This is a genomic window from Parageobacillus thermantarcticus (genome assembly GCF_900111865.1).
Lineage (GTDB): Bacteria > Bacillota > Bacilli > Bacillales > Anoxybacillaceae > Parageobacillus > Parageobacillus thermantarcticus.
Map to the genome: position 1 here is coordinate 1 of NZ_FOJS01000017.1, position 57,671 is coordinate 57,671.

49 protein-coding genes, 2 pseudogenes and 1 riboswitch (1 of these 52 running past the window's edge) are annotated in these 57,671 nt (G+C 44.0%); of the genes and pseudogenes, 36 read left to right on the plus strand and 15 right to left on the minus strand.

Annotation, left to right across the window (positions count from 1 at the left end; genetic code table 11):
• Positions 1-250, minus strand: a pseudogene (locus BM278_RS09720) (IS4 family transposase); the annotation flags it as partial.
• Positions 251-352: 102 nt separating this feature from the next.
• A pseudogene (locus BM278_RS09725) lies at positions 353-535 on the minus strand (ZIP family metal transporter); the annotation flags it as partial.
• A 481-nt stretch (positions 536-1,016) separates the two neighbouring features.
• On the opposite strand from BM278_RS09725, the gene BM278_RS09730 reads away from it, so the two are divergent.
• Positions 1,017-1,463, plus strand: coding sequence for a MarR family winged helix-turn-helix transcriptional regulator (locus tag BM278_RS09730; RefSeq protein WP_090949334.1), 447 nt, complete (start codon positions 1,017-1,019; stop codon positions 1,461-1,463).
• 100 nt (positions 1,464-1,563) lie between these two features.
• On the opposite strand, the gene BM278_RS09735 is transcribed toward BM278_RS09730, so the two are convergent.
• Together BM278_RS09735 and BM278_RS09740 are read right to left on the minus strand one after the other, a co-directional pair.
• Entirely contained in the window at positions 1,564-3,576 is a 2,013-nt protein-coding gene (locus BM278_RS09735; RefSeq protein ID WP_090949335.1) for a S9 family peptidase, read from the minus strand.
• A 125-nt stretch (positions 3,577-3,701) separates the two neighbouring features.
• Complete coding sequence (locus BM278_RS09740; RefSeq protein ID WP_090949337.1) at positions 3,702-5,126, minus strand: amino acid permease; 1,425 nt, start codon at positions 5,124-5,126, stop codon at positions 3,702-3,704.
• Between the two features lie 420 nt (positions 5,127-5,546).
• Between BM278_RS09740 and BM278_RS09745 the strand changes: the two genes are divergently transcribed.
• The 6 genes from BM278_RS09745 (at position 5,547) to BM278_RS09770 (ending at position 12,412) form a co-directional block, all read left to right on the plus strand.
• A complete protein-coding gene (locus tag BM278_RS09745; protein ID WP_090949339.1) occupies positions 5,547-7,241 on the plus strand; it encodes a M3 family oligoendopeptidase in 1,695 nt (564 codons plus the stop codon).
• Positions 7,242-7,395: 154 nt separating this feature from the next.
• Complete coding sequence (locus tag BM278_RS09750; RefSeq protein ID WP_090949341.1) at positions 7,396-7,914, plus strand: GNAT family N-acetyltransferase; 519 nt, start codon at positions 7,396-7,398, stop codon at positions 7,912-7,914.
• Between the two features lie 126 nt (positions 7,915-8,040).
• The gene (locus BM278_RS09755) at positions 8,041-8,766 is read left to right on the plus strand and encodes an ABC transporter ATP-binding protein (protein ID WP_090949343.1); all 726 of its coding nucleotides are present in this window, start codon (positions 8,041-8,043) and stop codon (positions 8,764-8,766) included.
• Complete coding sequence (locus tag BM278_RS09760; RefSeq protein WP_090949344.1) at positions 8,766-9,794, plus strand: ABC transporter permease; 1,029 nt, start codon at positions 8,766-8,768, stop codon at positions 9,792-9,794. Before BM278_RS09755 ends, BM278_RS09760 begins: the two co-directional genes overlap by 1 nt.
• A 12-nt stretch (positions 9,795-9,806) precedes the next feature.
• Positions 9,807-10,478 carry a TetR/AcrR family transcriptional regulator gene (locus tag BM278_RS09765; RefSeq protein ID WP_143093435.1) on the plus strand — a complete coding sequence of 224 codons (672 nt, stop codon included), beginning with the start codon at positions 9,807-9,809 and terminating at the stop codon, positions 10,476-10,478.
• 878 nt (positions 10,479-11,356) lie between these two features.
• Positions 11,357-12,412, plus strand: a complete 1,056-nt coding sequence (locus BM278_RS09770; protein ID WP_090949345.1) for a zinc-dependent alcohol dehydrogenase family protein — start codon at positions 11,357-11,359, stop codon at positions 12,410-12,412.
• Between the two features lie 206 nt (positions 12,413-12,618).
• Here BM278_RS09770 and BM278_RS09775 read toward each other — a convergent pair whose 3' ends face one another.
• Positions 12,619-14,781 carry an ATP-dependent Clp protease ATP-binding subunit gene (locus tag BM278_RS09775; RefSeq protein ID WP_090949347.1) on the minus strand — a complete coding sequence of 721 codons (2,163 nt, stop codon included), beginning with the start codon at positions 14,779-14,781 and terminating at the stop codon, positions 12,619-12,621.
• 212 nt (positions 14,782-14,993) lie between these two features.
• On the opposite strand from BM278_RS09775, the gene BM278_RS09780 reads away from it, so the two are divergent.
• Both BM278_RS09780 and BM278_RS09785 read left to right on the plus strand, forming a co-directional pair.
• On the plus strand, positions 14,994-15,728 hold the full coding sequence (locus tag BM278_RS09780; protein WP_090949348.1) for a FixH family protein: 735 nt from the start codon (positions 14,994-14,996) through the stop codon (positions 15,726-15,728).
• A 221-nt stretch (positions 15,729-15,949) separates the two neighbouring features.
• Positions 15,950-16,981, plus strand: a complete 1,032-nt coding sequence (locus BM278_RS09785) for a YkvI family membrane protein (protein WP_208601792.1) — start codon at positions 15,950-15,952, stop codon at positions 16,979-16,981.
• A 203-nt stretch (positions 16,982-17,184) separates the two neighbouring features.
• On the opposite strand, the gene BM278_RS09790 is transcribed toward BM278_RS09785, so the two are convergent.
• Positions 17,185-18,795, minus strand: a complete 1,611-nt coding sequence (locus tag BM278_RS09790; RefSeq protein WP_090949350.1) for a methyl-accepting chemotaxis protein — start codon at positions 18,793-18,795, stop codon at positions 17,185-17,187.
• 333 nt (positions 18,796-19,128) lie between these two features.
• A riboswitch (PreQ1 riboswitch) is annotated at positions 19,129-19,173 on the plus strand.
• A 78-nt stretch (positions 19,174-19,251) separates the two neighbouring features.
• Between BM278_RS09790 and queC the strand changes: the two genes are divergently transcribed.
• The 5 genes from queC (at position 19,252) to BM278_RS09815 (ending at position 22,383) form a co-directional block, all read left to right on the plus strand.
• Positions 19,252-19,917 (plus strand): 7-cyano-7-deazaguanine synthase QueC, encoded by a 666-nt coding sequence (gene queC / locus BM278_RS09795; RefSeq protein ID WP_090949352.1) that lies wholly within the window; start codon positions 19,252-19,254, stop codon positions 19,915-19,917.
• The gene (gene queD, locus BM278_RS09800; protein WP_090949354.1) at positions 19,914-20,348 is read left to right on the plus strand and encodes a 6-carboxytetrahydropterin synthase QueD; all 435 of its coding nucleotides are present in this window, start codon (positions 19,914-19,916) and stop codon (positions 20,346-20,348) included. Before queC ends, queD begins: the two co-directional genes overlap by 4 nt.
• Positions 20,349-20,350: 2 nt before the next feature.
• Positions 20,351-21,082 (plus strand): 7-carboxy-7-deazaguanine synthase QueE, encoded by a 732-nt coding sequence (queE, locus tag BM278_RS09805; RefSeq protein ID WP_090949356.1) that lies wholly within the window; start codon positions 20,351-20,353, stop codon positions 21,080-21,082.
• 28 nt (positions 21,083-21,110) lie between these two features.
• A complete protein-coding gene (queF, locus tag BM278_RS09810; protein WP_064551215.1) occupies positions 21,111-21,608 on the plus strand; it encodes a preQ(1) synthase in 498 nt (165 codons plus the stop codon).
• 82 nt (positions 21,609-21,690) lie between these two features.
• Positions 21,691-22,383, plus strand: a complete 693-nt coding sequence (locus BM278_RS09815; RefSeq protein ID WP_090949358.1) for an NAD(P)H-binding protein — start codon at positions 21,691-21,693, stop codon at positions 22,381-22,383.
• A gap of 52 nt (positions 22,384-22,435) precedes the next feature.
• Here the strand turns inward: BM278_RS09815 and BM278_RS09820 are convergent, their stop codons facing one another.
• From BM278_RS09820 to BM278_RS09830, 3 genes are all read right to left on the minus strand, one after another.
• Complete coding sequence (locus tag BM278_RS09820; protein WP_013401353.1) at positions 22,436-22,612, minus strand: YkvS family protein; 177 nt, start codon at positions 22,610-22,612, stop codon at positions 22,436-22,438.
• A gap of 139 nt (positions 22,613-22,751) precedes the next feature.
• Positions 22,752-23,321, minus strand: a complete 570-nt coding sequence (locus BM278_RS09825; protein WP_425272977.1) for a cell wall hydrolase — start codon at positions 23,319-23,321, stop codon at positions 22,752-22,754.
• Between the two features lie 210 nt (positions 23,322-23,531).
• Positions 23,532-23,726: a hypothetical protein gene (locus BM278_RS09830; protein WP_090949362.1), complete on the minus strand. Its 195-nt coding sequence runs from the start codon at positions 23,724-23,726 to the stop codon at positions 23,532-23,534.
• Positions 23,727-23,887: 161 nt separating this feature from the next.
• Between BM278_RS09830 and BM278_RS09835 the strand changes: the two genes are divergently transcribed.
• The 3 genes from BM278_RS09835 to BM278_RS09845 all read left to right on the plus strand — a co-directional run bounded on the left by BM278_RS09835 (position 23,888) and on the right by BM278_RS09845 (position 25,694).
• Positions 23,888-24,439, plus strand: coding sequence for a hypothetical protein (locus BM278_RS09835; protein WP_090949363.1), 552 nt, complete (start codon positions 23,888-23,890; stop codon positions 24,437-24,439).
• Between the two features lie 144 nt (positions 24,440-24,583).
• On the plus strand, positions 24,584-25,333 hold the full coding sequence (locus BM278_RS09840) for an SDR family NAD(P)-dependent oxidoreductase (RefSeq protein WP_090949365.1): 750 nt from the start codon (positions 24,584-24,586) through the stop codon (positions 25,331-25,333).
• Positions 25,334-25,448: 115 nt separating this feature from the next.
• A complete protein-coding gene (locus BM278_RS09845) occupies positions 25,449-25,694 on the plus strand; it encodes a YueH family protein (protein WP_090949366.1) in 246 nt (81 codons plus the stop codon).
• Positions 25,695-25,828: 134 nt separating this feature from the next.
• On the opposite strand, the gene BM278_RS09850 is transcribed toward BM278_RS09845, so the two are convergent.
• Complete coding sequence (locus tag BM278_RS09850; protein ID WP_090949368.1) at positions 25,829-26,467, minus strand: nitroreductase family protein; 639 nt, start codon at positions 26,465-26,467, stop codon at positions 25,829-25,831.
• A gap of 340 nt (positions 26,468-26,807) precedes the next feature.
• On the opposite strand from BM278_RS09850, the gene BM278_RS09855 reads away from it, so the two are divergent.
• The 6 genes from BM278_RS09855 (at position 26,808) to ptsP (ending at position 36,099) form a co-directional block, all read left to right on the plus strand.
• Positions 26,808-29,216 (plus strand): GGDEF domain-containing phosphodiesterase, encoded by a 2,409-nt coding sequence (locus BM278_RS09855; RefSeq protein WP_090949370.1) that lies wholly within the window; start codon positions 26,808-26,810, stop codon positions 29,214-29,216.
• Between the two features lie 290 nt (positions 29,217-29,506).
• On the plus strand, positions 29,507-30,655 hold the full coding sequence (locus BM278_RS09860) for a cation:proton antiporter (protein ID WP_090949372.1): 1,149 nt from the start codon (positions 29,507-29,509) through the stop codon (positions 30,653-30,655).
• A gap of 185 nt (positions 30,656-30,840) precedes the next feature.
• The gene (gene glcT / locus BM278_RS09865; protein WP_090949373.1) at positions 30,841-31,698 is read left to right on the plus strand and encodes a glucose PTS transporter transcription antiterminator GlcT; all 858 of its coding nucleotides are present in this window, start codon (positions 30,841-30,843) and stop codon (positions 31,696-31,698) included.
• Between the two features lie 270 nt (positions 31,699-31,968).
• Positions 31,969-34,011 (plus strand): glucose-specific PTS transporter subunit IIBC, encoded by a 2,043-nt coding sequence (ptsG, locus tag BM278_RS09870; RefSeq protein WP_090949375.1) that lies wholly within the window; start codon positions 31,969-31,971, stop codon positions 34,009-34,011.
• Positions 34,012-34,111: 100 nt separating this feature from the next.
• Positions 34,112-34,378 (plus strand): phosphocarrier protein HPr, encoded by a 267-nt coding sequence (locus BM278_RS09875; protein ID WP_090949376.1) that lies wholly within the window; start codon positions 34,112-34,114, stop codon positions 34,376-34,378.
• A complete protein-coding gene (gene ptsP, locus BM278_RS09880; protein WP_090949378.1) occupies positions 34,378-36,099 on the plus strand; it encodes a phosphoenolpyruvate--protein phosphotransferase in 1,722 nt (573 codons plus the stop codon). Before BM278_RS09875 ends, ptsP begins: the two co-directional genes overlap by 1 nt.
• A 77-nt stretch (positions 36,100-36,176) precedes the next feature.
• Here ptsP and BM278_RS18345 read toward each other — a convergent pair whose 3' ends face one another.
• Complete coding sequence (locus BM278_RS18345) at positions 36,177-36,494, minus strand: hypothetical protein (RefSeq protein ID WP_143093436.1); 318 nt, start codon at positions 36,492-36,494, stop codon at positions 36,177-36,179.
• 393 nt (positions 36,495-36,887) lie between these two features.
• Here BM278_RS18345 and BM278_RS09890 point away from each other — a divergent pair, with 393 nt between their 5' ends.
• The 11 genes from BM278_RS09890 to BM278_RS09940 all read left to right on the plus strand — a co-directional run bounded on the left by BM278_RS09890 (position 36,888) and on the right by BM278_RS09940 (position 52,143).
• Positions 36,888-38,861: a methyl-accepting chemotaxis protein gene (locus BM278_RS09890; RefSeq protein ID WP_090949381.1), complete on the plus strand. Its 1,974-nt coding sequence runs from the start codon at positions 36,888-36,890 to the stop codon at positions 38,859-38,861.
• A gap of 286 nt (positions 38,862-39,147) precedes the next feature.
• Positions 39,148-42,006 carry a 2-oxoglutarate dehydrogenase E1 component gene (locus tag BM278_RS09895; protein ID WP_090949383.1) on the plus strand — a complete coding sequence of 953 codons (2,859 nt, stop codon included), beginning with the start codon at positions 39,148-39,150 and terminating at the stop codon, positions 42,004-42,006.
• Between the two features lie 26 nt (positions 42,007-42,032).
• A complete protein-coding gene (odhB, locus tag BM278_RS09900; protein WP_090949384.1) occupies positions 42,033-43,307 on the plus strand; it encodes a 2-oxoglutarate dehydrogenase complex dihydrolipoyllysine-residue succinyltransferase in 1,275 nt (424 codons plus the stop codon).
• Between the two features lie 401 nt (positions 43,308-43,708).
• Positions 43,709-44,494 (plus strand): SDR family oxidoreductase, encoded by a 786-nt coding sequence (locus BM278_RS09905; RefSeq protein WP_090949408.1) that lies wholly within the window; start codon positions 43,709-43,711, stop codon positions 44,492-44,494.
• Between the two features lie 213 nt (positions 44,495-44,707).
• Positions 44,708-45,574, plus strand: coding sequence for an NAD(P)-dependent oxidoreductase (locus tag BM278_RS09910; RefSeq protein ID WP_090949386.1), 867 nt, complete (start codon positions 44,708-44,710; stop codon positions 45,572-45,574).
• 138 nt (positions 45,575-45,712) lie between these two features.
• Positions 45,713-46,921, plus strand: a complete 1,209-nt coding sequence (locus BM278_RS09915; protein WP_090949388.1) for an acyl-CoA dehydrogenase — start codon at positions 45,713-45,715, stop codon at positions 46,919-46,921.
• Positions 46,922-46,939: 18 nt separating this feature from the next.
• Positions 46,940-47,716: an SDR family oxidoreductase gene (locus tag BM278_RS09920; RefSeq protein ID WP_090949389.1), complete on the plus strand. Its 777-nt coding sequence runs from the start codon at positions 46,940-46,942 to the stop codon at positions 47,714-47,716.
• A gap of 21 nt (positions 47,717-47,737) precedes the next feature.
• Positions 47,738-49,357 carry a long-chain-fatty-acid--CoA ligase gene (locus tag BM278_RS09925; protein ID WP_090949390.1) on the plus strand — a complete coding sequence of 540 codons (1,620 nt, stop codon included), beginning with the start codon at positions 47,738-47,740 and terminating at the stop codon, positions 49,355-49,357.
• 112 nt (positions 49,358-49,469) lie between these two features.
• The gene (locus tag BM278_RS09930; protein WP_482809932.1) at positions 49,470-50,051 is read left to right on the plus strand and encodes a TetR/AcrR family transcriptional regulator; all 582 of its coding nucleotides are present in this window, start codon (positions 49,470-49,472) and stop codon (positions 50,049-50,051) included.
• A 259-nt stretch (positions 50,052-50,310) separates the two neighbouring features.
• Positions 50,311-51,366, plus strand: a complete 1,056-nt coding sequence (locus BM278_RS09935; protein WP_090949392.1) for a phosphotransferase family protein — start codon at positions 50,311-50,313, stop codon at positions 51,364-51,366.
• Between the two features lie 9 nt (positions 51,367-51,375).
• Positions 51,376-52,143, plus strand: a complete 768-nt coding sequence (locus BM278_RS09940) for a 2-phosphosulfolactate phosphatase (RefSeq protein WP_090949394.1) — start codon at positions 51,376-51,378, stop codon at positions 52,141-52,143.
• 148 nt (positions 52,144-52,291) lie between these two features.
• On the opposite strand, the gene BM278_RS09945 is transcribed toward BM278_RS09940, so the two are convergent.
• Positions 52,292-53,440 carry an aminotransferase A gene (locus tag BM278_RS09945; protein ID WP_090949396.1) on the minus strand — a complete coding sequence of 383 codons (1,149 nt, stop codon included), beginning with the start codon at positions 53,438-53,440 and terminating at the stop codon, positions 52,292-52,294.
• A gap of 188 nt (positions 53,441-53,628) precedes the next feature.
• Positions 53,629-53,856, minus strand: a complete 228-nt coding sequence (locus BM278_RS09950) for an IDEAL domain-containing protein (RefSeq protein WP_090949397.1) — start codon at positions 53,854-53,856, stop codon at positions 53,629-53,631.
• Between the two features lie 185 nt (positions 53,857-54,041).
• Here BM278_RS09950 and corA point away from each other — a divergent pair, with 185 nt between their 5' ends.
• Positions 54,042-55,022, plus strand: a complete 981-nt coding sequence (corA, locus tag BM278_RS09955) for a magnesium/cobalt transporter CorA (RefSeq protein WP_208601793.1) — start codon at positions 54,042-54,044, stop codon at positions 55,020-55,022.
• Positions 55,023-55,269: 247 nt separating this feature from the next.
• Positions 55,270-56,175, plus strand: coding sequence for a chemotaxis protein (locus tag BM278_RS09965; protein ID WP_090949400.1), 906 nt, complete (start codon positions 55,270-55,272; stop codon positions 56,173-56,175).
• A 144-nt stretch (positions 56,176-56,319) separates the two neighbouring features.
• On the opposite strand, the gene BM278_RS09970 is transcribed toward BM278_RS09965, so the two are convergent.
• On the minus strand, positions 56,320-56,757 hold the full coding sequence (locus BM278_RS09970) for a YkyB family protein (protein ID WP_090949402.1): 438 nt from the start codon (positions 56,755-56,757) through the stop codon (positions 56,320-56,322).
• 163 nt (positions 56,758-56,920) lie between these two features.
• Positions 56,921-57,671 carry the 3' portion of a metallophosphoesterase gene (locus tag BM278_RS09975; protein WP_090949403.1) on the minus strand. Its footprint extends 125 nt past the window's final position, so the window shows 751 of its 876 coding nt (coding positions 126-876); the start codon falls outside the window, past its right edge — the gene reads right to left on this strand; it ends in the stop codon at positions 56,921-56,923.

Sequence of the window (57,671 nt, forward strand, 5' to 3'; positions counted from 1 at the left end):
GAACTTCTTTCGCTTTCTTGGATACAGTTGAATAATGGAATCGCGGCAATCCATACAGAGGCCCCACATCGGCTCCGTGGCGAAAGCTTTTCCATTGATGCATGGCGGCCAGCAGGAAGAAGTGAATCAACTCGCGCAACGTAAAGGTTCGAGACGAATCACGATACCCAACCGCTTCGGCAATCAGTTGAATCTCTTCATCCGAAACAAGTTTTTGCATCAAATTCGGGAGTGTGGTATGCTTGTTCATAGAGAGCACCTCCTGGGTTTGTTTGTGTCGCTACTCACATTCTACAGGAAAGGTGCTCTTTTTTCTATACCCTTTGGATTTTATTGGATAATCAACACGCCTGCCTGCCTGCAATGCTTCCGGAATTAAACTCATCATGGAAGCTGCCATCATAATTCCGGCTGAAAACGCCAGTAATATGTCGCGCCATCGGTGGGTAATCGATTTCGCTAAAAATAAAATGGGAACTGCACCTAATCCAGTTGATAATGCGGAAAGTATGCTGCCGATTAATACTTCTTGCATCTAATCCTCCTTTTCTATAGTGATCAAGCCCGCAAAATTGTGTAAAAACAAAACAGTAAAAAGCAGTTTTATTTTTCCGTAATTCCAAGTTTACTGTACTGGTAGTGGAATTTTACACAATAATTTGGACTTGACCTTTCTGTAGTTTTTACAATATGCGTTTCCTAACAAAAAGTGATAAACGCCCAAGCAATAAAAATAATTTATTCATAATACTATAATATATAAACAAAAATCACAAATGGCGAGTATCCTATAAAATAGATCGTGTAGGCGAAGGTCTGTTCAAAAAATATTTGCACTGCATTTGACATTTAAAGTATAATGCAAGTAAGAAATTGGCTTTTAAGCATGGATGGTAAGGCACGAATGTTGTTGATCCACACGAATTGATGTTGCGTTCTTTTCGCTTTTTATGCAAATTCAAGTGCCAACTTGTATAAAGATTTTGAATTTAACTAACAAAAGGGTTTGATTGTGGATGACAAGGGAGAAAGACATTGAACAATCATTAAAACTGTTTATCGTATTATCAAGAGCATATCGGGCTGTCAACGATCAAGTGAACAAGTCGATTCAATCGTTCGGCGTAAATCCGACGGAGTTTGCGGTTTTAGAATTGCTTTACCATAAAGGCGACCAGCCGCTACAGCAAATTGGCGAAAAAATTTTGCTCGCCAGCGGCAGCATTACGTATGTAGTGGATAAATTGGAGCAAAAAGGGCTCATTGTGCGAAAGGCGTGCGAAAAAGACCGACGCGTTACATATGCTTCGATTACGGAACAAGGAAAAGCGTTCATTGAGGAAGTTTTTCCGCGGCATGCACAAACGATTCATGAAACGGTCTCCGGTTTGACAGCCGAGGAAAAAGACAAAGCGATCGATTTATTAAAAAAATTAGGATATGGGGCAAAACAGAAATCATAAGGGGCTGGCGAAAACGATCATTCGTTTCTGCCAGCCCTTTATTCGTTGCGGTTTAAGAAAGCGACGGAAAAAGGCGCACAGGTGATGTTCTCCTGTGCGCCTATAAATATTTTGCAAACCAGCCGACAATATGATTCAGCCGTTCGAGGCGAAGTGTCGGCGGACCGCTGCGGGACAAATCGTGGTTCGCTTCCGGAAAGCGGACAAGCTTCGTTTCCCGTTTTAAATGTTTCAGGGCGATAAACAGCTGTTCCGCTTGTTCGATCGGACAGCGATAATCTTTTTCGCTATGAAGAATTAATAACGGAGTCCGAATGTTTTTCACATATTTCAACGGAGAGTGGCGCCAAAGCCGCTCTGGATTTTCCCATACGTTACAACCGACTTCCCATTCCGTGAAGAAATAACCGATATCGCTCACTCCATAGAAGCTGAGCCAATTGGAAATTGACCGCTGCGTTACCGCCGCTTTAAATCGGTCCGTATGCCCGACGATCCAGTTCGTCATAAATCCGCCATAGCTTCCGCCTGTGACGCCGAGACGAGTTTCATCAATAAAATCAAAATGGGCAAGTGCGTATTCGACACCGCTCATAATATCTTCATAGTCCATTCCTCCGTAATCACCGCGTACGGCATTGACAAATGTTTGTCCATAGCCGTGGCTGCCGCGCGGATTCGTAAACAGCACCGCATATCCTTTCGCCGCAAGCACCTGCATTTCATGGAAAAAGGTGAAGCCGTACATCGCATGCGGTCCGCCGTGAATCTCTACAATCATCGGCACTTTTTGTCCATTTTCAAGATGAGGAGGCTTCATCAGCCATCCTTGAATGTTCCAACCATCGCGGGACGGGTACGAAAACTCTACAGGTGTGGAAAGGACAAGCTCCTTTTCCAACTTCTCATTGGCATTTGTTAGCTTTTTGCGTTTTCCGTCGCGAAGAGAAACGGCGTATAAGTCGCCAATATGAGTCGGATCGCTAATTGCCGCAACCGCGATATAATCATGCGGATGAATGGTTAATCCGTATAAATGGAAATCGCCGATAACTACTGGGGTAATCGTTCCGTCTAGCGCTACGTGGTAAAGGTTGACGCGCCCTCGCTCGGAAGCAAGAAAATACAGGCCGTTTCCTTCTTTATGCCAAATGAGTCCGGGACTTGGGGCGTCGGAATGCATGTCGCCTACCATCGCGTCGCCAACATGCACATCCCAATTGGCGGTCAGCGCCCGTTTTTCTCCGCTGGCAACATCAAAAGTCCAAACCCGGTTTAATGTGGCGCCTAAATATTCGAGTTCATGTCCAATCGCCGCGAGCATTTTTCCATTCGGAGACCAAGATAGCGAAGTGAAAAGCCCGTCTCCATTTGTGATTTTTCTCGTTTTTCCGCTCTCGATATCCAAAAGAAATATATCGCGCGTAAATGTGAAATCAGGCTCCTCACTTCGGTTGGCGGTAAAAGCGACTGTTTTGCCGTCAGGAGATATGGTGAATGAGCCGATCTCGTCATCGCCATCGGTTAGCCCTTGAATTTCGCCAGTTTCTACGTCGATGCGAATAAGCACATCTTGTTTATCATCGCGAAATCCTGCTGCATCAGATTTGTATTGCAAACGCTCTACAATAAGCGGTGTCAGTTCGTGTTTTTTGCTTTCTTGTTTGTCTTGCTCCTCGCGTTCGTTGAGCGTTTCTTTCTTGCCGAGAGAAGTGAGAGCTACGAGAAACCGCCCATTTGGCGACCAGCGCAGCTGGCGCACTCCGTTTTTTAATGAGGTTAACTGGCGCGCTTCCCCGCCGTCTGCCGGCAGAAGCCAAATCTGCGTTTTTCCGGATCGGTTCGAAAGAAACGCGATTGTTTTTCCATCCGGGGACCAACGTGGAAAAGCGTCTTTTACTTTTCCAAACGTCCATTGTTTCACGGTGCCATCTGCTAATGATAAAAGAAAAAGGTGGGAGCGATATTCCCGCTCGTCATCAATCGTTTTTTGCACAAACATGATTTTCCCGCCATCTGGCGAGAATTGAGGGTCGCTCACAAAGCGGATGCGGAAAAGATCTTCGGCAGCAATGCCGCGCGTTGTTTTTTTCTTTACATGATGTACAGTCATGCAAGCCACTTCCTTCATCAAAAATTTTCTCGATCATTATTTCGATATGCGAATGATTTTTTCCTTCTTAAGACATGGGGAAAAACAAAAAAGAACGCTTGGAATTCCCAAGCGTCCGCTTCTTATTACGCCGAAATTTTTTGTTTTTCCTCTGATTGCTGTGCCGCTTTTTTCACTTGCGGGTAGAAGATGACGCCGCTTAGAAGCAGGGCGACGCCAAGCATAAACGTTTTTATGTCCGCGGTTCCGGAGATGATGACCCAAATCGAATAGATTGTCGCAAGTGCGGCGATCACCCCGTCAATGACGCGATCACGTGAAGTTCGCTGATACGTTTCGCCGGTAAGCGCCAATTTTAATTGGAAAACGGAAGCGATAAAATATGGAACGAGATACGCCAATGTCGCGATGTAAATGACAAAGTCAAACGCCGCTGACATCGAATTAGAAATGGTCGAAAAAATAAAAATTTGCGCCAACCCGTTGGAAAGCAATAAAGAAAAGCTTGGCACCTCTTTTTTGTTTTCTTTTAAAAACGCTTGAATAAACATACCTTGTTTTGCCGCTTGGTACGGCACTTCCGCGCTTAATAACACCCAACCGAGCGTGGAGCCGAGCAAGCTGATCAATCCGAGTCCGGCTAGAACGTAGCCTCCGCTTGGTCCTAAAATCGTGACAATCGTGTCGACAAGCGGTTTTTCCGATTGAATAAGTTCTTTTTGCGGCAATATGCCCATGACGAGCACGCTAATACCGATATAGATCGCGAGAGCAATGAGCAAACCGAGAATGGTTGCGCGCTTTACGTCCGCTTGCTTACGTGCCCGTGAAGCAAAAACAATCGCCGATTCCACGCCGACAAACGCCCATAGTGTCGATACAGCCGCATTATTGATTTGACCTAACAATCCGATCGAATGTCCCGCTTCATCATAACGCGGTGCGACAAACGAACCGATCGTGCTTTTTTCAAACGCAAATAAAGCGATAACGATAAATAGGAAAAATCCGAGCACTTTCGCTGCGGTAGCGACAAAGTTTAGCTTTCCCGCGTCTTCGATGCCGCGCAAAATGATGAAATGCATTCCCCATAACAATGCGGTACATATAAGAAACGTCAACAAGTTCCCAAGCTTTACATCAAGAGGACCGATGGAAAATAACGTTTGTTTTCTTGTTAAAATTGGAAAAAACGTTGATAAATAGCTGGTAAACGTCGTAATAATCGCCACGTTGCCGGCAAAGTTGCCAATCCAATATCCCCATGAAGACATAAAGCCAGATAGGATCGAGATGTTCGAGCCTTTCGGAAACAATTCTTTCGCATAAATCTGCGGCCCGCCGTTTAGTTCCGGTTTGCGAATCGCCAAATTACCGAATACGAGCGCCGTCATTAACACGCCGGCGCCCGTGAGCAGCCATGCTAAAATTACGCCAAGCGGGCTTGCCGCTTCTGCTAGCGAGCGCGGCAGCATAAAAATTCCCGATCCCACCATATTTCCAACGACAAGCGCCGTTAATAACCATAATCCAAGTTTTTGCTGTTGCAAAGTGGATAGCTCCTTCCTGACGATAATTAAGTTTTAGCTTTTTTCGCAAAAAAATACACCCCAAAGTTTTCAACGGGTGCATGTGGCCATCCGCATTTAACTTCCAATCGATAGTGCTTCATCGTTTGTTGCAACGATGCATGTTCGGATACAGGCCCAGTCTACGGCGTCAGAGTCCGACTCAAACTTCGGCAACTTTCCTCATTGGCTCTTTGCGTCTCGTTTCTATAACTCTTGTTCATTGCAGCCTGTATCCCGTCTATGTGGATGAGAAAGAAAAAATATTCAATTGGTGTTATTATTATACGTTCTTTCGACAAATTTCGTCAACAACCTTTTGTAATCGAAAAAAAGGATTTTCCGTGTATGAATGGAATACAATCTAAGATAAGGAAAACGAGAGAAAAGGAAGGGATTGCGTTGAAATTTTCTGAGTTTCGCTATGAACGGCCGAATATCGAGAAGCTGAAAGCATCATTTCAACAGGCGCTGCAATCGTTCCAGAAGGCAAGCAGCGTAGAAGAACAGGATGAGGCGATGAAGGAAATTAATAAGCTTCGCAACGATTTCAGCACGATGGCGCAAATTTGCTATATTCGCCATACGATTGATACGAACGATGAGTTTTATAAGCAGGAGCAAGATTTTTTCGATGAAGTTGAGCCAATTGTTAAAGGGCTTGTGAACGATTATTACCGTGCGCTTGTTTCGTCTCCGTTCCGTTCGCAGCTTGAAGAAAAATGGGGGAAACAGTTATTTGCGCTCGCTGAGACGGAATTAAAAACGTATTCTCCAGACATTGTGGAAGATCTGCAGCTGGAAAATAAGCTGACGAGCGAATATACAAAATTGGTCGCTTCGGCAAAAATTTTCTTTGAAGGGGAAGAACGGACGTTAGCGCAGCTGCAGCCGTTTGTCGAATCGCCGGACCGCGAGATGCGCAAGCGGGCGAGTGAGGCGCGTTTTGCCTTTTTCCAAGAACATGAGGAGAAGTTCGATGAAATTTACGATCAGCTTGTGAAAGTGCGCACCGCCATCGCGCAAAAGCTCGGATTTAAAAACTTCGTGGAACTCGGTTATGCCCGTCTTGGACGGACTGATTACAACGCCGAGATGGTCGCGAAATTCCGCAAACAAGTCGAAAAGCATATCGTTCCAATTGCTGTGAAGCTTCGCGAGCGGCAGCGGGCGCGCATCGGTGTCGAGAAGCTGAAATATTATGATGAAGCGTTTGTTTTTCCAACCGGCAATCCAACGCCAAAAGGGGACGCAAACTGGATTATTGAAAACGGGAAAAAGATGTACGAAGAACTGTCGCCGGAAACAGGCGAGTTTTTCCGGTATATGATCGATCATGAACTAATGGACCTCGTTGCGAAAAAAGGAAAAGCAGGCGGCGGCTATTGCACCTATATCGAAAATTATAAAGCGCCGTTTATTTTCTCGAACTTTACCGGCACATCCGGAGACATCGACGTGCTTACCCATGAGGCGGGGCACGCGTTTCAAGTGTATGAAAGCCGCCATTACGAAATTCCGGAATACATCTGGCCGACCTTGGAGGCATGCGAAATTCATTCGATGAGCATGGAATTTTTCACATGGCCGTGGATGAAGTTATTCTTCGGGGAAGATGCGGAAAAATATAAATTCTATCATTTGAGCGATGCTTTATTATTTTTGCCGTATGGCGTAGCGGTGGACGAATTTCAGCATTTCGTATACGAAAATCCGAACGCAACGCCGGCGGAACGGAAGCAAGCATGGCGGAAGATTGAAAAGAAATATATGCCGACACGAGACTATGACGGCAATGATTATTTAGAACGCGGCGGCTTTTGGCAGCGGCAAAGCCATATTTATACGAATGCATTCTACTATATCGACTATACCCTTGCGCAAATTTGCGCGTTCCAATTTTGGAAACGTTCGCGTGAAAACTATGAAGAGGCGTGGAATGATTATTTAACCTTATGCCGTCAAGGCGGAAGCAAGCCGTTTACCGAATTGGTCCGCGCCGCCAACCTCATTTCGCCGTTTGAAGACGGATGCGTTCAAGCGGTAGTCGATGAGATCGAACAATGGCTTGATCAAGTTGACGACCGGAACTTATAACGAAGGGGACAAGGAAGAAATCAAGACGGTTTCTTCCTTGTCTCTTAAAAATATGGAGAAAAGATATTGAGCCTGCTCATATCTATTGAAAAGGGCGAATATGCCGAAAGATATTCTTATGGCGGCTGATAAATACAATGGGGGAGGAAGGAGCATGAATGTTCGCAAAGCAACGACCGATGATGCGCACGCCATCGCCATCGTGCATGTCGAAAGCTGGAAAACGACATATGAAGGGATTGTGCCTGCGGAGTATTTGGCGCAATTAAGCGTAAGCGAAAAAGAACAGCTCTGGCAGCGTGGATTGAATCAACCGAAGCATTCTATTTTTGTCGCGGAGAAAGACGGAAAGGTATGCGGGTTTATTTCCGGCGGCAAAAACCGCGCTACACAAGGGAAAGAAGCGGAGTATGAAGGGGAAATATACGCAATCTATTTATTGAAAGAAGCACAAAGGAAAGGATATGGCACAAAGCTCGTTCGTGCGTTGGTGGAGGATTTTCGCCAAGAAGGCATTGGCTCGATGATTGTGTGGGTGCTTGCCGATAATCCGTCGCGCCGTTTTTACGAGCGGCTAGGCGGAAAGAAAATCGCTAAGGAAGTCATTGACATCGGTGGGAAAAAGCTGGCTGAATGGTGCTATGGATGGAAAAACATCGAATATTTCACATAAATAAACAGCTGCCTAGGCGCAAGGCAGCTATAAAAAATATTTAATGAGTGATTACTCACTTCAAAATATGATCAATATCGTGTAAAATATAAGTGAGTAATCACTCATTATAGAGGAGGGAAATTCATGCCAGAAAAGCCGTGTATTCGCCTGGAACATGTGACAAAACGATTTGGGAAAAAGACGGTTGTTGAAGATGTATCGCTTGACGTGCACAAAGGAGAAATTTTCGGGTTGCTCGGTCCTTCCGGAGCGGGGAAAACGACGATTGTCAAAATGATCGCTGGCATTGACGAAGCCACGAGTGGAACGATTCATGTATTAAATAAAAAAATGCCTGACTTACATGTGATGGAACGTATCGGTTTTATGGCGCAGTCTGACGCCTTATACGGGGAATTAACGGCGTTTGAAAATTTACAGTTTTTCGCTTCGATTTATGGATTAAAAGGAAAAAAGCAAAGAGAACGTATTGATGACGTGATGAATCTTGTCAATCTGACAGACGATATGAAAAAGCCCGTCCATCAATATTCAGGAGGGATGAAACGGCGGTTATCGCTGGCGATATCTTTGCTGCATGAACCGGAAGTACTGCTTTTAGATGAGCCGACGGTTGGCATCGATCCTGTGCTTCGCCAAGCCATTTGGGAAGAACTGGAGAGAATTCGCCAAAACGGAACGACGATTGTCGTAACGACCCATGTCATGGATGAAGCGGAAAAATGCCAGCGTCTCGCCATGATTCGCGATGGCCGTCTCATCGCGGTCGGCAGTCCGGATGAGTTAAAAAAAGAGACAAATTCGGAAACGATCGAGCAAGCCTTTTTATATTTTGGAGGTGCAAGATGATGAGAGTTCGCGCCATCGTCGTTCGTATCATTCGCCAGTTTTTCCGTGATAAACGAACGCTTGCGTTAATGATTGTGGCCCCGATGTTTGTATTATTGTTGATGAACCTTGTGTTTAATGGCGAGGAATATCAGCCAACGATTGCCGTTAGTAAAAAAACTCCAGATGTTGTGGTGGAAAAGTTAACGAAATACGATGCGGATGTCAAAAAACTTACGGAAGCAACGGCTCGTAAACAGTTAGAAAAACAACAAATTGACGCGTTTATGGAAATGGATGAAGGAACTCCGAAAATTACGTTGGAAGGAAGCGATCCGACTGTTAATAAAGCGGTGCTTATGACTGTACAAAAAGCGTTACAAGAATTAGTTCCGCAAACACGATCATTGCAATGGAAAACAACGTATTTGCACGGTTCAGAGGATATGGCACTATTTGACAATTTCGGTCCTGTGTTAATCGGCTTTTTCGTTTTCTTTTTCGTTTTCCTAATCGCTGGTGTTTCGTTCCTGCGCGAGCGTACAAGCGGAACGCTCGAACGATTGCTTTCAACGCCGCTGAAGCGCTGGGAAATCGTGGCTGGCTACATTGTTGGATTTGGTTTATTTACGACATTGCAGGCGAGCTTAATTGCTTGGTTTGCTGTGGATATTCTTGACATGATGATGGAAGGTTCTTTCGTATACGTGCTATTGATAACATTCTTATTGGCGATGACCGCTTTAACGTTAGGAATGTTGCTGTCTGCTTTTGCGAATAATGAACTGCAAATGATGCAATTTATCCCGCTCGTTGTCATCCCGCAAGTGTTCTTTTCCGGCTTGTTTAACTTAGATACGATGGCGGAATGGCTTCGTTCTTTAAGCGTGGTTATGCCGCTGACGTACGGAGCGGATGCGCTGCGGGAAATTATGGTTCGCGGCAACGGCTGGAATGAAATTGCTAAAGACGTATATGTTTTACTTGGTTTTGCTATCTTGTTTATGATATTAAATGTAGTAGCATTAAAAAAATATCGAAAATTGTAAGGAGTACAAAGAATGAACGAACAGCAGTGGCTGAAAGAATTGTTGCAACGAAACGGGGAAGATGTGAAGCTTAGTGAAAAGCAAATCAAAATTTTACAAGCGGCGATTGAAATGTTCGCCGAAAAAGGCTATGCCGCCACTTCGACAAGCGAAATCGCAAAACGGGCGGGCGTCGCGGAAGGAACGATTTTCCGCCATTATAAAACGAAAAAAGATTTGCTGCTTGCGATTGTCACTCCGACGCTGTTTAAATCCGTCGCCCCATTTTTGGCGAAAGAGTTTGTCAAAGAGGTGTTTGAAAGCCAGTATCAAAGCTATGAAGACTTCATTCGCGCACTTTTGCGAAACCGTTATCAATTTGTGAAAAAATACTTGCCGGCAATCCGAGTGTTCTGGCAGGAAATCGCGTTTCATGCGGAAATTAAGGAGCAGTTTCAGCGGATTTTTACGACACATGTCTATCAAAAATTTAAGCAAATCGTCGAGCATTTTCAAGAAAAAGGGGAACTGACCGCCATTCCTGTTGATTCGGTCATCCGCATGACGATCACGACGATTGCCGGATTTTTGCTGACGCGGTTTATCGTGTTGCCAGATTATGACTGGGACGATGAAGCGGAAATGGAACGGACGGTTCAGTTTTTAATGCACGGTCTTTCCAAAAAAGATGGATGGTTTGCGTGAAAATTCCATCGCCGATACCAGGGGCTGAAATTTCACTATCAGCGCCTATAGCTGCTTAGTGATTTTTGGATGTTGCGCTATTTTAGCCAGCTCTATTATGTTTTTAACCGGCTTGCACATTAGGATAGTAGCAGGAGAGATTGCCGCATTTTTTGGCAATCGCATCCTGCTATTATTTTAGCTGATTCTTTGGGGCCTGTAGCAGCAAGGTTGGTATTATTATCTTAATACTACCATTATAGATTTTGGATACTATTGATTGAAACTGTTTTTTATTATTCTTGCCTCCGCTTTTTCAGGAGGCACTTCTGCGCTTTCTGAAATATTTTTTTAATCTTGGTAGGAAAATCCTTTTGAGTTGCGGAGAAGATTTCTATGTTCATAATCATGCAGCAATAGCTGGACAGCATCCGGTCTGGAATAATGGCCCGATCCGTCAAACACTACTTTTGCTACCTTAATCTCATTTGCATGGTAACCAGCGTAAACAATCGTATCTTCTCTTCGTTATAAACTGGTCCAATGGGTTGACGTCGCAACATCGCCTACCGCCTAGCTGAAATCCATTTTCGGGCTGTCAGTAAAATGTTTATAATTTCGATTCAAAATCTTGTTTCCGTAACAAACCAGACACGCTGATAATAAAGCTTCCCGATTCAAACTTTTCCAATGATTTCAGTGACTTCATTTGGAAGTGGCAATAAAGTTGCTTTAAAGCGCTACATTTCATTCATACCATTTATCTATTGTGCTTGCGTAACCAGCTTACGAGAAACCAAAAATTTTGTAACTAATTGACTACATAATTATTTTTATTAAAATATTGAATATTAATAATATTGTTAATAATCTGTTTTTTGAAGTAAGGGGGAGAGGCAATGAAAGCTGCGAAAATTATTCAGCACAAAAGACCGTTGGAAATTTTAAATGTTCCGGATCCTCAACCTGGTCCGGAAGATGCGGTGATTAAAATCGAAGCTTGCGGGGTTTGTCGTAGCGACTGGCATGCGTGGCAAGGGGATTGGGCGTGGATCGGTTTGTCCCCGGAATTACCGATAACACCTGGACATGAATTTGGGGGTGTAATCGAAGAAGTTGGCAAAGATGTGAAGTCATTTTGCCCGGGAGATCGTGTCACCGTTCCGTTCCATTCCGCTTGCGGGCGATGTGAATATTGCAAAAAAGGTGTGCCGAATTTATGCGAAAACCTGCAAATTTATGGCTTGGTTTCTGGATTTGAAGGCGGGTATGCGGAATATGTATTAGTTCGCAATGCCGATTTTAACCTGATCAGACTCCCTGAAAATGTTGACAGTTTAACAGCTGCTGCTTTAGGCTGCCGTTACATGACGGGATATCACGGTATTGTCAGAGGAAATGTCAAGCCTGGTGATTGGGTGGCCGTGCATGGAGCAGGCGGCGTCGGTCTTTCTGCTATTCAGGTGGCCAATGCATTAGGAGCGCAAGTTATAGCCGTTGATATTGATGATCAAAAGCTTGAAATCGCAAAACAGGAAGGCGCTATTGCGGTTGTCAATGCGAGAAAAGAAAACGTTGTTGAAGCAATAAAAGAAATCACAAAAGGGGGCGCACATGTCGGACTGGATGCTTTAGGCATTAAGGATACCGTTCTTAATTCGGTTCTATCTTTAAGAAAAGGAGGAAGACATGTTCAAGTAGGTTTAACCACATCAGAAGAAGGAGGTTTTGTCTCGCTTCCTGTTGACCTAATTACAGCATCTGAAATTGAATTTGTCGGAAGCATTGGAAATCCTCATCCTGACTATCGCGGCTTACTGAGCTTAATTTCTTCCGGGCGGTTGAGTCCGAAGCGCTTGGTTGAACGTGAAATCAAATTGGAAGATGTAAACGCTGTATTTGAAAATATGTCACAATATAATACGAAAGGGTTTAACGTAATTACTAAATTTTAATGGACCACAATCAAACCCTTCTGGAAGGATTCAAGCAGGGTGACAGTCTGCGAAAAGATGGGCCTGCCGCCTCAACCTTTAGTAGGATTTGATTTTTGTTTTAAGTTTATCTAACGGCTGTTTCTGAAAAGCCGCCAGCAAATTATGAAATTTATATAATAATGTGCAAGCGAATAGGCAAAAAAAACCGCCTTTCCCATAAGGGATTAGGCGGTTTGTTTATGCAAAGCTTTTGCGACGATCGCGTCATTTTCGACATCGATGCGAATCGCTTGCACTTGATCGTTTTCATCAAGCAAGACGTCGGCGATTTTGTCTTCGACGTGTTCTTGGATGACGCGGCGGAGCGGACGAGCGCCGAACGCTGGATGGTAGCCAAGTTCCGCCAATTTTTCTTTCGCCGCTGGCGTTACATCAAGGTCGATGTGTTGTTCGCGCAATGTCGCTTTGACTTCGTTGAGCATGAGATCGACAATTTGTAACATATGTTCTTTTTGCAACGGTTTGAATTCGATAATCGCATCGAAACGGTTTAAAAATTCCGGCTTGAAGTAGGCGTTTAACGATTCAAGAACGCTTGTGTGCGTCGTTCCTTGTTTTTCGAAGCCAACTGTAATTTTTTTATCAGTTACGCCGGCGTTGCTTGTCGCGATGATGACCGTGTCTTTAAAGCTTACGGTGCGGCCTTGGCTGTCAGTGAGGCGGCCGTCTTCTAAAATTTGCAAGAAGATGTGTTGCACGTCCGGGTGCGCTTTTTCAATCTCGTCAAGCAAGATAATGCTATATGGATTGCGGCGCACTTTTTCCGTAAGCTGACCGGCTTCTTCAAAACCGACATAGCCAGGAGGCGAACCGATTAATTTCGATACAGAATGTTTTTCCATATATTCGCTCATATCGAGACGAATCATTGCGTCTTTTGAGCCGAACAATTCTTCGGCGAGCGTTTTTGCAAGCTCTGTTTTCCCGACGCCGGTCGGACCGACGAATAAGAACGAACCGACTGGACGATGTTTTGCTTTTAATCCCGCACGGCTGCGGCGGATCGCTTTCGCTACTTTTTTCACCGCTTCTTCTTGACCAATCACTTTTTTCGCTAAGTTTTCTTCTAAATGTTTCATTTTTTCTTTTTCATCTGCTTGCAGTTTGCCGACAGGAATGCCCGTTTTTTCTTCGATGATGCGTTGGATATCGGCAACATCGACGACTGGACGTTCTTGGCTGACGCCTTCTTGCAATTGTTTTTCTAATTTCAACTCTTCATCGCGCAATTTCGCTGCCAGTTCATAATTTTCTTCTTGCGTTGCTTTCGCTTTTTCTTTAGCGATTTGCGCAAGGCGCTCTTGAATTTGTTTTTCATCTGTCGGGCCGATGCGCAAGTTCGCTTTGGAACCGGCTTCGTCTAACAAGTCGATCGCTTTGTCCGGCAAGAAGCGGTCTTGAATGTAGCGGTGCGACAATTTCACGCACGCTTCAATCGCTTCATCCGTATATTTCACATGGTGGAATTGCTCGTATTTCGGCTGAATGCCTTTTAAGATCGTGATCGCTTGTTCGACCGTTGGCTCATGGACAAGAACTGGTTGGAAGCGGCGTTCAAGCGCGGCGTCCTTTTCAATTTGCCGGTATTCTTTCAATGTTGTCGCGCCGACGACTTGCAATTCGCCGCGGGCAAGCGCTGGTTTTAAAATGTTGCCGGCGTCCATCGAACCTTCCGCCGAACCGGCGCCGACGAGCAAGTGAATCTCGTCGATGAAGAGAATGACGTTTTTGCGTTGTTGCAATTCAGCGATAAGACGTTTCATGCGCTCTTCGAATTGACCGCGAATGCCTGTGTTGGCGACAAGCGATGCGACGTCAAGCAAATATACTTCTTTATTTAATAGTTTTTCCGGAACTTGCCCTTCCGCGATTTTCAAGGCAAGCCCTTCGACGATCGCCGTTTTCCCAACGCCCGGTTCCCCAATTAATACCGGGTTGTTTTTATTGCGGCGGTTTAAAATTTCAATGACGCGTTCGATTTCTTTGTCGCGGCCGATGACTGGATCAATGAGGCCAGCTTTCGCAAGTTGCGTTAAGTTGCGGCCAAATTGATCGAGGAAGCCGCCGCCTTTTCTGTTTCGGTGCGATGGTTGTGCGGCTTTTGGCTGCGGCGTGTTCATTTCCGAAATTGGCGAAAATCCGTTCATGAAGAAATCATCAAACGGGAATGACGAAAAGCCTCCAAACCCGAAGTTCATTGGGATGGAAAGCTCTTGTTTTTGTTTTTCGTAGCATTCATGACAAAGATGCAATTGTTTTTTCTCATGGTTAAATTGCAAGTTAACAAATACCGTCGCTTCGTTTTGTTGGCATACTTGGCAAAGCATGAGGCATAACCTCCTTTTTACCGTTTGACTTTGACTATCTTTGACTTTCTGTCTTTATTATACTTTGACTATCTTTGACTTTCAAGTGTTTTTTGCAAAAAAATTTGTTGTAATCGTGAAATGTTTTTGGAAAAACGGTGAACGATGGTATAGAACGCGGCAAACTTGTGATATAGTTTGGGACAGAAAAAAGTTTAGCGAGGGTGAAAAGGATGAAAAGAGTTTATGCGTTTTTGGCGTTATTGATGTCATCGTTGCTTTTGTTTGCGGCTTGCGATCAAGAAAAGCAAGAGGAAAAGCCGGCGATGTTGGGAGTGAAAATAGAAGCTGCTGACCGTATTGAGTTAAACAAAGAAACAACGATTGCATGTGTCGTAACATACGGGGGCGAAAAAGTAGACGACGCCGATGAAGTGAAATTTGAAATTTGGAAACACGGAAATGAACAACATGATATGTTAAAGGCGAAGAATGAAGGAAACGGCAAATATTCCGTTAAGAAAACGTTTACGGAGCCGGGAACATATTCCGTCGTTGCCCATGTCACAGCGCGGAACATGCACAATATGCCGAAAAAAGATATTGTCGTCGGTCAAGCGTCCGAACAACACCATGAACATAATGATCATCATCACAATGCTGGACATAGCGGCCATCATCACACTGATTTATCGATAATGCTGCAACATAAGGAATATGTCGTTAATCAATCTGCAAATTTGACGGCGCGGATTGCTCATGCCGGAAAACCGCTAACAAACGCTACGGTTCGCTTTGAAGTGTGGAAAGATGACGGAAAGCATCAGTTTATTGACGCAAGCGAGACACAAGCTGGCCAATATGAAGCAGCGACAACTTTCCAAGAAAAAGGCGCATACTCGGTCAAAATTCATGTAGAAGCAAAAGAAATACACGAGCATCAAATCGAACAAATTACGGTGAAATAAAAAGGTTGCGACAATTATGGTGTAAAAATGTCTTTACAATCAGTAAAACTTGAATTGCCGGAAAAATCGCTTTTGCAGTTTCTTTGCATAATTTTCGGGATTCGATGAATAAAAAAGGATGCCTCGTTTTGGCATCCTTTTTCTTTATTATTTCGTCTTTCTTTGTCCGCGTTTACATATATATGAAATAAAGCGCGGACAAGGAGGATGAAGCAGCAGAAGTGTGGAAAAAATGGTCGGAAGCGTGGCAAATCGCCGCTGTCTACGTCGGAACTGTCGTTGGCGCGGGATTCGCGACAGGAAAGGAGATCGTCGAATTTTTTACCCAATACGGAACTTTTGGCACGATTGGAGTGATCATCAGCGGCAGCTTATTTACATGGATGGGAGCGCGGATGATGGTGATGGCGCGCAGAATTGGCGCCGTATCTTACGAGCAGTTTAATCGCTATTTATTTGGAAATGTAATGAGTCCGCTTGTTACGATGATGATGACGGCAATGATTATGGGAGTGGTCGCGGTAATGATCGCGGGTGCGGGCGCGGTGTTTGAAGAACAGCTTGGGTTGTCAAAGCAGGCAGGAATCATGATAACGCTATGCTTATCGCTTGTCGTGATGTTATACGATATAAAAGGTTTGTTTAGTGTCAATGCGTTAGTCGTTCCGATCATGGTGCTGTTTAGCGCCATCGTTCTTTTCAAGCTGTTTGTCATGGGAAAATGGGGCGGCGAAGGATCGATGACCATCGATCATTCATTAAAGGCATTTCTTGCACCGCTTTCGTATGCCGCGTTTAATTTAGCGATGGCGCAACCTGTGCTTGTGCCATTAGCTCAGGAAGCCGATGATGAAACGACCGTGCGGCGCGGAGCAATGATTGGGGGGGTGTTACTCACAGGCATTTTATTAAGCAGCCATTTCGTTTTATTATCGTTCCCACATGTAATAAGTTACGATATTCCGATGGCGGAAGTGGTTCGTTCTTTTTTTTCCCTATTTTACTGGGTGTATATTCTCGTCATTTACGGAGAAATTTTGACGTCTATCATCGGTGGCGCGTTTGGGTTGCAACGGCAATTTCGCGCGATGTTTTCTGTTTCGAATAGCTTGTTTCTTATTGCTTTATTCGCTTTATTGTACGCGGCTAGTTTGTTTCGCTATAGTTCTCTTTTGTCATTTTTATACCCGTTGTTTGGGTATATCAGCTTCGTCTTTCTTTTGTTGCTATGTGTGCGAAAAGTGCCGAAATAGTGAAAAACGCGTTTGTCCACGTGAGAACGGACAAACGCGTTTATAGTTCCGGTAGTCAACGGCGTAGTTGTCAGGGGAGCATTGGATTTAACTGACCAAACTGCGCGGCTGCCGCGTTTTGCGAGACAGAAAGAAAAAAAGCCTATCGGCGATGGATGCCACGATATCATGTTGTCGTAGAAACATTACATTTCTAGTCGTTTTTAATGAAAGCGGTTAACGATTTGTTGAAGCCGTTGAACAGAAGTAAGTAAAACATCCGCTTCTTTCGCGAGTTCATGGATGGCGGCAGTTTGCTGTTCTAATCCAGCGGTAGTTTCCTGCACCATATTAGTAAAATCGTTGGCGATGACGTTAATATCGCCAATGAGACGCTGAAGGTTTCGGCCATTGCCAGTAACCGCTTCGACGTGAATTTGGTTTTGCTGTAATAGAGCGTTGAGTTCGGAAAACATTTGCTGGAATAATGTGAATGTTTCGCTCGTTTTCCATAGCGAATGTTTCGTTTTTTCCACATGCTGTTCGTTTTCCTGTACGGCTTGGACGGCGTTATGTAGCACGTTTGTCATCGTCTGCAGCGAAGATAAAATTTGTGCAGCAAAAGCGTTCGTATCTTCAGCAAGCTTGCGGACTTCTTGCGCGACGACGGCAAAGCCTTTTCCTGCTTCCCCTGCGCGCGAGGCTTCGATCGATGCGTTTAACGCAAGCAAATTCGTTTGTTTGCTGATCGTCCGAATGGCGGAAATCATATTTTGGGCGTTGGCCGCTTCTTGTGATGCAGCGTGGATTAATGCCGTCGTTTTGTTTATTTCTTGCTGCATCGTATCCATTTTTTGTTTTGTTTCTTCAATGAGGCGGTTTCCTTCGTTCATCGATGTGAGAGCGGTTTTCGCTTGGAAAACGACGCGCTCCACTTCTTCTTGCATTTTTTGCACCCGCTCGACCATCTGGATGACTAAATGGTTGGCTTGTTCTACCGATGCGGTTTGCTGTTTCGTACCTTCGCGGAACGTTTCCATTGCTGTGGCGATTTCATCAAACGATTCGGAAAGTCGTTTTGTTTCCAGCTGCTGTTGTTCGCTTACTTGATTTACCGTTTTGGCAGCTTTCGCTAGCTCTGTGATCATCGCGCGAATGCCTAAAATCATTTTGTTTATTTCGTATGCGATTTGATGAAATTCATTGCGTTTTCGGCCGGTATGTACTTCTGTATGAAGGTTTCCAGATGAAACGGAGCGAGTGGCGCTATACCAATGACGCAGTTCTTTGACAAGAGAGCGGTAAAAAAGCGAACTTATGATCAAGCTGACGATAATGGTTACAGCGCATGTCCATAACGAGGATAGTGAAAAAGGTTGCGTGATGAGAAAGCTGAACATGGCAGGAACAACGGAAAGAAATAAAAAGTAAGTTTGCAAATAAGGACGGTGCATTAATCTTCCCAATCGTAAATTAAAACGCTTTCCATTAAAGTCTGTAAATAAAGGGCAACTTGCATCAATCAGCACCTCCCCTGTATCGCGCTCGTACACTTGCAAAAGCGGTTCCGTTGTTTTAGCGGCTTTTTGCCCCACCTCATCGGAAAAAACGCGGCCTTCGCGCAATCGATTTGTATGAACGATTGCGTACCCTGTTTCGTCAACGATCAAGAAATATTCATCTTGCTGTAACTCGTTATCGAGAAATGAACGGACGCGTTCCAATTGTGCTTCCAGCGGACGGTTTGCGTCAAGCGACTGCCGCAGTTTTTCAGCAACATCGACGACTTTTTTTAATGCTTGTTTCGCCCGCTGCTGTTTGATTAGTTGGTTCATCGTTTATCCCCCCTATTCTTATTTCTTTCAATAATATACGGAATATTCAGATATATCAACAGTCAATAAAATGTTTGTTAATATGTGAAGATAGTCATGTTTGTTTTTAATAACGGAAATAGGGGCATTTTACCATTTTGTTTGGCAATGTTATATGTTGGACAGAATGATAGCACTCCAATATATTTTTGAGATTGGAAATGTAGCTAGTATTTTTGTTCACATTCCTGCCTTAGTTATGGTTGTCAATAAAACAAAAAAAGCGGTACAATAAAAAAAGCTAATGGTTAAGCAAGCACAGAAAATTGAAGAAGAATTCCGTACCGATATGGTATGGGAGAGGTTCTAGAACAACCCTCTATAAAAAACTAGGGACGGCTATATCCTTAGAGGGTATAGCTTTTTTGTTTTAGAACGCTCGTTCTTCTTGAAAGGAAAGAAAGGAGAGCGACGATAATGAAAAAGGAAAAAGCTGTGGTTGTTTTCAGTGGCGGTCAAGATAGCACGACATGTTTATTTTGGGCGTTAAAACAATTTGACGAAGTAGAAGCGGTAACGTTTGACTATGGTCAGCGCCATCGCCTCGAAATTGAAGTGGCGGCTTCGATTGCGAAGGAACTCGGTATTTCCCATACCGTTTTGGATATGTCGCTATTAAATCAATTGGCACCAAATGCGCTTACGCGAAGCGATATCGCCATTGAGCAAAAAGAAGGGCAATTGCCATCAACGTTTGTAGACGGGCGAAATTTATTGTTTTTGTCGTTTGCGGCAGTGCTTGCCAAGCAAAAAGGAGCCCGCCATCTCGTAACGGGCGTGTGTGAAACGGATTTTAGCGGTTATCCGGATTGTCGGGATATATTTATCAAATCGCTAAATGTCACATTAAATTTAGCAATGGACTACCAATTTGTGATTCATACGCCATTAATGTGGCTGACGAAAGCACAGACGTGGAAACTCGCTGATGAGCTTGGCGCCTTTGAGTTTGTGCGGACGAAAACGTTAACTTGTTATAATGGGATTATCGCCGACGGCTGCGGGGAGTGCCCGGCTTGTGTGTTGCGAAGACGGGGGCTTGAAGAATATATGAAAGAAAAGGAAGGGGCAAATCAATTATGATACATCAGCTTTATCCGCAAGTATTTCACAATTATCAATACGAGTTAAATAAAGATATGCATATCGCTGCTGCTCATTTTATTCCTCACGAGAAAGCGGGAAAATGCGCGAACATGCATGGACATATATATACCGTGAACATTACGGTGGCGGGCGACGAACTGGACGATGCGGGATTTTTAGTGAATTTTCAAGAGTTGAAAGAGCTTATTCATGGAAAACTGGATCATACGTTAATGAACGAACATCGAGATTGGTTTAATGATCAAAACAGCAACGATTTCCCGACAAGCGAAGTCATCGCCCGCAAAATTTATGAAACGGTGCAAGCGCATTTGGATACATTGCCAAACAAGCCGAAGTGTTTGCAAGTGTTCGTGCGCGAAACGCCGACAAGCTATGTTGTTTATCGGCCGAAAGCGGGGAAATGATCATGGCAAAAAAAATTCCCGTCCTTGAAATTTTTGGGCCGACGATTCAAGGGGAAGGCATGGTGATCGGGCAGAAGACGATGTTTGTCCGCACGGCCGGTTGTGACTATTCGTGCCGCTGGTGCGACTCCGCCTTTACATGGGACGGATCGGCAAAAGGAGAAATTCGGCAAATGACTGCCGAGCAAATTTGGGAACGCCTATGCGAACTTGGCGGCGATCGTTTTCGCCATGTTACGATATCGGGAGGAAATCCCGTTCTCATTCAAGCGCTGGAAGAGCTTGTATCATTATTAAAAAATAAAGGCATTCGCGTTGCCGTCGAAACGCAAGGGAGCCGCTGGCAAGATTGGTTATATGATGTTGATGATGTCACGATTTCGCCAAAACCGCCAAGCTCCGGAATGGAGACGGATTTTGCGATGCTTGATCGCATTATCGATAAGCTGGTCGGCGCGGGGCGCGCGTCCCATGTTAGCCTGAAAGTCGTCGTATTTGATGATGATGATTTCGCCTATGCGAAAATGGTTCACAAACGCTATCCGAACATTTCGTTTTATTTGCAAGCCGGTAATGACGATACAAAGGAGACAGATGTTACAGCGCTACGCGAAAAGTTGTTGGCGAAGCTCGAATGGCTGGTGGAAAAAGTGGCGCAATCAAACGAACTGAATGACGTGCGCGTTTTGCCGCAACTACATGCGCTTTTGTGGGGAAACAAGCGCGGCGTATAACAAATAAAAACAGGAAAGGGGAACAATGATGGCAGGAAGAAAAGAGGAAGAATTAAAAAATCTGACGCTGCTCGGCAACCAAGGAACAAAATATTTGTTCGAATACAGTCCGGAAGTATTGGAAGTGTTTGAGAATAAACATCCTGACCGCGATTATTTCGTGAAATTCAATTGCCCGGAGTTTACGACATTATGTCCGAAAACCGGGCAACCGGATTTTGCGACGATTTATATTAGCTACATTCCCGATAAAAAATGCGTCGAGAGCAAATCGCTAAAATTATATTTGTTCAGTTTCCGCAACCATGGAGATTTTCATGAGGACTGCGTCAATATTATTATGAACGATTTAATTAAAGTAATGGAGCCACGTTACATCGAAGTGTGGGGAAAATTCACGCCGCGCGGCGGCATTTCGATTGACCCGTATTGCAATTGGGGACGTCCGGGGACGAAATATGAGAAAATGGCCGAATACCGTTTAATGAACCATGACTTGTATCCAGAAAAAGTAGATAACCGTTAATGCGCATCTTCCTAATTTTATTAGGAAGATGTCGTTTTATGCAGGAAAAAAACAGTGGTTTTTTTCATAAAAGTCATATATAATGACATTGACTTTTCATTTGGAGGTTTTAGCCTTGGTGCGCAGGAGGGCTCTATTAATCGGGGCGAGCGGACTTGTTGGGAGCGAATTGCTAACGTTGTTGTTGGAATCAGATGTATATAAGCAAGTAACGATTTTAGTCCGGCGTCCATTGCCTGTTCATCATGAAAAACTCCGGCAAGTGGTGATAGATTTCAATAAATTAGAATCATATGAACGGTATTTTCGCGTTGATGATGTGTTTTGTTGCCTTGGAACAACGCGGAAAAAAGCAAAAACGCGGCAGCAATTTATCCAAGTAGACTACGAATATACGTTGCGTGCGGCAGTGTTGGCGGAAAAATGCCGTGTAAAAAGCTTTTTAACCGTTTCTGCTCTCGGGGCAAATCCGCGCTCTCTTTTCTTTTATCATCGCGTGAAAGGGGAAACCGAAGAAGCGCTACAGAGGCTTGCGATTCCATCGTTGCACATTTTCCGGCCTTCGCTTCTTCTTGGAAAGCGGCGAGAATTTCGCCTTGGAGAAAAAATGGCGGGTTGGCTGCTAGGCCGTCTTCCGTTTTTGTTTGTTGGAAAATGGGAAAAATATAAGCCGGTGGAAGCAAAACAGCTTGCTTTCGCGATGTTTTGCGTTGCGACTTCTTGCCAAAACGGCACGCATATATATGAAGCGGATCAAGTAGCCCGCATTTCTTAGCAAAATGAACGGAGGCTGTCCCAATATAGAGGAACAGCCTCTGTTTTCATCCCTATTTAATAATTTTGTAATTTTTATGATTGACGACCGTTCGTTCTTGCAAATCCAACTCTCTATAATTTTCCATATACGTTAGATCAACGATGACAGAATTTTCATTGACTTTTTCGACGATTCCGCGCAATCCGTTTTTAAACTCGATAATGTCGCCAACTTTTGCTTTTTTCATATCCATTCTCCTTTTTTTATTTTATTGCGTTTGTTATAGTTTGCCTCATTTTCATTTTTAAGTAAAGGGCTTTATGTCACATTTATTTGTAACCGATTTCTTCTAAAAAAGAAAGGAGCTTGTGAAAAAAGCTCCTTTCTTACTTGGCAAATACGTGGTTTCCAATTATGATAGTGACTTGTTTCGAGCGCAGCCAGTTGCTTTTCGCCGTTTTTGGATTATAGAAATATAATGAACCATTTCCTAAACCGCGAAAAGCAATTGCTTCTTCAACGGCACGATATGCTTCACGGTCTGCCGGTTCATTAATCGTTCCGTTTTGCACCGGAGTGAATGCATAATGGCCGCCAGAGCGCTCATAAATTACTTCGCGAATCGTATCAGGAAAGTCAGGGTGATCCACGCGATTTAATACGACGGTTGCTACGGCTACTTTTCCCGCATATGGTTCACCTTTTGCTTCCGCGTGAACGAGGCGGGCTAATAAATCTTTTTCGCTTGCAGAAATTGTTGTTTTAGGAATAACTAATTTTTCGCCAGGAAATAATACATCGGTGTACTTGCCATTTTGTTTTTGCAGCTGTTTTAATGGGACGCCGTATCGTTTCGCAATGTTCCAAAACGTTTCCCCATGTTTTACTGTATGAGTGGTAGCGGCGTAAGTTTGACCTCCAAGCAAAAACGCGCCGCAAAAAATCGATGCTAGCATAAGCTTCCTTATCTTTTTCATCAAATTCCCTCCTTCTCTTTAATTCGTTACTAGCGTAACAAGGATTTTTTTCTCTATCATTATATAAATGTTGGAAAATTACGTTTTCCATTGATATTACTAGTTTCATAGGATGAATAGAAATTTTTTCATAAAGAAGAAACGCCGATTTCCACACAGGAAAATCGGCGTTAATGAATGATTCGAGCATTAGCTTCGCGGTTTTTCTTGATAATGGTAAATGACGTCTCCCCCTCGTTGTGCAATGCCGCGGAAATGTTTAAAGTCGTTTTGTTTTACGAGGACGTTACGAAACGTAGGAAAATCTTCTTTTTTTACGCGCAGTTCTGAAATCGTTCCGTTGCGCAATTCATCGAGAAGTTTCGCGGCTAATTTTTCATCCATCGTTTGCTCACCTCAACCGATGAATGTTGTCACAAACATATAGTAACGCAGTAGCACTTTAGGATAAATACCCATTTTTTTAGGGGTAAACACCCTTTGCTTGTTTTCACATACAATATCGATGGGTGTGTATCATAAATGAAAATGAGGGGGAGAGAAGTGTGAATCATTGGGATTCGTATATGGATGATCCATTTTTTTATGAACAAAGCAATGATGCAGAAGAAAGAACGGAGGATGACAGAGAGCGAGTGGAACACAATGTGCCGCCAGTTATGTCAATGCCAGTTCCTTCTTATCCGTTCCTGCCGGTGCAAGGATATCCTACGGAGAACTGGCACAATCCAGCGGCAGGAGGAATGACACCGTTTGTCGATGATGATTTTGACAGCCCGGATGTCGCACCGCCAATGATGACATTTGACATGGAAGCGAGAGAGACAATGCGTGAAAATGTTGATTTTGCTGGAGCAGCGCCGATGCAAGTGCCTCCTACAGCTGAAATGCAAGGCGTTGCCAGCCAAGCGGGAAGCCCTGTACTTCCATCGATGTTACCAATGGCATGGATGGTTCCAAGCGTTCCGCTTTCTGCATGTAGCCCGATGATGCCGTTCGGGGCGATGCCACCAGTCTATTACACACCGATTCCTTACTACGGGGGAACGGTGCCATATGTTCCATTGCTCCCGGGTTCATATATTTCATATCGGTAGACATGAAAAAGGCCGCCGTTTTGTTGCGGCCTTTTTTGATGTAAACAGACAAAATGGTATACTTTTGTTAGAACATAATTGTTGCTAGGAACGCTATTTGCTACGGAATTGTCATACAAAACAAAGAGAAAGGTTGGGAGAAAGATGAATTTTTCGCAAAAAGTAGTTGTTGTAACTGGCGGAGCAAATGGCATTGGAAAGTCTATTGTCACGATGTTTGCGGAAAAAGGAGCGAATGTCGTGATTGCCGATATTGCCGAAGAAGCGGGGGAAAAGCTTGTTTTAGCGTTAAAGGAAAAAGGGTTAGAGGCGCGTTTCATTTCGACTGATGTTCGGAAAGTCGATGAAATAGAGCGATTGATGAGAACAACGTTTGAAACGTATGGATGTTTGCATTATTTAATTAACAATGCGGGTGTGTCAAGATGGAAATCTCCATATGAACTAACGGTCGAAGAGTGGGACGATGTGCTTCACACCAACTTGCGGAGCGTCTTTTTCGGATCGCGTGAAGCGGCGAAGTATATGCGGAAAAACGAAACAGGCGGAGCGATTGTCAATATTGCGTCAACAAGGGCGCTTATGTCGGAGCCTCATTCGGAAGCATACGCTGCTTCTAAAGGAGGAATTTTGTCGTTGACTCATGCGTTGGCTGTTTCGTTTGCTGATGATCATATTCGTGTGAACGCAATCAGTCCGGGATGGATTGAAACAGGGGATTATGGGCAGTTGCGAGAAATTGACCACGCGCAGCATCCGGCGCGGCGCGTCGGCAAGCCGGAAGACATCGCGCGCGCTTGTCTTTATTTGTGCGATGATGAAAACGACTTTATTACCGGAGCAAACATTGTCATTGATGGCGGAATGACGAGAAAGATGATTTACATCGAGTAGATTTGCGCTAAAAATGGCGGTGAACCGTTGAGTGACGGGATGTTGCATTGAACGTTCGACATGGATTTGTTAAAATATACAACATGTAAGATAGCACAAAGGACGGGGTATGACGATGAAAATTCGAAAAGCGGTATTGTTTGATGAGCGGACACCTACCAATGTTTACATTTATGAAAATAAAAAAGAAGAATATATTGTTGTAGCCATTCCCGACCTCGAATGGTCGTTTTTGATCCGCTACGAAGAGGAAACGGAAACGCTAAAAGAACGCTTGACATCATCCTTGACGAAAGCAGTGACGCAAGAGCATGTAGAAACGCTTGTAACCAAACTGTTATATTGGGTGCGCGAAATGTAAACGACGCAGCAAAGCCGATGCAGAAACGTAAAGAAATGAAAAGCAAAGTTGGCGAACGGACAACGTTCATTCGTCTTTTTTCAGCTTATGAAAAAAGATGACCGAAATTGCGGTCATCTTTTTTGGTTTTTGCATTATCTCTCTACCCATGTGGTAATCGTTTCAATAGGCAAACGCGTTGAACGGCGGGCAGGGGCGACGCTTTTGCCGATGGTAATGAGCATAATCGGAATGTAGCGGTCAGGAATACGAAATTCTTGTTTAAATTGTTCAGCGTTGAAGCCGCCGATTGGGCATGTCGCCCATCCTTTTGCCGTCGCAACTAGCATTAGTTGCATGGCGGCGAGCGAAGCGTTGTTAAATGCCGCGTCACGGGCATATTGTTTATTTTTGTATGCCGCTTCGATTTGCTGTGCGATTCGTTCTTTTATTTCTTGCGACATTGCTCCTTCATGTACTAGTGGGTCATATACCGCGTCCGTATTTTTGTTTGCTTCTAAATCTCCCAACACAGCAATGACGGCCGAAGCATCAACAATTTGTTGTTGGTGATTGGCGATTGGGTATAGACGTTGCTGCGCTTCTTTTCCATGAATGATGACAAAATGCCAATGTTGTAAGTTCCACGCTGACGGCGCTTTTCCCGCCATTTTGATGATGTCGCGCAGTTCTTCTTTGCTGATGGAAACGTTTGGGTCGTATTTCCGCACAGATTGCCGTTCGTTAATGACAGTAAAAAAGTCTTTTACGGGTGTGGAAATAGTGTTTACCATAATTATTACCTCCGATTGGTTATTGGATAAAAAAATACAATAAACTTACTTTTAGTAACTAAAGGGATCGTTATCATCATAAATTTATCTTTTGCTTTTGTCAATTTTTTAAACAAAGATGTTTTTTGCCTTTATCGCGTTTTAAAAAAACTGATGCGGCAATCTGACGGTGTGCTTTTCCCGAAATTTAGTGGAAAAACGTATTAACGATACAAGCTTTTTTGCCGAAAAAATAAGTGAAAGGGCATATTGATTCGAGTTAAGCGACAATTCGCGTAATAACATCGATAATCGATATTGATAAATCGCTGTTATTTTATTGCATAAAGGGATGAACAAGATGACTCGAAATCGATTTCTTTATGACATCGTTGTTGATGAGCAGCTGTTGTTTACGATTATGAATGAGCTATTCGATGTAGTGTTTTTAATGAAAGTAGAATCAGGACCTAGGTTTCGTTATGTTCGCGTTAGTTCTCATGCGCTTTATTTAGCGAATTTGACCGAAGAGGATATCGGAAAATGCATCGAGGATGTTTATCCAAAGGAAATTGCTGCGTATTTAAACAAACAATATCGAAAAGCGTTTGAAACGAGAAAGATTGTTACATATCGCGATCAAGTGAACGTAAAAGGCGAATTGCGAATTGCTGAGTCGATGATTGTTCCTACGTTTAAAGAGGACGGAACGATTCCATATATGATTTGTTTTACTCGGGATATTACAGAACAAATTGCGCGGGAAAAACAGCTTGAGGAAATTCATCAGCTGTTTCATTCGTTTCTTGAACAGTCGCACGATGCGATCGTGATGTTTGATTTAGCTGGACGGGTTTTGCGGGTTAACCGTGAAGTAGAACGGCTGTTGGGCTGGAGCGAGAAGGAAGTAGTTACAAAAAAAATCGCTGATTTTTTGCCGGGGGATCATGCCGCGTTGCAGCAAAGCTTGCAGAAGCTCGGCCGTGGCCAAAGTTTGACATCTGTTCACTTGTCGCTGATACGAAAAGATGGGAAAAAAGTGTATGTATCCGCAAATGTTACTCCGATTTTCGGAAAGGATGGCACAGTAGTTGCGGGATTGTCGATGCTTCGCGATATCACCGATTTTGTCCAAGTGCAGGAGCAGCTGCAACAAAGCGAGGAATTGTACCGGAAAGTGATCGAGTTTTTGCCTGATCCTATTATCATTCAAGTCGATGGGGCGATTCACTACATGAACCCGGCCGGACTGGAAATGGTAAAGGCCGAACAGATGGACTTTGTAAAAGGGAAAAGGCTAAGCGATTTTCTCGAAAAACGCGAACAGCAGGAAAATGAATGGATATTAACATCGTTATGCGGGGAACAAAAAGAAGTCGACGTGAAAGAGACTCCCATTGATTACTATGGACAAAGCGCGCAATTTCTTATTATCCGCGATCTATCGGAGCAAAAGAGCAAAGAGAAAAAAATTGAATTTATGGCACAATATGATCCTCTTACGGTGCTTCCAAACCGTAATTATTTAAGGGAAAAACTGAATGAACTGCTGTTTCGGCATACTAATATCGCTGTGCTGTTAATCGACATTAATCGTTTTCAGTTTATTAATGATTTTCTTGGTCATGCAAATGGTGACGAACTTCTAAAAGAATTGGCGCGGCGGTTGAAACAAATACAGTCAGAACAAGTGTTTTTGGCGAGAATTGGCGATGATGAGTTTGCGGTTGTTTGTACATATCAAAAACAAGAAGAAGTGAACTGGCTGCTAAAAAAACTTGATCGTTTGCTTAATGAGCCGTATTACATTGCTGGAGAAAAGCTAAATGTCACGGTGAATATCGGGGTAAGCTATGCGCATGATGCGGATCGTTCGGTCGAAACGTTGCTAAATAATGCGGGAAAAGCGGTTTATTATGCGAAAACGAACGGCGTCCATCGTGTTGTCCAATATCAATCGAAATTACATGATATTTTCGTGAAGCGGATTCGTTTAGAAAACGATTTGCAAACAGCACTTGAAAATAACGAATTTTCACTTTATTACCAGCCGAAGGTAAACGTTCAGACAGGCGCGGTCAGCGTTGAAGCGCTGATCCGCTGGAAGCATCCGCAGTTAGGCATGGTAAGCCCGGCAGAATTTATTCCAATCGCCGAAGAAACAAATATGATTGAGAAAATCGGAAAATGGGTGCTCCAGCAATCATGCGATGATTTGAAAAGTTTACATAAAAGCGGATTTTCTGCGCTGAAAATGGCCGTTAATTTGTCGGCAAGGCAATTTATTGACAGATCGCTAAAAGCTACGGTGTCGGATATTTTAACGAGCGCGGGCGTTCCGCCATCAGCGTTTGTTTTCGAAATTACGGAAACAACGATTATGAAAGAGCCGAATGAAGTGATTCGTATTTTACAAGCGCTAAAAGAGCAAGGAATTATGATTGCCATCGATGATTTTGGCGTCAGCTATTCTTCCCTCAATTACTTAAATCGTTTCCCGATTGATGCGGTGAAAATAGATCGTTCGTTTATCCGCGATTTTCACGAAAATCGAAAAGGGGCGGAAATTGTGGAGGCAATTATCTCGCTTGCGCACCGATTAAATTTAAGCGTGACGGCCGAAGGAGTAGAGACAGAGGAACAAGTCCGCTTTTTGCTGGAAAAAGGCTGTGATGAGATGCAAGGATATTATTTTAGTCGTCCCGTGCCGTTAGAACAATTGCCAAGTGTATTGATGAAACTGCAGTCATCTGTTAAAAAATGGAAATAATATATTGCTTCCTTTACGTTACCGCGAGTAGGAATGGTGCAATCAGAATAAGTATATATGTGCAATTTAATATATATTCTAAAAAATTTTACTGCTTGTTTTACGATGGTGTTCGTTGCAGCTGTTTACGAAGTGCATTGATCGATTCCACAACACATCGATGGCGTAATCCTATGAAAAGAGAGGAAACGGGCTATTCCGTTTCCTCTTTTTTATTAAAAATGAAACCTTTTGCATACGCTAGACGTAGTTCTATAAGAATAATGAATATAAATAAGGAGGAGTGGGAAATGTTAATTGTCCAACTGGCAGCTATTTTATTTGCTGCAAAAATCGCGGGGGATATCAGTGTCCGTTTAGGACAGCCGGCTGTGCTTGGAAAGCTGTTGATCGGCATCGTGCTTGGCCCGAGCGTATTAGGGATTGTGGAAGATACGGACATTTTAAAAGAAATAAGCCAGATCGGCGTTATTTTATTAATGTTTATCGCAGGTTTGGAAACGGATATCGATCAATTTAAGCGCACGGGAAAAGCGGCTACATATGTCGGGGTGCTTGGAATCGTCGTTCCGTTGGCGCTTGGATATGTAGCGGGAATGGCGATCGGCTTATCAATGGAAAAGGCTGTATTTCTCGGACTGTTGCTGTCAGCGACAAGCGTCAGCATCTCGGTGCAGGCGCTGAAAGAAATGGACCAACTAAAGTCGAAGGAAGGCTCTGCGATATTGGGCGCTGCGGTCATTGATGATATTCTCGTCATCATCGCGCTCGCATTTTTAATGAGCTTAACCGGCAGCGATGTTCATCTTGGCACTGTCATTTTGAAAAAAATCATTTTCTTCGCTGTTGCGATTTTATTGGCGTGGAAAGTCGTGCCGTTTGTGCTTCGGCTATTTGCACCGTTGCGCGTATCAGAGTCCGTTATTTCCGCGGCGTTAATTATTTGTTTTGCGTTCGCGTATTTTGCAGAGGCGGCGGGAGTGGCGGCGATTATCGGCGCGTATATCGCTGGATTGGCCGTAAGTTTTACAAATTATAAGCAGGAAGTGTTTGAAAAAGTAGAAACGATTGGATACTCCATTTTTGTACCGGTCTTTTTTACTTCCATCGGGGTAGCCGTCGAATTTTCCGGTGCGCTAAAGCACGTTTGGTTAATGCTCGGGTTAAGCGTGTTAGCTGTATTAACAAAACTGGTCGGTGCCGCGTTGGGAGCAAAACTGGCCGGATTTTCTTGGAATAGTTCTTTTGCAGTTGGAGCAGGAATGGTTTCGCGCGGTGAAGTGGCGCTAATTATTGCTGGAATTGGATTGGAAACCGGATTGCTAACTTCTGATTTGTTCGCTGTGCTCGTTGTCGTCGTCCTTGTGACAACGATTGTGACACCGCCGTTATTAAAGGCGATTTTTAAAGGGAAGCAAGTCACGAGACAAGCAGCATAACGAAAAATAATGGAGGCTTGAGCCTCCATTATTTTTGTTTTTGTAACATGCTTTCATCGTAGTGGGAAAAAAGAGAGACGAAATTTATATATTCAGGAAAAGTCAATATTTATTCATTGACGATTTATCGATCGTTGCGTAAGATGATAAGTATTGCAAACGTTTTATTAAAGGAGTGGGGCTTTGTGACGGAGTCCTTTCGGGTGGAAAAAGTGCTGAATAATAACGTGTTAATCGCTTCACATCCAACGTACGATGAAGTAGTTTTGCTTGGAAAAGGGATCGGGTTCGGGAAGAAAAAAGGGGATTATATCGAGCAAAGTGCTGTTGAAAAATGCTTCATTTTAAAAAATGAGCGGGAACAGGAACAATACAAAAAATTGCTGCCGGAGCTTGATGAAGAATTTATCGGGCTGATGAACGAAGTGATCCAGCATATTAAACAGCGGGTTGGCGCTCCGCTAAACGAGCATATTCACGTCGCGTTGACTGATCATATTTCGTTTACGCTGAAGCGGTTGGAAAAAGGGCTTGATTTGAAAAACCCGTTCTTGGTGGAAACGAAAAGCTTATATCCGTTAGAATATGAAATTGCGTGTGAAGTCGTCGATATGATTAACCGAAGATTAGGGGTCGAGCTGCCGGAAGGGGAAGCCGGGTTTATCGCGCTGCATATTCATAGCGCGATTTCGAAACATAGCCTTTCTGAAGTAAATCAACATTCCCAACTTATCGCCAAGCTCGTTCAAATTGTCGAACAACAGCTTCATATTGCGATTGATCGCGACAGCATCCATTATTTGCGGTTTATTCGCCATTTGCGTTACGCTATTGAACGTATAAAAAAAGGGGAAAAAGTCGAAGAACCGAAAAAATTGTCGAAAATCTTGAAAGACGCATACCCGCTATGTTATAATCTTGCGTGGAAGTTGATAAAAGTGATGCAACAAACGTTACAAATGCCGGTAGACGAAGCAGAAGCGGTATATTTGACAATGCATCTGCAAAGACTTGCCAAAAAGGAATCCGAAACAACCAAATAAAGTTGTCTCTCTTTACGTGTTACTGATTCGATCAGGCATGAGTAAAGAAGACAAAATGGAACGGACAAGGGGAATTTTTTCTTTTACCCCTTGTTGTAAGCGTTCTATTTTTGTCGTTCTTTGCTCATGCCTTTCGTTTTTTATTTGCATGTTGTTCATTATGATATGGGAACGCTATTTTTTCACGACAGCCGCGAGAGAATTTTCTCGTTTGTTGTACATGAACGTAACGTTTGTTGCAAAACTTATAGAGAGAAGGAGGGCATAAAAATGAAACGAATATTTGGTACGCTGCAAAAAGTCGGTAAAGCGCTCATGCTGCCTGTTGCGATTTTGCCGGCGGCGGGGATTTTGCTCGCTTTTGGCAACGCGTTGAAAAATCCGGCATTGACGGATAAAATTCCGGCGTTGAAAGCACATTGGGTTGTGCTTGTTTCCAATGTCATGGAACAGGCGGGCGGCATCGTGTTTTCGAACCTTTCGCTCCTTTTTGCCGTCGGGGTGGCGATTGGGCTGGCAGGCGGCGATGGTGTTGCCGGGCTTGCTGCGATTATCGGCTATTTAATTATGAATATCACGATGAGCGTGATATTAGGCGTTACTCCGGATATGATCGGCGACAACCCGGCATTTGCGAATATATTAGGGATTCCGACGTTGCAAACTGGGGTATTCGGCGGCATTATTGTCGGTATATTAGCCGCTTATATGTACAATAAGTATTTCAACATTGAATTGCCGCAATATCTTGGCTTTTTTGCCGGAAAACGTTTCGTGCCTATCATTACGGCAGCTTCTGCCGTTCTGTTCGGAATTATCATGACATGGGTATGGCCGCCGATTCAACATGGGTTAAACGCGTTTTCGCATAATATGATTGATGCCAATAAAACGCTCGCAGCATTTATTTTCGGGGTCATTGAGCGTGCGCTCATTCCGTTTGGATTGCATCATATTTTCTATGCGCCGTTTTGGTTTGAATTTGGCGAATATGTCAACAAAGCAGGACAAGTGGTGCATGGCGACCAAAAAATCTTTTTCGAACAATTAAAAGATGGAGTGGCATTGACTGCGGGAACGTTTATGACAGGAAAATTCCCATTTATGATGTTCGGCCTTCCGGCGGCGGCGCTTGCGATTTATCATGAAGCGCGTCCGGAAAACAAAAAAGTCGTTGCCGGCATTATGGGATCAGCGGCGCTAACATCGTTTTTGACAGGGATTACAGAACCGATTGAATTTTCGTTCTTGTTCGTTGCGCCAGCGCTATTTGCGATTCATACGATTTTTGCGGGATTATCTTTTATGATTATGCATCTGTTAAACGTAAAAATCGGAATGACTTTCTCCGGTGGGGTTATTGACTTCTTGCTATTTGGCGTATTACCGAACCGGACAGCATGGTGGCTCGTCATTCCGGTCGGATTAGCGTTTGCGGTCATTTATTACTTCGGCTTCCGCTTTGCGATTCGCAAATGGGATTTGGCGACACCAGGCCGCGAAAAAGCGACAGAAGAAGCGCCTACGGCGAAAGCAGAGGGAGACGACCTCCCGTACGAAGTGTTGGCGGCGCTTGGCGGCAAAGAAAATATCGCTCATTTAGACGCGTGCATCACACGTTTGCGCGTTTCCGTCAATGATATTAAAGAAGTCGATAAAGATCGATTGAAAGCGTTAGGAGCAGCAGGAGTGCTTGAAGTTGGAAACAATGTCCAAGCGATTTTCGGTCCAAAATCCGACATATTAAAAGGACAAATTAAAGATATTATGGAAGGCCGCGCACCGGCACGGGCACAAGCAGAAAAGCAGGAAGAAACAAAAGAAGCAAATGAACCAAAAGAAGCGAAAGAAGTGAAAACAGAAACGATTGCTTCGCCGTTAACAGGAGAAGTTGTTCCGCTTTCTGAAGTGCCTGATCAAGTGTTTTCGCAAAAAATGATGGGTGACGGTTTTGCGATTATGCCAACAGATGGAACGGTGGTTTCTCCTGTAGATGGGAAAATTGTGAATGTATTTCCGACAAAACACGCGATCGGAATTGAGTCTGTTGGTGGGCATGAAATTTTAATTCATTTCGGTATTGATACGGTGAAATTGAACGGCCAAGGTTTTACCGCACTCGTACAACAAGGGGACGAAGTGAAAAAAGGCCAACCGATTTTAAACGTAGATTTAGAATACGTGAAAAATAACGCTCCTTCTATTGTAACGCCGATTATTTTCACGAACTTGCAGCCGAATGAGGCAATTCATGTGAAAAAACAAGGAGCGGTGACAAAAGGAGAAGATCATATCGCGGAAATTCGTCAATAAAGTGAATTTTTCTTGTAAATTTGCTTTTGCTAATTGAATATTGTTGTTATTATTTGATATGATGACAAACGAAAATATAAGGAAAAGGGGAATGACGACGATGGCTGAGAAAGTGTTCAAAGTAACTTCGGAATCTGGAATTCATGCGCGCCCTGCAACAATACTTGTACAAACGGCAAGCAAATTCAACAGCGACATCAATTTAGAATACAATGGGAAAACGGTAAACTTAAAATCGATTATGGGCGTTATGTCATTAGGAATCCCAAAAGGCGCTCAAATTAAAATTACGGCGGAAGGGGCAGATGCAGCAGACGCGATGGCAGCATTGACGGAAACATTAACTAAGGAAGGCCTTGCGCAGTAATGACAAAGACAATTCAAGGAATTGCTGCATCGAGCGGTATCGCCATTGCGAAGGCGTACCGCTTAGAAACCCCTAATTTCGTTGTAGAGAAAAAAGCCGTTTCCGATCCGCAAGCGGAGGTTGCACGTTTCGAAGCAGCGGTAGCAAAAGCGAAAGAAGAACTGGAAGACATCAAACAACATGCTTTGCAACAATTAGGGGAAGATAAAGCTGCGATTTTTGCTGCACACCTGCTTGTATTAAATGATCCGGAATTATTAAATCCGGTCAAAGAAAAAATTGAAGCGGAGCAAGTGAACGCGGAATACGCATTGCATGAAACGGCGGAGATGTTCGTTTCCATGTTCGAAGCGATGGACAATGAGTATATGAAAGAACGCGCTGCCGATATTCGCGATGTGACAAAGCGGGTGCTTGCTCATTTGCTTGGAGTCGCGATTTCTAACCCAAGCCTTATTTCCGAAGAAGTTGTGGTTATTGCTGAAGATTTAACTCCATCCGATACAGCCCAATTAAATCGCCAATATGTAAAAGGCTTCGCCACCGATATCGGAGGACGCACATCCCATTCGGCGATCATGGCGAGATCCATGGAAATTCCAGCGGTTGTCGGCACGAAACAAGCGACAGCAGAAATTCAAACTGGTGATGTCGTGATTATCGACGGATTGGACGGTAATGTCATTGTTAATCCGTCGGAAGATGTGCTCGCGCAATATGAAGAAAAGCGCGCCCGCTATGAAGCGCAAAAGGCGGAATGGGCAAAGCTCGTTCATGAAAAAACGGTGACGAGCGATGGACATCATGTGGAACTGGCCGCCAACATCGGCACGCCAGATGATGTCAAAGGAGCGCTCGAAAACGGTGCGGAAGGAATCGGTTTGTACCGTACGGAATTTTTGTACATGGGACGTTCTGAACTGCCGACAGAAGAAGAACAGTTTGAAGCGTATAAAACGGTGCTTGAGCGCATGGAAGGAAAACCGGTTGTTGTGCGTACGCTTGACATCGGCGGCGATAAAGAACTTCCGTATTTAGATTTACCGAAAGAAATGAACCCATTTTTAGGGTTCCGCGCGATTCGCCTTTGTTTAGAAATGCAGGATATGTTCCGCACGCAGCTTCGCGCTTTATTGCGAGCGAGCGTATACGGGAATTTGAAAATTATGTTCCCGATGATCGCCACGCTTGATGAGTTTCGCCAAGCAAAAGCGATTCTTTTCGAAGAAAAAGAAAAATTGCAGCGCGATGGCGTGCCGGTAAAAGAAGACATTGAAGTCGGCATGATGGTGGAAATTCCAGCGGCAGCGGTACTTGCTGATCAATTTGCGAAAGAAGTGGATTTCTTTAGCATCGGCACAAATGATTTAATTCAATATACAATGGCTGCCGACCGCATGAACGAACGAGTCTCTTATCTTTACCAGCCGTATCATCCAGCCATTTTGCGCCTTATTAGCAATGTGATCGATGCGGCGCATAAAGAAGGAAAATGGGCTGGAATGTGCGGTGAAATGGCGGGCGATCCTGTAGCGATTCCGATTTTGCTCGGTTTAGGATTGGACGAGTTTAGCATGAGCGCAACTTCCATTTTGCGCGCGCGTTCGCAAATGAAAAAATTATCCAAAGGAGACGCAGCGCGCTTTAAAGAAACGCTGCTGTCTATGAGCACAGCGGAAGAAGTTGTTACGTTTGTGAAACAAACGTTCCATATAGAATAAAGAATAATCAGCGGTGGAATACAGATTCCACCGCTGATTTGCTTCAGCATAGACTCATCATAACGAGCCGACGTGCTCTACGGGAATGCTAAAGCGATCGTTTTTTCCGCAAGAAGTGCCTGAATGCCACCACATTCCGTCATTTCTCTAATGTACATGTTGATTTTACCAAGTGCAAGTGCAGCGCCTAAATGGGATGAGGGCCGGCAATCATCGGATGCAGCCAGAGTACCGCCAACACGGCCGCCTATTTCCACATAAAGTGCTCCTTCAAAACATGATTGGCGAGTTTCTCTTCGTTCCACTATGATCGGATAGAAATAGCGGCGGAAACTTTCTTGTTGAACGCGAATTAATTGCGAAAAATCGTTTTTCGTGTAATTGCGTATGATCACTTTTGGCGGAGCATCGCCGTTTATACAATTCTTTTCATACCTCTTTGTCCTCCTTTTTATGAATGGTTACCTAAAATCATGTAGGGGTTATCTAAAGTATGGCAATAAAAAATACTTTATTTTCTTATTTTTCTAAAATTTATGTTTGTGTTCGTTCGGATTTTTTCCTCCAAAAGTGAATAAACGGTTCCTCTCGATGTAAGCGGCGCATATTTTTGGGAATGACGCTGATCGTTTGCAAAATATATCTCGCAACCGCTTTTTCACCGCTTGTTCATAAATTATTTAATTATGAGAAGCTGCTCCTATAGACGGAAAATAATGATAAATTTTATAATAAATAAAACAAGATTCGACAAAAAATGAGAATGCGCAAAGGAGAGAAATGGAGACGTGTTCAAAACATTAAAGGCAAAACTTATCGTATTTATGGCGTTGTTAATGGTTGCTTCATTAGTGATCACTCAAATTGTCGGGGTCGTCGAAACGAAAAAAGCGATCCAAAAAGATGTCGAAAAACGCGCGCAAACAATTGTAAAAGGCGTAGTCAGGGATATTCGCAACAGCTTCCAAAGCGAGGAAAATAGTTTGCTACAAATTAGTGAATCCTCGGTCGTAGCGAAAATGGTTAAAGATAGTAAAACATGGCCGGAACTTGACAAAGAATTTCACACATTTTTAAAAATCCATGAAAATGTGCAGCTTGCTTATATTGGCACAGCCGACAAAAAAATGTATACAACGCCGGCAATGCAGCTGCCTGATGGATATGATCCGACATCTCGTTCATGGTATAAAAAAGCGGAAGCAAATCCAGATGAAATCATTTGGACAAAGCCTTATGTCGATGAGATAACAGGAAAGAATATCGTTACATTGGCAAAAGCGGTAACCGCGAACGGGCGTGTCGTCGCTGTGATTGGGCTGGACATGACGTTAGATGCTGTCACAAAAATTGTCAATGATAGCGATGTTGGGTATGATGGCTATCCCGTTTTGATTGATCAAAGCGGAATCGCTATTGTCCACCCAAAATATAAAGGGAAAGATATGTCAGACAACCCAAGCGTCAAGCGCATGTTAGCGAATAAAAGCGGTTTCTATACATATACATCCGAAAATGAAAAACGGGTTATGTATTTTGACACTATCCCTGAGCTAGGATGGAAGGTTGGCGTTGTATATAAAGAGAAAGATTTGCTTGCCATTAGCCACTCGCTCGCTTCTAAAATGTTCACAATTGCAGCTATCGCAATATTGATTGGCATCGTTATCATTTATTTCCTTTCCCGCTCGATCGTCAAACCGGTAGTTGCGCTCCAACAACAAACTGAAAAAGTTGCGCAAGGCGATTTAACGGTACAGGTGCAAGTGAAATCAAAGGACGAAATTGGGCAATTAGCTAATCATTTCAATTATATGACTTCGCAAGTGCGGGAGATTATTCGCCAAATAAATGAATCGGTAGCCGAACTGGCCGCTTCCGCCGATCACTTGCGTTCTGTTTCTGAGGAAACGATGGCGACGAGCGAGCAAGTTGCAGGCGCCATTAACGATATCGCGAAAGGCGCGACGGAGCAAGCTGGCGATTTAGATACGATCAACGAACGGACGGCAGCGCTTTCGCAACAAATTGAAACCGTTACGCAAGCAGCAACCAATATGCAAACGTTATCGAATGAGACAAAAGAAGCAAGTTATAACGGACTGGAAAACTTAAATGTGCTGCAATTAAAATCGGATGAGGCGAAAAAAGAGCTGTACGCAGTGGAAAAAGTGATGAACGACTTAGTCGAAAAAATGAAAAAAATCGATGAAGTCATTCAAACGATTACAGCGATTTCTGGGCAAACGAATTTGCTTGCTTTAAACGCCAGCATCGAAGCAGCAAGAGCGGGAGAACATGGAAAAGGATTTGCCGTTGTCGCCGAAGAAGTGCGTAAGTTAGCGGAGCAATCGGCAAACGCAACGGATCTCATTCGTCAGACGATCGCGATGATTCAACAGCAAGTCGACCTTGCGATGCAGGCGCTTAGCCATTCTAAAGATATGTACGAACAGCAGCAACAAGCTGTCCATACAACTGGCGATTCGTTTTTCAAAATTGCGACAATGATGGAAGAATTAACGACCGCGATTGCTAATATTACAGATGAAGCAAGCCGGATGAACGAAAGCAAAGATGGCGTGATTGAGGCAATGCAAAGCATTTCAGCGATCGCGCAACAATCTGCCGCCGCTGCGGAGGAAGTCGCGGCATCGGCTGATAATCAATTGCAAGCATTAAGTACGGTGACGGAATCGGCGGAAAAATTAAGTGAGATGGGACGACAGTTGCAAAAGTTGGTAGAAAAATTTAAACTATAGTCTTGTATTTTCTGCGGCATGCATGACATCGCCGCTTTTTTCTTATGTTTTGTTTTAAAACTTTATTTAAAAAAATAAGTATTATATGACGATTTTTAGTTTTTAATCATCGATTTTAATGAATAATAGTGCTAAAATATAGATTGAAAACGTTTATAACGTTATTTCTTTGTTTGTTTGGGAACAATGGATGGCGAGCGATATGCTCCGCTTCGTAGTTTTGCTATATGCGCGGAGCAGGCTCGACTATTCCCAAATGAATGAAAATAGTTGGAGGTCTTTCAAAATGGCAAAGCAAACGATGAGCTACGCAGAACCATGGAGTCAGTTTTATGGTCCGAACCTTGGATACGTGATGGAAATGTATGAGCAGTATCTAGAGGATCCGGACAGCGTAGACCCCGAATTGAAGCAGTTATTTGAACAGTGGGGGGCGCCGACAACGGAAACAGAACGGTTTGAGTATAGCGAAAGCGCCGCCAAAACTCATCAAACGTTCCGTCTTCCTGAGAATCCGACGATATTTAGCAAACTCGTCGCTGCTGTAAAACTAGCTGACAACATTCGTCATTACGGTCATCTCGCTGCGGATGTCAACCCATTAAACAACCAAAATAAAGATACGCGCCGCATCGAGTTAAGCGAATTTGACTTAACGGAAGAAGATTTAAAAGAAATTCCGGTTCCGTTTATTTGCCCGCACGCACCTTCGCATGTCCGTAATGGATTGGATGCAATTAATCATTTACGGAAAATATATACAGATAAAATTGCTTTTGAATTTTCGCAAGTACATAACTTAGAAGAAAAAAACTGGTTAATTAAGGAAATTGAATCAGGGGCATATTACCCAAGTTTATCGAATGAAGAAAAGGTAGCGTTGCTTCGTCGCCTTACGGAAGTGGAAGGATTTGAAAAGTTTCTTCATCGCACGTTTGTCGGACAAAAGCGTTTTTCCATCGAAGGATTGGATTCGATGGTTCCGCTGTTGGACGAACTTGTCCGCCATTCCATTGAAAATGAAGTGAAAGCGATTAATATCGGCATGGCGCACCGCGGACGCTTAAACGTGCTCGCCCACGTTCTCGGCAAGCCGTATGAAATGATTTTTGCTGAGTTCCAACATGCGGAAAGCAAGGATTTCATCCCGTCGGAAGGATCAGTAGCAATCACATACGGATGGACAGGAGACGTAAAATACCATTTGGGAGCAGCACGCCGCTTGCGCAACAAAAATGAGCATACGATGAGAATTACGTTGGCGAACAACCCGAGCCATCTGGAAGTCGTCAGCCCAGTTGTTTTAGGGTTTACGCGCGCTGCACAAGAGGATCGCTCGAAAGCGGGCGTACCATCTCAAGACACGGATTCGTCGTTCGCCATTATGATTCACGGGGACGCGGCGTTTCCTGGGCAAGGAATTGTGGCGGAAACATTGAATTTAAGCCGTCTGCGTGGATATCAGACAGGTGGATCGATTCATATTATTGCAAACAATATGATCGGCTTCACAACAGAAAGTTATGATTCTCGTTCCACGAAATACGCGTCTGACATCGCAAAAGGCTATGAAATACCGATTGTGCATGTGAACGCCGACGATCCGGAAGCGTGTTTGGCAGCGGCAAACCTTGCGTTTAAATACCGCCAGCGCTTCAAAAAAGATTTTGTGATCGATTTAATTGGCTACCGCCGCTTCGGTCATAACGAAATGGATGAGCCGATGGCGACAAACCCAACAATGTATAACATCATTCAACAGCATCCAACAGTTCGCCAGCTTTATGCGCAAAAGTTGATAGAAAAAGGAATTGTTACAAAAGAAGCGGTAGAAGAAATGGAACGGGCAGTTGCCGAGCGGTTGAAAATCGCATACGAAAAAGTTCCGAAAGACGAGTCAAAACTTGATTTTATCATGGATCCGCCGAAGCCGGTGGCAAGAAAATTTCCATTTGTAAAAACGGCTGTAGAAAAAGACGTATTGCGCCGGTTGAATGGAGAGTTATTGCAGTTTCCTTCTAATTTCCATGTGTTTAATAAGCTAGAACGCATTTTAAAACGCCGCGACGGCGTGTTTGACGGCAAAGGGAAAATTGACTGGGCGCATGCGGAAATTCTCGCTTTCGCGACGATTTTGCGCGATGGTGTTCCAATCCGGCTTACCGGCCAAGATTCGCAGCGCGGTACGTTTGCCCAACGCCATCTTGTGTTGCATGATGTGAAAACAGGCGAAGAATTTGTGCCGCTTCATCATATTAGTGAAGCGAACGCCTCGTTTGTTGTTTACAATAGCCCGCTGACGGAAGCGGCAGTGCTTGGCTATGAATACGGATATAACGTCTTTGCGCCGGAAACGCTCGTTTTATGGGAAGCGCAATTCGGCGATTTCGCGAATATGGCGCAAGTGATGTTTGACCAGTTTATTTCGTCTGGACGGGCGAAATGGGGGCAAAAATCCGGCCTTGTCATGTTGCTTCCGCACGGGTATGAAGGGCAAGGTCCAGAACATTCGAGCGGCCGCTTAGAACGGTTTTTGCAATTAGCGGCGGAAAATAACTGGACGGTAGCGAACTTATCCACATCTGCACAATATTTCCATATTTTGCGTCGGCAAGCTAGCATTTTGCAATGGGAGGAAGTGCGCCCGTTAGTGCTGATGACGCCGAAAAGCTTGTTGCGGCATCCGCTAGCTGCTTCGGATGTGGAAGAGTTTACGAACGGCCAATTCCACCCTGTGCTTGAACAAAAAGGGCTTGGCGAAAACCGCGAGAAAGTGGAAAGAATCATTTTATGCACTGGAAAGTTGGCGATTGATTTAGAGGAACAAATCAATAAAATGGAAGGATTAGATTGGCTCCATGTCGTGCGCATTGAAGAATTGTACCCATTCCCGAAAGAAGAATTGCAAGCGATTTTAGCGCGCTATCCGAACGTAAAGGAAATCGTATGGGTTCAAGAAGAACCGCAAAACATGGGAAGCTGGTGTTATGTCGAACCGAAATTGCGTGAAATCGCTCCAGATGGGGTAGATGTAAGTTACATCGGAAGACGCAGACGGGCGAGCCCTGCAGAAGGCGATCCTGTCGTTCATAAAAAAGAGCAAGAGCGTATCATTCAATGTGCATTAACGAAAAAAGAACAATAATTGCAAGATTTAGGGAGGTCATCAACGTGGCTGAAGTCAAAGTTCCAGAATTAGCAGAATCAATTACGGAAGGGACCATCGCGCAATGGTTGAAAAAACCTGGTGATTATGTAGAAAAGGGCGAATCGATTTGCGAATTGGAAACAGATAAAGTAAATGTGGAAATTATGGCAGAGGAATCAGGAGTGTTGCAACAAATTTTGGCGAACGAAGGCGATACCGTCGCAGTCGGACAAGCTATTGCGGTAATCGGCGAAGGACAAGCGGCTGCACCTGCTGCTCAAGAAGAGCAAAAACAACAAGAAAAACAAAAACAAGCGGCAGCAGCACAAGAAACGAAAGTGGAAACCGAAGAAAAACGTGAACAGCCAGCAGCAGCGGCAAGCCAGCCGACGCAGCGCCCAGTTGCTTCGCCGGCAGCGCGAAAAATCGCAAGAGAAAAGGGGATCGATTTAACGCAAGTTCCTACAGTCGATCCGTTAGGTCGCGTCCGCAAACAAGATGTTGAATCATTTGCGCAACAACAATCAAGACCGCAAGCGACGCCAGCCGCACAGGTTTCACAACCGGCGCCATCGACAGTGAAACAAGATGACGGCAAGCCGGTCGTCCGCGAAAAAATGTCGCGCCGCCGTCAGACGATCGCCAAACGTTTATTGGAAGTAACGCAATCTACGGCAATGTTGACGACATTTAATGAAATCGATATGTCAGCGGTTATAGAATTGCGAAAACGGAAAAAAGACAAATTTTTCGAAGAGCACGATGTGCGCCTTGGGTTTATGTCTTTCTTCGTGAAAGCAGCCGTAGCGGCATTGAAAAAATATCCTTACGTCAATGCGGAAATTCAAGGTGATGAAATTATTTTGAAAAAATACTACGACATTGGTGTCGCTGTTTCAACAGACGAAGGATTAGTTGTTCCGGTTGTGCGCGACTGTGATCGGAAAAACTTTGCCGAAATCGAACGAGATATTGCCGAACTGGCGGCGAAAGCGCGCAGCAATAAACTATCGCTAAGCGATTTGCAAGGCGGAACGTTTACGATCACAAACGGTGGGGTGTTTGGTTCGCTGTTTTCCACGCCGCTTCTTAACGGACCGCAAGTCGGTATTTTGGGAATGCACGCGATTAAACTTCGTCCTGTTGCAGTCGACGAAGAACGAATCGAAAATCGTCCGATGATGTATGTGGCGCTATCATATGACCACCGAATTATTGATGGAAAAGAAGCAGTTGGCTTCTTAAAAACAATCAAAGACTTGATCGAAAACCCAGAAGATCTTTTATTAGAAAGTTAAGAAAAAGGGAGGCAGACTCCGAAAAAACATCTCTTTGGAGTCTCCTCCTTTTTCCGATTCATGAATGCTTAAAAGGAACGGTTCGTTTAATTTTAACGAAAATGAGACAAGAAGGGATAGCTCCTCTAATAATGGAGAGAAGTGTTCAGCTTTTTTGTGGCGTTCATTTCGTTGCTGCAAAAAATTTTGAACGATGACGTTCTGGCTATAGAAGGCGAATATGAAATGAGTTAACCGTGCGCGAAAACGTGTTTTAAGTGACGCAAATAAAGAATGGAGATATTTCGAGTAATGCGTGATAATGCTAAGTGAACCGCTTTTTGATTTGTAAAGAAGGAAAAGGAGAAAAACGTGACGAAATCATTTTAATAAAAAACATTTATAATGGAGGAGGAAAAGCTATGGAGTTGCGTTTATCAGGGAAAACGGCGCTTGTTGTCGCATCCAGTCAAGGTCTTGGCAAAGCAATTGCCCGTCAGCTTGTGCTTGAAGGGGCAAATGTCATGATTACAAGCCGAAACGAAGAAAAACTGCAAGAAGTTGAACAAGAGTTGCGTGACTTACATAAAGGAAAAATTACCCACGTTCAAGCGGATATTACGAAGGCAGAAGATATTCGTCGCCTTGTGCAAAAAACGGTAGACGCTTACGGAACGATTGATTTGTTGGTGAACAACGCTGGGGGACCACCTGCGGGAACGTTCGAAACGATCAGTGACGAAGATTGGTACCATGCGTTTGAATTGAATTTGCTTAGCTATATCCGCGTGATTCGCGAAGCGCTTCCGTACTTAAAGAAAAAAGGAGGAAAAATCGTCAACATCGCTTCTTCTTCTATTAAGGAACCGATTCCGGGATTAATTTTATCGAATACATTCCGCACAGGCATCGTCGGTTTGACGAAAACATTGGCTGCAGAGTTCGCGCCGTATAATATTTTAATTAATACGGTCGCGCCGGGGCGAATTGCAACAGAAAGAGTCGCATTTCTAGATAAAATCAATGCGGAAAAATTAGGAATTTCGAAAGAGGAAATGGAGGCGCGCATGAAAAGTGCAATTCCGCTTGGCCGTTACGGTACGCCGGAGGAATTTGCCAACGTCGTTACATTCCTTCTTTCAGAAGCTAATTCGTATATCACCGGCCAATCCCTCATTGTTGACGGTGGAATGGTAAAAGCGATTTAATAAAGATGAACGTGTTTTCGTGTGCAGGTGCGCGGATAATTAGTGAAAATAAAATCGCCGCGGGGCTTTTTATGGATTTTTCCAGTAGATTTGGCGTCTTTTTCATACACGAAAATTCTAATATTGCTGGAATCGACGAAAATTTTTGCATGCAGATGAAGCGAATAGGGATATTTTTTGTGACGAATTCGTCATAGGGAGGGGAACAAGACGGTGAAAACAATCGGATTTATCGGCCTTGGCGTAATGGGGAAAAGCATGGCACGCAATTTGCTAAAAGCTGGTTATCCTCTGCTTGTTTATACGCGGACGAAAGAGAAAGCGGATGATCTCATTGCAGAGGGAGCTGTTTGGAAACAAACAGTCGCTCAGCTTGCCAAGGAAGCGGATGTTGTCATTACGATGGTTGGATATCCAAAAGACGTCGAAGAAGTATATTTTGGCGAAGAAGGAATACTGGCAAACGTGAAAGAAGGTACATATGTGATCGATATGACGACATCCACTCCATCGCTCGCTGAAAAAATTTATCAAGCGGCGAAGGAGCGGAATGTTTATGCGCTTGATGCTCCCGTTTCTGGCGGGGATATTGGCGCGAAAGAAGGAAAATTGACGATTATGGTCGGCGGAGATGAAGAAGTATTTTCTGCGTGCAAACCAATTTTAGAAAGATTGGGGACGAATATTGTTCTCCAAGGAAAAGCCGGCGCCGGCCAGCACGCGAAAATGTGCAATCAAATTGCGATCGCGTCGAACATGATTGGCGTTTGTGAGGCGTTGGCATACGCAAAGCGTTCGGGATTAGATCCGTTAAAAGTATTGGAAAGCATTTCGCAAGGTGCGGCAGGAAGCTGGTCGTTGAGCAATTTGGCGCCCCGTATGCTCGCGGGAGATTTTCAGCCAGGCTTTTATGTGAAACATTTTATTAAAGATATGAAAATCGCGCTAGAAGAAGCGGAAAAAATGAATTTGCAGCTGCCAGGGCTGGCGCTTGCGAAATCGATGTACGAAGAACTGGCAAAAGCGGGAGAGGAAAACAGCGGCACGCAAGCTTTATATAAGCGGTACGTTCAAGAATGAAAAGGCATCATCCTCTTTATGATGATGTCTTTTTTTGTTATTTGTTATTTATCTAAAAATATTGAATATTTTTATAAATAGAGGTATAGTAAAAGTAGAACTACATACTAACCGGTTAGTATAAAGGGAGGGGAATATATGGATTTTTCTTATTCGCCGAAAGTGAAAGAACTGTTAAAAAAATTAAGCGTTTTCATGGAAGATTATATTTATCCAAATGAAAAAGTGTATGAAGAACAGCTGAATGCGCAAGAATCGCGATGGTCTGCCGTTCCGCCGATTATCGAAGAATTAAAAGCAAAGGCGAAAAAAGAAGGGTTATGGAATTTATTTTTGCCGGACAGTGAATATGGAGCAGGGCTGACAAATTTGGAGTATGCGCCGCTTTGCGAGATGATGGGGCGCTCCCTCATCGCCCCGGAAGTGTTTAATTGCAATGCTCCTGATACGGGAAATATGGAAGTGCTCGTTCGTTATGGAACGGAGGAGCAGAAGAAAAAGTGGCTGATTCCATTGCTAAACGGAGAGATTCGCTCATGCTTTTCGATGACGGAACCGGATGTTGCGTCAAGCGATGCGACGAACATCAGTGCGAGCATCGTCCGCGATGGTGACGAATATGTGATTACAGGGCGAAAGTGGTGGTCATCTGGAGCCGGCGATCCACGGTGCAAAATCGCGATTGTCATGGGAAAAACAAATCCAGATGCGCCAAGACACGAACAACAATCGATGATTCTTGTGCCGCTTGATACACCCGGAGTGAAAATCGAACGGATGCTTCCGGTGTTTGGATACGACCATGCACCGCACGGCCATGCCGAAATTACGTATGACCATGTTCGCGTGCCAAAAGAAAATATTATTTGGGAGGAAGGAAAGGGATTTGCCATTGCGCAAGGGCGTCTCGGCCCAGGACGCATTCACCATTGCATGCGGCTCATCGGTGCGGCAGAGAGGGCGCTTGAGTTGATGTGCCAGCGTGTGCAAAAGCGGGTGGCGTTCGGAAAACCGCTGGCGGAACAAGGGGTTATCCGTGATTGGATTGCCCAATCGCGCGTTGAGATTGAACAAGCGCGGCTGCTTACATTAAAAGCGGCGTATATGATGGATACAGTTGGAAATAAAGCGGCGAAAAAAGAAATTGCGATGATTAAGGTAGTTGCGCCAAATGTAGCGTTAAAAGTAATTGACCGCGCGATTCAAGCGTTTGGCGCGGCGGGAATTAGCAACGATTTTCCGCTCGCGGCACACTGGGCAAATGCGCGTACGCTGCGTCTTGCCGATGGACCGGATGAAGTGCATAAGGAACAGATCGCTAAATTAGAATTGCGACAATATCAATAATAAAAGGAGAGAATCAAGATGCATGTGCTCGATTTATTTAAAATTTCTGGAAAGACGGCGATTGTCACTGGAGGAGGACGCGGGCTAGGAGAGCAAATCGCCGTCGGTTTAGCGGAAGCGGGAGCTAACGTTGTCGTATGTTCGCGGAAAGTGGAAGCGTGTGAACAAGTAAAAGAGAAATTAGAGAAACTCGGCGTGAAATCCCTTGCGTTGCAATGTGATGTCACTAATCCGGAAGATGTAAAGCGCGTCGTTCAAGCGACGGTAGACGAATTTGGACGAATTGATATTTTAGTCAATAACAGCGGCGCAACATGGGGGGCACCTGCGGAAGAAATGCCGCTAGAAGCATGGCAGAAAGTGATGAACGTCAATGTCACCGGAACGTTTTTGATGAGCCAAGCGGTTGGAAAAGTGATGATTCGACAGCAAAGCGGCAAAATTATCAATATTGCTTCTGTCGCCGGGCTTGGTGGAACAAATCCGGAAGTGTTAAATACGATTGGCTACAACACGAGCAAAGGGGCCGTCATTACGTTTACAAAAGACTTAGCGGTAAAATGGGGAAAATACGGCATTCATGTCAATGCCGTTGCCCCGGGATTTTTTCCAACGAAAATGTCAAAGGTCATTCTTGAACGAGTTGGGGAAAAAATTTTGGAGAACACGCCGCTAAAACGCTTCGGTGGAGAAGATGATTTGAAAGGTGCGGTGTTGTTTTTAGCGTCCCGCGCTTCCGATTTTGTGACGGGTTCGCTCATCGTTGTCGATGGCGGCACGCATGCTGGCTCTTAAAAAGAGGGGGGAGGAGAAAAAATGAACGAAAAGAAGGCGGCTTCGTTATACCCAAAACATATCGCTTTCCAGTTTGCCATTCCCGATATCACGCTGTGCGATATTTTGCAAGAACGCGCCAAACAATATCGCGACAATCCGGCATTGACTTTTTATGATAAAGTGATGACGTATGGCGAGCTTGCCTATGCTGTTGAGAAATTTGCCTCAAGCCTGCAGCAGCAAGGCGTGCAAAAAGGCGATCGCGTTGCCATTATGCTGCCGAACTGCCCGCAATATGTCATCGCTTATTATGCGATTTTGCGCGTTGGCGCGATTGTGACGCAAGTGAACCCGATGCTTGTTGAGCGTGAGCTGCTTCATCTTTTAACTGATTCGGGAGCGGAAACAATTGTCATTTATGACGCCATTTATCCACGGTTGCAGGCGGTGCGCAAAGACACGCCGATCAAGCGGGCGATTGTCGTCAGCTTCCAGCAAGCGGGAGCGTCATTTTCACCAGATGTGACGTTTGAACAGTTTCTTGCGCAAGGAAGTGGAAACGTACAGCCGGTACCGATCGAGCCGGAGCACGATGTTGCCGTGCTGCAATATACAGGCGGAACAACCGGGCGTTCAAAAGGCGCGATGTTAACTCATCGGAACATTTTAGCAAACGTCATGCAATGCGCGGAATTTTTCAAAGGAACGTATGAGGTAGGAAAGGAACGGTATTTAACTGTTATTCCGCTTTTCCATGTGTTTGCGATGACATCGGGAATGAATATGGCGATTTATGTTGGAGCAAATAATATTTTATTGCCGCGTTTCGAACTGCAAGAAGTGCTGGAGACCATTAAAGAGAAGCAGCCGACTGTTTTTCCGGGAGTGCCGACAATGTATGTCGCGATTACGAACACACCGGAAGTGGAGAAGTACGGCATCAACAGCATTAAAACGTGCAATAGCGGAAGCGCTCCGATGCCAGTCGAGTTAATGAAGGAATTTGAACAGAAGACGGGCGCAACGGTGCTAGAAGGATACGGTTTATCCGAGGCATCGCCAGTGACGCACTGCAATCCGCCATTTGCCGAAAGAAAGCCAGGAACGGTAGGAATCGGCATGCCAATGACGGAATATAAAATCGTTGATGTAGCAACAGGGACAGAAGAGCTGAAGCCCGGCGAGGTCGGAGAGTTGATTATCCGTGGTCCGCAGGTGATGAAAGGATATTGGAACATGCCGGAAGAAACGGCGGTGGCGCTTCGCGATGGATGGTTATATACGGGCGACTTGGCAACCGTCGACGAAGAAGGGTATGTCACGATTGTCGACAGGAAAAAAGACATGATTATCGCGAGCGGTTACAATATTTATCCGCGTGAAATTGAAGAAGTGCTTTATGAACATCCGGCGGTGAAAGAAGCGGTAGCGATCGGCGTGCCGGATCAATACCGCGGCGAAACGGTAAAAGCGATCATTGTATTAAAAGATGGAAAAGAAGTAACGGAAGAGGAAATTATCACCCATTGCCGCAAAAATTTAGCCGCTTATAAAGTGCCGCGCATTGTGGAATTCCGCAACGAATTGCCGAAAACAAACGTCGGAAAAATTTTGCGCCGCGCCCTTCGCGAAGAAGCGCTCCGCACAGACTCAAAATAAGAAAGAAGCGCGCTCTTCCAAAACGGTCAAGTCAAATGTCTGTTGCCATATCGGCTTGACCGTTTTATGATATAATGACAGGAATGAAACAGGACAGGAAAGGTGGAAGAGCGTGAAGGAAAAAATTATGGAAGCAAGCATCGCGCTATTTGAACAAAACGGATTTAGCGAAACTTCGATTCAAGACATTGTGGACGCACTAGGAGTGACAAAAGGAACGTTTTACTATTATTTTAAAAGCAAAGAAGAATTGCTAATGGATATTCATCTCGGCTATATTGAAGGATTGCTTGAAAAGCAAAAGAAAATTATCGACGATCCCGCAAAATCGATAAAAGAAAAAGTATTGGACATCGTCTATATGCTGATTCATAACATTGAGAAACAAGGGAGACAAGCGCGCATTTTTTTCCGGGAAATGAAACATCTAAATGAAGAACATTTAAGAAAAATTGTCGAAAAGCGCGACTTATTTCGCTACGAACTTCAATCGTTAATTGAAAAAGGAATAAAAAGCGGGGAGTTTCGCGAAGATTTGCACCCGTCTATCGCGACATTGACGGTGTTGGGAGCGGCAAACTGGAGTTATCAATGGTTTCGGCCTGATGGTGAACTAAGCGATTTCGAAGTAGCGAAACAAATGGTTGCGATTTTGCTGGAAGGAATGGAGAAAAAGCAATCTATCAACAACTAATTCCGTAGGCTTGCAACGAGACGGAACAGTTCGACGGTCGCGTCTACCGCACGTTGTCAGCATAGCGAAGCGCGCCGCTTTTCGTCGCTTATTTTGCATACTAACTGGTCAGTAAAAAAACATTGCTGTATTGGCGACGGTTACATGGAACAGCAATCGTCGCTGGCGTTTGACTGCGCAAGGAAAATTTTCGGTTTTGCACTAATCGTGATTCATTAGGAAGGGCCAAAAATACCCGCAACGGAAAGGGGGAACAGTAGTGGCGGCGATTATTCCCGTACGCAAAGGAGAAGAGTTGCCAGTCGAAAAGCTAACGAATTTTTTAAGAAAGACAATTCCGGATCTTCCGGAAGAGCCTTTGCAAATCCAGCAATTTTCGGCGGGGCGTTCTAATTTGACGTATTTGCTATCGTGCGGTGAATGGGAAGCGGTGCTGCGCCGCCCGCCGCTCGGTCCGGTGGCTCCGAAAGCGCACGATATGAAGCGGGAAAGCACATGGCTCACAGAAATTCATCCGATTTTTCCGCTAGCGCCAAAGCCGCTGTTGTTTTGCGATGACGAATCAATTATCGGAAGCCCGTTTTTCATTATGGAGCGGTGCAAAGGAATCGTATTGGACACAGAATTTCCAGAACACGTCACTCCGACGGAAGAAATATGTCGAAATATTTCGCGAACAATGGTCGACACGCTTGTGGCGCTTCATCGTCTTGATTATACGAAAACGCGTTTAGCAAACATGGCGAAACCGGAAGGATTTATGGAGCGGCAAGTTCATGGCTGGATTCAACGGTACGAGCGGGCGAAGACGGATGATATTCGAGAGGTGGAAGCGTTAACGAAATGGCTTGCAAGTCATATTCCAGAAAAAAGTGAAGCGGCAATTATTCACTATGACTATAAATTAAACAACGCGTTGTTTGCTGAAGATAATATTACGAAAATGGTCGGGTTGTTCGACTGGGAAATGGCGACAGTTGGGGATCCGCTAGCAGATTTGGCAGTGGCAATGAGTTATTGGGTTCAAGATGACGATCCGCCGTCGTTAAAAAACGGGTTTGGAAAAACGCCGGTTACTGTATATCGTGGATTTTATACGCGGGATGAATTTATTCAGGAATATGCGGAAAAAAGCGGACGCGACGTTTCGAATATGCACTTTTATTTAACGTTTGCTTACTTTAAGCTTGCTGTCATTTGCCAACAAATTTATTATCGCTATCGCCGTGGGCAAACAAATGATGAGCGCTTCCGCCATTTTGGCACGTTTGTTCCAGCACTCGTCAAACATGCATGGCAGTTAGCGATGCGTTGAGGTGAATATATGACAAAGGTTCATGTTGTGTTTCGCAAAGAAGATATTGACGAAGCAGCTTTAGGAAACGGAAAAGTGGCGGTGGTGTTTGACATTTTGCTCGCCACATCGACGATCACCGCTGCGCTTTCATTCGGGGCCGCTTCCGTCATTCCGGTGAAAAGCGCGCATGAAGCAAAAGAGAGGGCGAATTCGCTACCGCACGGCAGTTATGAACTTGTCGGGGAGTATGAAGGAAGAACGATTGATGGGTTTCGTCCTCCGGCTCCCCTTTTTTTGCAAACATTTTGTCAAGGAAAGACGATTATTTTATCAACGACAAACGGAACGGTTGCGATTCGCAAGGCGATGAATGCCAATCATCTTTACGTCGGGAGCTTGCTCAATGGGCAGGCGCTTGCCGAACATATTTGTCGCCAACATTTCTCTGAAACAGTTGTCGCGATTTGTTCCGGTTCGTCAGGGCGATTTTGTTTAGAAGATTTTTATGGGGCTGGCTATTTTATTTCTTGCTTGCTTCAATGCGGCGTTTCTGAGCGCAGTTTGTCTGATGCTGCCATGGCGGCGCTGCTTTTTTATGAAAAATATCATACGGAAAGCGCCGGAAAAACAGTGATTGCCTCTTCGCGGGTCGGGCGATGGATGATGGCCCACGGCCTTGAAGCAGACATCAATTACATTAATCGGCAAGGGGCGCTTTCGGTCATTCCGGTTTTACAAAAGACAGAGTCAGGAGGAGAAATTCGCGATGCAACAAGGCGGACTTTTGCTTGTTGAGGAAAAAACGGCGACAGGAGTGGTTTACTAAACTATTGGACTGCACGTGGCGAGGATACATTGGCGGTGTTTTGTCCATTATGCGCATCGCAAACTTATTCCAACTATGTGGCGAAAGAAAAAAGACAGTGAGTACGTCAGCACGTACTTACTGTCTTTCTTTAATATATCGTTCCAGCCGATCCAATCCTTCTTTCAGCGTGTCTAGTGAATAAGCGTAAGAAAGGCGCACATGCCCTTCTCCATATTCGGAAAAGGCGCTGCCGGGAACGAGTGCTACCCCTGCTTTATTCACGACATCGAGCGCGAAATCGAAAGAAGATTGGCCGAAAGCGGCGATAGATGGAAATAAGTAAAAGGCACCGCTCGGTTTTTCGACTTTCAATCCCATGTTGATGAGGCGATTGTAAGCATATTCCATCCGTTCTTTATATTGCGAGCGCATCGCTTCCGCGTCATTTTTTCCAATTGTTAAGGCGGCGAGCGCAGCTTTTTGCGAGACGGAAGATGTGCATGAAACGCTGTATTGGTGTACTTTGATCATATGTTTTGTAACGAAAGACGGAGCGAATACAAAACCAACTCGCCATCCTGTCATGGAATGGGATTTGCTTAATCCGTTAATAACGACCGTTTGTTCGCGCAACCATTTCGCGATCGAATGATGGCGGCCGTTGTAAACGAGCTCACTATAAATTTCGTCCGAGACAACCCAAATTGGTCGCCCTTTCACAAGCGCAGCAATTTCCTGAAGTTCTTGTTCAGATAATGTGGCACCCGTTGGATTCGAAGGGTATGGGAGTACGATACAACGAGTCCGCTCGTTTAAGTGAGGAGCGATTAATTCAGCGGATAGACGAAATCCGTTCGACCGCGTATCGATATATACCGGTTTTGCCCCGCAAAGCCGGATCAGCGGTTCGTATCCCGGATAGACGGGGCCGGGCAAAATTACTTCTGTTCCTTTTTCTAAAATAGTGCGAAACGTAATGTCAAGCGCCTCGCTTGCTCCAACGGTTGCGATTACTTCGTTAGGATGATAATCCAGTCCGTATTTCTCGCGAATAAAATCGCAAGCGGCTTGACGCAATTCAAGAAAACCGGCATTATGCGTATACGTTGTGAAATTGTCCGTAATCGCTTGTTTTCCCGCTTCTTTTACATGCTCGGGAGTCGGAAAATCCGGCTGCCCAATCGTTAATGAAATCAAATCGGGACGGTTGGCAACCATGTTAAAAAATTTGCGAATGCCGGATATTTCAATGTTTTTTACACGCGAATGAATAAGATGTTCCACCAGTTGTTCATCCTTCCGTTATCATCGTTTGATAACATTTTATCATGTTTGACGATGAAGTGAGAATCGTGAAAAAATAAAAGTGAGCCGCCTTTGTTTTTCTTAAAGAAATTTTTGAAAAGGCGGCTCACCTTATTGTTTGCTTATATGATTCGGACGTTTCGCACTCGAACATCTTTCTCTCCTTATTACGCACCGTATTTTTTTAGAAGTTCATTATATTGTGCGGAAAGTTCCAAAAAGAGGGACTTGTTTCGCGCCATTAAAGCCTCGTCGATTTTTTCCATCAGTTTTTGCTTTTGAAACTGGAATATCGCATGTTCCAACACTTTTTCCGCAAGCGGACCATAGCTATTCGTTTCTTCCGTTTGGCTGAATAAAATTGCGCCTTCGTAAGGATATTGTTTTTCGTACATATGTGATTCCCCCTTGCTTAGGAACGATAAGTTCCCTTTTTTATATTATCCTAATTTTTGATAAAAAAGTAAAGAAAATTTTGATAAATATTCATGAAATATATATCCTCTTTTTTGGTTGGGATGTAGCATATTTTCGGTTATCATATGTAAAGGAAAGTAAATGATGAATTAAGGTGATTAATATGATTCGGACGTGTGCGGTGACAAAAGAATTTGACGTGATGTATGATGTTCCGCTTCCGTTTGTCAATAGCTCTGATGTTTCGTGGTATTGGGTTGATTTTCATGAACCGACTGAAGATGAAGCAAAGCTGCTGTCTGACTTTTTTCATTTCCATCCGCTTGCGATCGAAGACTGTTTGGAATACGTACAGCGGCCAAAGCTCGATTTTTATGACCGATATTTATTTATTGTATTACATGCGATCGAAGAAAGTTCGCTGGAAGCCGAAGAAGTCGATTTATTTGTCGGACAAAATTTTATCGTTTCTTTCCATAAGCAGTCCATTCATGCCGTGAATGAAGTATGGGAACGAATCAAGAGCGAGGAAGATGTCCAGCAAGGGCCTTTCCATGTAATGTACCGTATCATAGACAAGATCGTCGACGACTATTTTCCTCCGATTTATCATATTGAAGATGTGTTGAATGAATTAGAGGAAAACGCAAACGATGAGACAATTCAAGAAATCATCGAAAAAGTGTTTGATATTCGCAGCGATTTATCGAAGTTAAGAAGAACGATTGTGCCAATGCGCGATTTGCTGTACCGGATTATTCATTCGGAACGTCTGCAGCGAATGAAGGAGCGACAACTATATTTTCACGATATTTACGATCATCTTCTAAAGTTGGCGGAAATGATTGAAACGAATCGCGAAATTACATCTGATATACGCGATAGCTATTTGTCGCTTAACTCGAACCGGATGAACACTATTATGATGACATTGACGGTCATTACGACGATTTTTATGCCGTTAACGTTCATTTCGAGCATTTATGGAATGAACTTTGATTATATGCCGGAATTGCATTGGAAGTACGGTTACTTTACGGTCCTTGGGGTAATGGCGGTGATTGCGGTTTCTATGTTTTTTTGGTTCAAACGGAACGGATGGTTCCGTTTTCATAAAGGGAATGATTCCAAAGAGAAGAAATAATGGATTTTTATCTAAGCCGTGCGTGTTGCACCTGTTCCTCTAACGCAATTATGACGATTTGCAGCAACAAAGATTGCCTGCGACATAAAGCCGGCAAGGTGCGTTTCAGTCACGACAAAATTGTGCTGTCACCATTTTTAGATTGCAAAACAATTATGAAAATAAACGCGAAAAAAATATTCCTTCTTTGCGTATTCAACAATATAATAAAAATATATAGATTAAAAGCAGGAAGGACGTATTAACGATGACGGAAAAATCACAAATTTTATTAGAAAGCGGTACGAACGAACTGGAAATTGTCGAGTTTTTAATTGCGAATAACCGTTTTGCGATCAATGTCATGAAAGTGCGTGAAATTGTTCACCCGCTTCCGATTACGAAAATTCCGCATTCTCATCCGCATATTGAAGGGATTATTGAGTTGCGCGGAGAAGTGCTTCCGGTCGTTGATTTGGCAAAAGTGCTTCATTTCCCATCTTCCGAACATCCTGAACACGATAAATTTATTGTCGCGGAGTTTAATCAGCTAAAAGTTGTTTTCCACGTACACGACGTGACACGCATCCATCGGATTTCATGGAAACAGATCGAAAAACCGTCGGAAATGTATCAAGGGCTGGAAGCGCAAATTATCGGTGTCGTAAAATTGGAAGGGCAAATGATTTTATTGTTAGATTTTGAAAAAATTATCGTCGACATTAACCCAGACTTAGGGATAAACGCACAGCAAATGAAACGGCTCGGAAACCGAGAACGTTCGCAAAAAAAGATCGTCGTGGCGGAAGATTCGCCGCTATTAAGAAGATTGCTGCGCGAGACGTTAGCGGAAGCGGGATACGTATTGGTGGAATTTTTTGAAAATGGCGAGGATGCTCTCCGCTATTTACAGTCGATTGTTGATGAAGGAAAAGATATCGCTGACGAAGTGCAACTTGTTATTACGGATATTGAAATGCCGCAAATGGACGGCCATCATTTAACAAAGCGCATTCGTGAAGACGAAAGGTTAAACAAACTTCCTGTCATTATTTTTTCTTCTCTTATTACCGATGATCTTCGCCATAAAGGCGAGAAAGTTGGTGCGACAGCGCAAGTAAGCAAACCGCAAATCGACGAACTCGTCAACATGATTGATGCACATATTTTATAATGAAGTTGATGAAATAAACATTTGCGCTTATACATATAGAAAGCAGATTATCGGGTGTGGGCATTCTAAAGGTCGGATAGGCGCATAAAGAAGCACATCTACTGCTAATATAAAAAGCGGTTCCAATAATCGGAACCGCTTTTTTTAATAATAGCTTTCTCCAAGACGTTTAAATACCGGTTTTTGATACGGTTTTTTTCGTTTTGGCGGCGTTTCTTTCACGCCTGTGTATGCTTGCAATAACGCTTTCGCCTGGGACAGCGGCATTCTTGCGACAGGATTGCGGTAAGAATCATTAAGCGTTCCAAGATGCGGAAGATGTGTGAAGTCTTCTTTTGTTGGTGGAATATGAAAATAATAATCGCCGACAGCGACAAGCACATCCGATTGCTGTTGGCTGTATTTCGGATTGCGGGAAAAATGTAAGCCGATTTTTTTCGCTTTTCCTTCTTGCAGTAGTTTTTCGATAGCTTTTTTCTTAAGAAGATATAGGAAAGATGGGTTTAACGCGGTTTTTGCGTGGCGGTTTACGGTAAAAATCGCTTTTGCTAGGTTATCTACTGTCGGTTCTAATGGTTCCATCAGCATGTCTCCTTTTCATCGCTTCTTTAATTTAGTTTTTATTATACAAAATGAACATTTGTTTGCAAAACCGCTTTCTTTCGTTTGTTTTATCTTTTGATGATACGCGATGCGGCGGCAGGCAAAGAAGCGGCCGTTTTTTAGCGGTTTTGCTTCATATCATTTATGCTTGATGTTGTAATGTAAAGACAGTAAGTTCTGGTGGCGAAAGAAAGCGAAGCGGTATTCTTGTCGTGCCGAGACCACGGTTAACATATAACGTTAAATGGTTAACTTGGTAAAACCCTTCATAATATTTTTCGGAAAGCGGCGGAGTAATGAGCGGACCGATGAAAGGAAGCTGGACTTGCCCGCCATGGCTATGTCCCGATAACTGCAGGTGAGCGGGATAACGGCTCGTTTGCATAGCGCCATCCGGCTCATGTAACAGCACGATCGTATAAGTCGAATCAGGGATTGCTTTTACCATGTCAGAAAAATTTGGTTTACCGAGCATCATATCATCCCCGCCGGCAATCGCAATGAAGCTTCGCTCTTTCCGCTTAATGAGGGCATGTTCGTTAACAAGCATTTGAAATCCGGCCTTCTCCATAATATAGCGATATATGTCTGTTCCATATCCGCCGTGATCGTGATTTCCGTAAATGCTGAATTTTCCGAGCGGGGCGCGAATGCGTGAAAGCTCGCTGGCAACTGCATCAATGTGCGGATATTTGTTTGGCTCATCCAATAAATCCCCCGTAAACAGCACGATATCGGGCTGCAATTCGTTTATTTTTTGGATTATGTAGCGAAAGCGGTTTAATCCGTAATAATGGCCTAAATGAACGTCGCTAAATTGCAAAAGTTTGATTCCTGTAAATTCTTTCGGAATAAGCGGATGAGAAATGATATGATGAGTAACGGTTAATTGT

Bases quoted from the DNA above. Each gene is read 5' to 3' on its own strand.
- BM278_RS09755 (WP_090949343.1), top strand. From the start codon at position 8,041: ATGCCAGAAAAGCCGTGTATTCGCCTGGAACATGTGACAAAACGATTT.
- BM278_RS09790 (WP_090949350.1), bottom strand. From the start codon at position 18,795: ATGAACCAACTAATCAAACAGCAGCGGGCGAAACAAGCATTAAAAAAA.
- corA (WP_208601793.1), top strand. From the start codon at position 54,042: ATGATTCGGACGTGTGCGGTGACAAAAGAATTTGACGTGATGTATGAT.
- BM278_RS09940 (WP_090949394.1), top strand. From the start codon at position 51,376: ATGACAAAGGTTCATGTTGTGTTTCGCAAAGAAGATATTGACGAAGCA.
- BM278_RS09765 (WP_143093435.1), top strand. From the start codon at position 9,807: ATGAACGAACAGCAGTGGCTGAAAGAATTGTTGCAACGAAACGGGGAA.
- BM278_RS09840 (WP_090949365.1), top strand. From the start codon at position 24,584: ATGAATTTTTCGCAAAAAGTAGTTGTTGTAACTGGCGGAGCAAATGGC.
- BM278_RS09920 (WP_090949389.1), top strand. From the start codon at position 46,940: ATGCATGTGCTCGATTTATTTAAAATTTCTGGAAAGACGGCGATTGTC.
- queD (WP_090949354.1), top strand. From the start codon at position 19,914: ATGATACATCAGCTTTATCCGCAAGTATTTCACAATTATCAATACGAG.
- BM278_RS09895 (WP_090949383.1), top strand. From the start codon at position 39,148: ATGGCAAAGCAAACGATGAGCTACGCAGAACCATGGAGTCAGTTTTAT.
- queC (WP_090949352.1), top strand. From the start codon at position 19,252: ATGAAAAAGGAAAAAGCTGTGGTTGTTTTCAGTGGCGGTCAAGATAGC.
- ptsP (WP_090949378.1), top strand. From the start codon at position 34,378: ATGACAAAGACAATTCAAGGAATTGCTGCATCGAGCGGTATCGCCATT.
- BM278_RS09820 (WP_013401353.1), bottom strand. From the start codon at position 22,612: ATGAAAAAAGCAAAAGTTGGCGACATTATCGAGTTTAAAAACGGATTG.
- BM278_RS09845 (WP_090949366.1), top strand. From the start codon at position 25,449: ATGAAAATTCGAAAAGCGGTATTGTTTGATGAGCGGACACCTACCAAT.
- BM278_RS09925 (WP_090949390.1), top strand. From the start codon at position 47,738: ATGAACGAAAAGAAGGCGGCTTCGTTATACCCAAAACATATCGCTTTC.
- BM278_RS09760 (WP_090949344.1), top strand. From the start codon at position 8,766: ATGAGAGTTCGCGCCATCGTCGTTCGTATCATTCGCCAGTTTTTCCGT.
- BM278_RS09970 (WP_090949402.1), bottom strand. From the start codon at position 56,757: ATGGAACCATTAGAACCGACAGTAGATAACCTAGCAAAAGCGATTTTT.
- BM278_RS09950 (WP_090949397.1), bottom strand. From the start codon at position 53,856: ATGTACGAAAAACAATATCCTTACGAAGGCGCAATTTTATTCAGCCAA.
- BM278_RS09750 (WP_090949341.1), top strand. From the start codon at position 7,396: ATGAATGTTCGCAAAGCAACGACCGATGATGCGCACGCCATCGCCATC.
- BM278_RS09735 (WP_090949335.1), bottom strand. From the start codon at position 3,576: ATGACTGTACATCATGTAAAGAAAAAAACAACGCGCGGCATTGCTGCC.
- BM278_RS09830 (WP_090949362.1), bottom strand. From the start codon at position 23,726: ATGGATGAAAAATTAGCCGCGAAACTTCTCGATGAATTGCGCAACGGA.
- BM278_RS09860 (WP_090949372.1), top strand. From the start codon at position 29,507: ATGTTAATTGTCCAACTGGCAGCTATTTTATTTGCTGCAAAAATCGCG.
- BM278_RS09770 (WP_090949345.1), top strand. From the start codon at position 11,357: ATGAAAGCTGCGAAAATTATTCAGCACAAAAGACCGTTGGAAATTTTA.
- BM278_RS09850 (WP_090949368.1), bottom strand. From the start codon at position 26,467: ATGGTAAACACTATTTCCACACCCGTAAAAGACTTTTTTACTGTCATT.
- BM278_RS09775 (WP_090949347.1), bottom strand. From the start codon at position 14,781: ATGCTTTGCCAAGTATGCCAACAAAACGAAGCGACGGTATTTGTTAAC.
- BM278_RS09915 (WP_090949388.1), top strand. From the start codon at position 45,713: ATGGATTTTTCTTATTCGCCGAAAGTGAAAGAACTGTTAAAAAAATTA.
- BM278_RS09905 (WP_090949408.1), top strand. From the start codon at position 43,709: ATGGAGTTGCGTTTATCAGGGAAAACGGCGCTTGTTGTCGCATCCAGT.
- BM278_RS09875 (WP_090949376.1), top strand. From the start codon at position 34,112: ATGGCTGAGAAAGTGTTCAAAGTAACTTCGGAATCTGGAATTCATGCG.
- BM278_RS09855 (WP_090949370.1), top strand. From the start codon at position 26,808: ATGACTCGAAATCGATTTCTTTATGACATCGTTGTTGATGAGCAGCTG.
- BM278_RS09965 (WP_090949400.1), top strand. From the start codon at position 55,270: ATGACGGAAAAATCACAAATTTTATTAGAAAGCGGTACGAACGAACTG.
- BM278_RS09730 (WP_090949334.1), top strand. From the start codon at position 1,017: ATGACAAGGGAGAAAGACATTGAACAATCATTAAAACTGTTTATCGTA.
- ptsG (WP_090949375.1), top strand. From the start codon at position 31,969: ATGAAACGAATATTTGGTACGCTGCAAAAAGTCGGTAAAGCGCTCATG.
- BM278_RS09815 (WP_090949358.1), top strand. From the start codon at position 21,691: ATGACATTGACTTTTCATTTGGAGGTTTTAGCCTTGGTGCGCAGGAGG.
- queE (WP_090949356.1), top strand. From the start codon at position 20,351: ATGGCAAAAAAAATTCCCGTCCTTGAAATTTTTGGGCCGACGATTCAA.
- BM278_RS09780 (WP_090949348.1), top strand. From the start codon at position 14,994: ATGAAAAGAGTTTATGCGTTTTTGGCGTTATTGATGTCATCGTTGCTT.
- BM278_RS09825 (WP_425272977.1), bottom strand. From the start codon at position 23,321: ATGCTAGCATCGATTTTTTGCGGCGCGTTTTTGCTTGGAGGTCAAACT.
- queF (WP_064551215.1), top strand. From the start codon at position 21,111: ATGGCAGGAAGAAAAGAGGAAGAATTAAAAAATCTGACGCTGCTCGGC.